54 protein-coding genes (2 of these 54 cut by a window edge) are annotated in these 56370 nt (G+C 65.4%); 33 read left to right on the top strand and 21 right to left on the bottom strand.

Translation table 11 applies throughout. From position 1 onward, the window contains the following. Nucleotides 1-156 carry the 5' portion of an XRE family transcriptional regulator gene (locus RDV64_RS15760; RefSeq protein ID WP_309195872.1) on the bottom strand. 441 nt of this gene lie to the left of the window's left edge, so the window shows 156 of its 597 coding nt (coding positions 1-156); the start codon lies at nucleotides 154-156; the stop codon falls past the left edge of the window. Nucleotides 157-298: 142 nt separating this feature from the next. Here RDV64_RS15760 and RDV64_RS15755 point away from each other — a divergent pair, with 142 nt between their 5' ends. The 5 genes from RDV64_RS15755 to RDV64_RS15735 all read left to right on the top strand — a co-directional run bounded on the left by RDV64_RS15755 (nucleotide 299) and on the right by RDV64_RS15735 (nucleotide 7588). Further along, entirely contained in the window at nucleotides 299-1288 is a 990-nt protein-coding gene (locus RDV64_RS15755; protein ID WP_309195871.1) for a TAXI family TRAP transporter solute-binding subunit, read from the top strand. A 130-nt stretch (nucleotides 1289-1418) separates the two neighbouring features. Next, the gene (locus tag RDV64_RS15750; RefSeq protein WP_309195870.1) at nucleotides 1419-3386 is read left to right on the top strand and encodes a TRAP transporter fused permease subunit; all 1968 of its coding nucleotides are present in this window, start codon (nucleotides 1419-1421) and stop codon (nucleotides 3384-3386) included. Between the two features lie 17 nt (nucleotides 3387-3403). Next, nucleotides 3404-5086 carry a gamma-glutamyltransferase gene (locus RDV64_RS15745; protein ID WP_309195869.1) on the top strand — a complete coding sequence of 561 codons (1683 nt, stop codon included), beginning with the start codon at nucleotides 3404-3406 and terminating at the stop codon, nucleotides 5084-5086. Then, entirely contained in the window at nucleotides 5083-5982 is a 900-nt protein-coding gene (locus RDV64_RS15740) for an NAD(P)-dependent oxidoreductase (RefSeq protein ID WP_309195868.1), read from the top strand. The genes RDV64_RS15745 and RDV64_RS15740 overlap by 4 nt, the downstream gene beginning before the upstream one ends. A gap of 22 nt (nucleotides 5983-6004) precedes the next feature. Beyond that, the gene (locus RDV64_RS15735) at nucleotides 6005-7588 is read left to right on the top strand and encodes a gamma-glutamyltransferase family protein (protein ID WP_309195867.1); all 1584 of its coding nucleotides are present in this window, start codon (nucleotides 6005-6007) and stop codon (nucleotides 7586-7588) included. A 76-nt stretch (nucleotides 7589-7664) separates the two neighbouring features. On the opposite strand, the gene RDV64_RS15730 is transcribed toward RDV64_RS15735, so the two are convergent. Beyond that, complete coding sequence (locus RDV64_RS15730) at nucleotides 7665-7883, bottom strand: hypothetical protein (protein ID WP_309195866.1); 219 nt, start codon at nucleotides 7881-7883, stop codon at nucleotides 7665-7667. 424 nt (nucleotides 7884-8307) lie between these two features. On the opposite strand from RDV64_RS15730, the gene RDV64_RS15725 reads away from it, so the two are divergent. Further along, nucleotides 8308-9183 (top strand): NAD(P)-dependent oxidoreductase, encoded by an 876-nt coding sequence (locus RDV64_RS15725; protein WP_309195865.1) that lies wholly within the window; start codon nucleotides 8308-8310, stop codon nucleotides 9181-9183. A 78-nt stretch (nucleotides 9184-9261) separates the two neighbouring features. Continuing rightward, nucleotides 9262-10419, top strand: coding sequence for a fumarylacetoacetate hydrolase family protein (locus RDV64_RS15720; RefSeq protein ID WP_309195864.1), 1158 nt, complete (start codon nucleotides 9262-9264; stop codon nucleotides 10417-10419). A 143-nt stretch (nucleotides 10420-10562) separates the two neighbouring features. Here the strand turns inward: RDV64_RS15720 and RDV64_RS15715 are convergent, their stop codons facing one another. From RDV64_RS15715 to RDV64_RS15695, 5 genes are all read right to left on the bottom strand, one after another. After that, nucleotides 10563-11885, bottom strand: a complete 1323-nt coding sequence (locus RDV64_RS15715) for an aspartate aminotransferase family protein (protein ID WP_309195863.1) — start codon at nucleotides 11883-11885, stop codon at nucleotides 10563-10565. Nucleotides 11886-11923: 38 nt separating this feature from the next. Further along, nucleotides 11924-12829: a sugar kinase gene (locus RDV64_RS15710; RefSeq protein WP_309195862.1), complete on the bottom strand. Its 906-nt coding sequence runs from the start codon at nucleotides 12827-12829 to the stop codon at nucleotides 11924-11926. An 11-nt stretch (nucleotides 12830-12840) separates the two neighbouring features. Continuing rightward, a complete protein-coding gene (locus RDV64_RS15705) occupies nucleotides 12841-13476 on the bottom strand; it encodes a 2-dehydro-3-deoxy-6-phosphogalactonate aldolase (protein ID WP_309195861.1) in 636 nt (211 codons plus the stop codon). Between the two features lie 87 nt (nucleotides 13477-13563). Next, nucleotides 13564-14469 carry a 2-dehydro-3-deoxygalactonokinase gene (locus RDV64_RS15700; protein ID WP_309195860.1) on the bottom strand — a complete coding sequence of 302 codons (906 nt, stop codon included), beginning with the start codon at nucleotides 14467-14469 and terminating at the stop codon, nucleotides 13564-13566. Continuing rightward, complete coding sequence (locus tag RDV64_RS15695) at nucleotides 14469-16256, bottom strand: IlvD/Edd family dehydratase (RefSeq protein WP_309195859.1); 1788 nt, start codon at nucleotides 16254-16256, stop codon at nucleotides 14469-14471. The genes RDV64_RS15700 and RDV64_RS15695 overlap by 1 nt, the downstream gene beginning before the upstream one ends. Before the next feature lie 183 nt (nucleotides 16257-16439). On the opposite strand from RDV64_RS15695, the gene RDV64_RS15690 reads away from it, so the two are divergent. The 9 genes from RDV64_RS15690 to RDV64_RS15650 all read left to right on the top strand — a co-directional run bounded on the left by RDV64_RS15690 (nucleotide 16440) and on the right by RDV64_RS15650 (nucleotide 27281). Beyond that, nucleotides 16440-17258 carry an FkbM family methyltransferase gene (locus tag RDV64_RS15690; RefSeq protein ID WP_309195858.1) on the top strand — a complete coding sequence of 273 codons (819 nt, stop codon included), beginning with the start codon at nucleotides 16440-16442 and terminating at the stop codon, nucleotides 17256-17258. A gap of 82 nt (nucleotides 17259-17340) precedes the next feature. Then, complete coding sequence (locus tag RDV64_RS15685; RefSeq protein WP_309195857.1) at nucleotides 17341-19068, top strand: hypothetical protein; 1728 nt, start codon at nucleotides 17341-17343, stop codon at nucleotides 19066-19068. A gap of 51 nt (nucleotides 19069-19119) precedes the next feature. Next, nucleotides 19120-19350, top strand: coding sequence for a hypothetical protein (locus RDV64_RS15680; RefSeq protein ID WP_309195856.1), 231 nt, complete (start codon nucleotides 19120-19122; stop codon nucleotides 19348-19350). A 15-nt stretch (nucleotides 19351-19365) separates the two neighbouring features. Next, complete coding sequence (locus RDV64_RS15675; protein ID WP_309195855.1) at nucleotides 19366-20415, top strand: hypothetical protein; 1050 nt, start codon at nucleotides 19366-19368, stop codon at nucleotides 20413-20415. Further along, nucleotides 20412-21545 carry a hypothetical protein gene (locus tag RDV64_RS15670; RefSeq protein ID WP_309195854.1) on the top strand — a complete coding sequence of 378 codons (1134 nt, stop codon included), beginning with the start codon at nucleotides 20412-20414 and terminating at the stop codon, nucleotides 21543-21545. Before RDV64_RS15675 ends, RDV64_RS15670 begins: the two co-directional genes overlap by 4 nt. Next, complete coding sequence (locus RDV64_RS15665; protein ID WP_309195853.1) at nucleotides 21535-22416, top strand: hypothetical protein; 882 nt, start codon at nucleotides 21535-21537, stop codon at nucleotides 22414-22416. Before RDV64_RS15670 ends, RDV64_RS15665 begins: the two co-directional genes overlap by 11 nt. A 424-nt stretch (nucleotides 22417-22840) precedes the next feature. Next, complete coding sequence (locus RDV64_RS15660; protein WP_309195852.1) at nucleotides 22841-24157, top strand: capsular biosynthesis protein; 1317 nt, start codon at nucleotides 22841-22843, stop codon at nucleotides 24155-24157. Between the two features lie 107 nt (nucleotides 24158-24264). Further along, the gene (locus tag RDV64_RS15655) at nucleotides 24265-25950 is read left to right on the top strand and encodes a type I secretion system permease/ATPase (RefSeq protein WP_309195851.1); all 1686 of its coding nucleotides are present in this window, start codon (nucleotides 24265-24267) and stop codon (nucleotides 25948-25950) included. Further along, on the top strand, nucleotides 25947-27281 hold the full coding sequence (locus tag RDV64_RS15650; protein ID WP_309195850.1) for an HlyD family type I secretion periplasmic adaptor subunit: 1335 nt from the start codon (nucleotides 25947-25949) through the stop codon (nucleotides 27279-27281). Before RDV64_RS15655 ends, RDV64_RS15650 begins: the two co-directional genes overlap by 4 nt. Nucleotides 27282-27284: 3 nt before the next feature. On the opposite strand, the gene RDV64_RS15645 is transcribed toward RDV64_RS15650, so the two are convergent. Continuing rightward, nucleotides 27285-27851 (bottom strand): cupin domain-containing protein, encoded by a 567-nt coding sequence (locus RDV64_RS15645; RefSeq protein ID WP_309195849.1) that lies wholly within the window; start codon nucleotides 27849-27851, stop codon nucleotides 27285-27287. Nucleotides 27852-28549: 698 nt separating this feature from the next. Here RDV64_RS15645 and RDV64_RS15640 point away from each other — a divergent pair. Genes RDV64_RS15640 through RDV64_RS15630 form a run of 3 tightly spaced genes read left to right on the top strand, consistent with a single transcriptional unit; the run spans nucleotide 28550 to nucleotide 30500 of the window. Continuing rightward, complete coding sequence (locus RDV64_RS15640; protein ID WP_309195848.1) at nucleotides 28550-29803, top strand: cation:proton antiporter; 1254 nt, start codon at nucleotides 28550-28552, stop codon at nucleotides 29801-29803. Nucleotides 29804-29862: 59 nt separating this feature from the next. Then, complete coding sequence (locus RDV64_RS15635) at nucleotides 29863-30213, top strand: type II toxin-antitoxin system RelE/ParE family toxin (protein WP_309195847.1); 351 nt, start codon at nucleotides 29863-29865, stop codon at nucleotides 30211-30213. Further along, nucleotides 30210-30500: a helix-turn-helix transcriptional regulator gene (locus tag RDV64_RS15630; RefSeq protein WP_309195846.1), complete on the top strand. Its 291-nt coding sequence runs from the start codon at nucleotides 30210-30212 to the stop codon at nucleotides 30498-30500. Before RDV64_RS15635 ends, RDV64_RS15630 begins: the two co-directional genes overlap by 4 nt. Nucleotides 30501-30583: 83 nt before the next feature. Here RDV64_RS15630 and RDV64_RS15625 read toward each other — a convergent pair whose 3' ends face one another. The 10 genes from RDV64_RS15625 to RDV64_RS15580 form a co-directional block, all read right to left on the bottom strand. Continuing rightward, nucleotides 30584-31072: a hypothetical protein gene (locus tag RDV64_RS15625; protein ID WP_309195845.1), complete on the bottom strand. Its 489-nt coding sequence runs from the start codon at nucleotides 31070-31072 to the stop codon at nucleotides 30584-30586. Nucleotides 31073-31185: 113 nt separating this feature from the next. Further along, nucleotides 31186-31575, bottom strand: coding sequence for a hypothetical protein (locus RDV64_RS15620; RefSeq protein WP_309195844.1), 390 nt, complete (start codon nucleotides 31573-31575; stop codon nucleotides 31186-31188). A 289-nt stretch (nucleotides 31576-31864) separates the two neighbouring features. Continuing rightward, entirely contained in the window at nucleotides 31865-33985 is a 2121-nt protein-coding gene (pnp, locus tag RDV64_RS15615; protein ID WP_309195843.1) for a polyribonucleotide nucleotidyltransferase, read from the bottom strand. Between the two features lie 228 nt (nucleotides 33986-34213). Further along, nucleotides 34214-34483: a 30S ribosomal protein S15 gene (gene rpsO / locus RDV64_RS15610; RefSeq protein ID WP_309195842.1), complete on the bottom strand. Its 270-nt coding sequence runs from the start codon at nucleotides 34481-34483 to the stop codon at nucleotides 34214-34216. A 188-nt stretch (nucleotides 34484-34671) separates the two neighbouring features. Continuing rightward, the gene (locus RDV64_RS15605) at nucleotides 34672-34944 is read right to left on the bottom strand and encodes a hypothetical protein (protein WP_309195841.1); all 273 of its coding nucleotides are present in this window, start codon (nucleotides 34942-34944) and stop codon (nucleotides 34672-34674) included. A 125-nt stretch (nucleotides 34945-35069) separates the two neighbouring features. Beyond that, nucleotides 35070-36572: a tripartite tricarboxylate transporter permease gene (locus RDV64_RS15600; protein ID WP_309195840.1), complete on the bottom strand. Its 1503-nt coding sequence runs from the start codon at nucleotides 36570-36572 to the stop codon at nucleotides 35070-35072. A 13-nt stretch (nucleotides 36573-36585) separates the two neighbouring features. Next, a complete protein-coding gene (locus RDV64_RS15595) occupies nucleotides 36586-37179 on the bottom strand; it encodes a tripartite tricarboxylate transporter TctB family protein (RefSeq protein WP_309195839.1) in 594 nt (197 codons plus the stop codon). Then, nucleotides 37179-38135 (bottom strand): tripartite tricarboxylate transporter substrate binding protein, encoded by a 957-nt coding sequence (locus RDV64_RS15590; protein WP_309195838.1) that lies wholly within the window; start codon nucleotides 38133-38135, stop codon nucleotides 37179-37181. The genes RDV64_RS15595 and RDV64_RS15590 overlap by 1 nt, the downstream gene beginning before the upstream one ends. 268 nt (nucleotides 38136-38403) lie before the next feature. Next, nucleotides 38404-39522: a GSCFA domain-containing protein gene (locus tag RDV64_RS15585; protein ID WP_309195837.1), complete on the bottom strand. Its 1119-nt coding sequence runs from the start codon at nucleotides 39520-39522 to the stop codon at nucleotides 38404-38406. A gap of 110 nt (nucleotides 39523-39632) precedes the next feature. Further along, nucleotides 39633-41009, bottom strand: coding sequence for a M20/M25/M40 family metallo-hydrolase (locus RDV64_RS15580; protein ID WP_309195836.1), 1377 nt, complete (start codon nucleotides 41007-41009; stop codon nucleotides 39633-39635). A gap of 65 nt (nucleotides 41010-41074) precedes the next feature. On the opposite strand from RDV64_RS15580, the gene RDV64_RS15575 reads away from it, so the two are divergent. The 8 genes from RDV64_RS15575 (at nucleotide 41075) to RDV64_RS15540 (ending at nucleotide 48367) form a co-directional block, all read left to right on the top strand. Then, nucleotides 41075-42493 carry a methylmalonyl-CoA mutase family protein gene (locus RDV64_RS15575; RefSeq protein WP_309195835.1) on the top strand — a complete coding sequence of 473 codons (1419 nt, stop codon included), beginning with the start codon at nucleotides 41075-41077 and terminating at the stop codon, nucleotides 42491-42493. Continuing rightward, entirely contained in the window at nucleotides 42490-44637 is a 2148-nt protein-coding gene (scpA, locus tag RDV64_RS15570) for a methylmalonyl-CoA mutase (RefSeq protein WP_309199521.1), read from the top strand. The genes RDV64_RS15575 and scpA overlap by 4 nt, the downstream gene beginning before the upstream one ends. Further along, a complete protein-coding gene (locus RDV64_RS15565; RefSeq protein ID WP_309195834.1) occupies nucleotides 44621-45070 on the top strand; it encodes a cytidine deaminase in 450 nt (149 codons plus the stop codon). Before scpA ends, RDV64_RS15565 begins: the two co-directional genes overlap by 17 nt. Beyond that, nucleotides 45063-45371, top strand: a complete 309-nt coding sequence (locus tag RDV64_RS15560; protein ID WP_309195833.1) for a hypothetical protein — start codon at nucleotides 45063-45065, stop codon at nucleotides 45369-45371. The genes RDV64_RS15565 and RDV64_RS15560 overlap by 8 nt, the downstream gene beginning before the upstream one ends. 132 nt (nucleotides 45372-45503) lie before the next feature. Next, nucleotides 45504-46070, top strand: coding sequence for a DUF1131 family protein (locus RDV64_RS15555; RefSeq protein ID WP_309195832.1), 567 nt, complete (start codon nucleotides 45504-45506; stop codon nucleotides 46068-46070). Nucleotides 46071-46087: 17 nt separating this feature from the next. Further along, complete coding sequence (gene meaB / locus RDV64_RS15550) at nucleotides 46088-47014, top strand: methylmalonyl Co-A mutase-associated GTPase MeaB (RefSeq protein ID WP_309195831.1); 927 nt, start codon at nucleotides 46088-46090, stop codon at nucleotides 47012-47014. Continuing rightward, nucleotides 47011-47571 carry a peptidase C15 gene (locus RDV64_RS15545; RefSeq protein WP_309195830.1) on the top strand — a complete coding sequence of 187 codons (561 nt, stop codon included), beginning with the start codon at nucleotides 47011-47013 and terminating at the stop codon, nucleotides 47569-47571. The genes meaB and RDV64_RS15545 overlap by 4 nt, the downstream gene beginning before the upstream one ends. 196 nt (nucleotides 47572-47767) lie before the next feature. After that, nucleotides 47768-48367 (top strand): LysE family translocator, encoded by a 600-nt coding sequence (locus RDV64_RS15540; protein WP_309195829.1) that lies wholly within the window; start codon nucleotides 47768-47770, stop codon nucleotides 48365-48367. On the opposite strand, the gene RDV64_RS15535 is transcribed toward RDV64_RS15540, so the two are convergent. Next, nucleotides 48364-49359, bottom strand: a complete 996-nt coding sequence (locus RDV64_RS15535) for a J domain-containing protein (protein WP_309195828.1) — start codon at nucleotides 49357-49359, stop codon at nucleotides 48364-48366. The two genes, RDV64_RS15540 and RDV64_RS15535, sit on opposite strands and share 4 nt — an antisense overlap. Before the next feature lie 103 nt (nucleotides 49360-49462). On the opposite strand from RDV64_RS15535, the gene pdxH reads away from it, so the two are divergent. After that, nucleotides 49463-50083: a pyridoxamine 5'-phosphate oxidase gene (gene pdxH, locus RDV64_RS15530; protein WP_309195827.1), complete on the top strand. Its 621-nt coding sequence runs from the start codon at nucleotides 49463-49465 to the stop codon at nucleotides 50081-50083. Between the two features lie 3 nt (nucleotides 50084-50086). Here the strand turns inward: pdxH and RDV64_RS15525 are convergent, their stop codons facing one another. Then, complete coding sequence (locus tag RDV64_RS15525) at nucleotides 50087-50692, bottom strand: DUF4396 domain-containing protein (RefSeq protein WP_375143756.1); 606 nt, start codon at nucleotides 50690-50692, stop codon at nucleotides 50087-50089. Between RDV64_RS15525 and RDV64_RS15520 the strand changes: the two genes are divergently transcribed. Together RDV64_RS15520 and RDV64_RS15515 are read left to right on the top strand one after the other, a co-directional pair. Beyond that, nucleotides 50645-50779, top strand: coding sequence for a hypothetical protein (locus tag RDV64_RS15520; RefSeq protein WP_309199599.1), 135 nt, complete (start codon nucleotides 50645-50647; stop codon nucleotides 50777-50779). The two genes, RDV64_RS15525 and RDV64_RS15520, sit on opposite strands and share 48 nt — an antisense overlap. A 244-nt stretch (nucleotides 50780-51023) precedes the next feature. Further along, nucleotides 51024-51452 (top strand): organic hydroperoxide resistance protein, encoded by a 429-nt coding sequence (locus RDV64_RS15515; RefSeq protein ID WP_309195826.1) that lies wholly within the window; start codon nucleotides 51024-51026, stop codon nucleotides 51450-51452. 132 nt (nucleotides 51453-51584) lie between these two features. Here RDV64_RS15515 and RDV64_RS15510 read toward each other — a convergent pair whose 3' ends face one another. Beyond that, entirely contained in the window at nucleotides 51585-52265 is a 681-nt protein-coding gene (locus RDV64_RS15510; protein WP_309195825.1) for a CDP-alcohol phosphatidyltransferase family protein, read from the bottom strand. Between the two features lie 425 nt (nucleotides 52266-52690). Here RDV64_RS15510 and clpB point away from each other — a divergent pair, with 425 nt between their 5' ends. From clpB to RDV64_RS15495, 3 genes are all read left to right on the top strand, one after another. Beyond that, nucleotides 52691-55294: an ATP-dependent chaperone ClpB gene (gene clpB / locus RDV64_RS15505; protein WP_309195824.1), complete on the top strand. Its 2604-nt coding sequence runs from the start codon at nucleotides 52691-52693 to the stop codon at nucleotides 55292-55294. 127 nt (nucleotides 55295-55421) lie between these two features. After that, nucleotides 55422-55856 carry a hypothetical protein gene (locus RDV64_RS15500; RefSeq protein WP_309195823.1) on the top strand — a complete coding sequence of 145 codons (435 nt, stop codon included), beginning with the start codon at nucleotides 55422-55424 and terminating at the stop codon, nucleotides 55854-55856. Between the two features lie 27 nt (nucleotides 55857-55883). Then, nucleotides 55884-56370, top strand: partial view of a hypothetical protein gene (locus tag RDV64_RS15495; RefSeq protein WP_309195822.1) — the 5' portion only. Its footprint extends 281 nt past the window's final position; only the first 487 of its 768 coding nucleotides appear in the window; the start codon lies at nucleotides 55884-55886; the stop codon falls past the right edge of the window.

Here is a 56370-nt window from a genome sequence, read left to right as displayed (position 1 = left end):
GCCACGCTCGATCATCGACAATTGCGCCGTCGAGATCGCGCTGGCGCTGGCCACCTCGTCAAGCGTCATCCGGCGTGCCTTGCGCCGGGAGCGGAGGCGTTGGCCGACGCGCAGATCATAAGGATCCGCACTGCCTTCGCCGTTCCGAGCCTGCATGGCATTCCCCTTGTATTCTTGACTCGTGTCTACACCGCCTCTACCAAAAAACGAGGCATAAATTTTCATGACGCTGAAAAAACACGCATGGATTTTCACGAGACTGTGCCACGCCGTTGAATCTACAACAGGGGGACACGTCATGTCCGCAACGATCAATCGCCGTCAGCTTCTCGCCGCAGGCGCAGCCCTGCCCATCGCAGCGTCCGGCGTCTCCCGCGCCTTTGCGCAGGCGCCCGTGCTGTTCGGTTCCGCAAGCCTCGGCTCCACCGGCTACGTCATCATCGAGACCATCTCGGCGATCGTGAACAAGTACAGCGACCTGCGCACGTCCTCCATGTCCACCTCCGGCGGTGCGGAGAACCTGCAGCTGATCGGCCAGGGCATGATCGACTTCGGCCAGACCGCCTCCAACGACTATGCGGACGCGATGGCCGGTCGCGGCCGCTTCCGCGAGCCGATCGCGGTCGAGCAGTCGTTCGCCTACACCGCGTGGGCGACCCTGCCGATGGTGCGCGCCGACAGCGACATCGAAACCGCGCGCGACCTTGGCGGCAAGCGCGTCAGCCCCTCCACCGCCGGCGGCTCCACCCGCCGGACCTGGGAGATGATGACCGACTTCCTGGGCGTGAAGGACGAGATCAACTGGAATTTCGGCTCCTGGCGCGAAGTGTACGATGCCTTCCGTGCCGGCTCGCTCGACTGCGTTCCGGCGCTTCTGGTCGGCGGCCGTCCCTCGCCGCTTCTCCTGGAGCTGATGGCATCGGTGGATGTGCGCGGCCTCGGCTGGCCCAAGGACGCCATCGACTTCGCCAACGAGACCAACCCCGGCATCTCCCCCTACGAGGCCGACCCCGCGCTGTGGGAAGGCGTTAGCGAAATGACGCCGTGCACCGCCACCATTGGTCTTCTGGGCACGGCACCCAAGGTGAGCGACGAGGTGGGCTACGAGGTCACCAAGGCGGTGTTCGATAACGCCGGGGCGGTGCGCAAGGTCTCCATGGAACTTGAGAGCATCGATCCGGAATTTGCCGTGCGCTACATGATCAAGAACGCGCCGGTGAATGCGGGTGCCGCCCAGTACTTCAAGGAGCGCGGCATCTGGCGCGACGATCTGACGATCGCAAGCTGAGCCGCCCTGCCGGTTCGCTGCGAAGCGGCTTCGCTTGCCGCCGCCCCGCAGCGCAGCCGGGCCGCCACTTTCCCCTCGGATCAGCCGGGCGCCTTGGGGCGCACCGGCTGACTGTCATGGAACACCGCCGATGCCGTCTGCGCTGAAATCATTTTCGCGTCTTTTCACCGACAAGACGGCGGGCCCTGCTGCGGCCCTGTTCGGCATCGTCGGCGTGGGGATGGCGGTGCTCCACATGTACCAGATCCAGACGTTCCATTTCCCGTCTGGTCTCTTCAAGGCGATGCACCTCACGCTGGCGCTGCTCCTGTCGCTCCTGGGGCTGATTGTTGCAACGCCGGTGGAGCGCCGCTGGGCGCGCCGGCTTCTGTCCCTTCTGGCGCTGGTGGCGCTGGTGCCGTTCTTCTACATGCTCAGCCAGTATCAGGCGCTGATCGACGACCGCGCCTTTTTCCCCAACACCCCCGACCTGATTGTGGCCGTGCTTCTCCTCGCCCTGTCGCTGTTTGTGGCGGCGCGCGAATGGGGGCTCATCATTCCGGGGATTGCGGTGCTGGGGCTGCTCTACGGCTATTTCGGCTTTCTCATGCCGGGCGACCTGCTCTACCACAACGGCTTCAACCTTGAGCGGCTGATCGGCTACACGTCGATCCCCTATTTCCGCGGCCTTCTGGGCGGTCTGACCGCCGTATCCGCGTCGACGATCTTCATCTACATGCTGTTTGCAGGGCTCCTGAAGTCCACCGGCGGGCTCGACCTTCTGATGAAGATCGCCTTTGCGCTGTCCGGCAAGTCGCGCGCCGGTCCGGCGCAGGCCGCGGTGATCGGCTCCGGCTTCATGGGCATGATTTCGGGCAGCACCATGGCCAACGTGGCCTCCACCGGCGCCTTCACCATTCCGATGATGAAGCGCTTCGGCTTCAAGCCGCATTTTGCCGGCGCCGTGGAGGCCGTTGCATCCGCGGGCGGGCAGATCACCCCGCCGAAAATGGGGCTGGCCGCGTTCCTGATCGTCGGCATCACCGGCATTCCGTATGTGGAGATCATTGCGGCGGCGACGCTGCCGGCGATCATCTACTACGGCTACCTGATGTTTGCTGTCCACATTCAGGCGGTGAAGCTCGACCTTGGGGCCACCCACGAAGCGCGTCAGGTGGCGGGCCTCCCGCTGACAGACGTCTCCATGCTCCGGGCGTTCCTGATGCACGGCCACCCGATCCTCGCCGTCACCGTGCTCATCTGGCTCCTCCTCACCGGCAGCCCCGCCAACACGGCGGCGCTTTGTGCGGTGGAAATCACGCTGGCACTGGAAGTGGTGAAGCGCGTCGTTCTCGGCTGGCGCACACCGGTCGCGATGGTGAAATCCATGGGCGCGCCGATCCTCGGCGGTCTGGCGCGCGGGGCCCACTCCGGTGCGCAGGTTGCCGTTGTGGTGGCGGTCATCTCCATCATGGTGGAGATGCTGTCCGCCACGGGCCTTGCGCAAAAGCTCTCCTACATGATGCTTGACCTCGCGGGCGAAAGCCTGTGGCCGCTGGTGTTCATCGCTGCGCTGACCTGCCTCGTGTTCGGCGTCGGAATGCCAACGTCGGCCGCGTACATCCTGGTGGCGCTGCTGGGCGCTCCGGCCCTGATCGACCTTGGGGTGCCGGTGCTGGCGGCGCACCTCTTCGTCTTCTACCTTGCCAACATGTCGGCCATCACGCCGCCTGTTGCGGTGGGTTGCCTGGTGGCCGCCAACATTGCCGAAGCGCCTTTCATGAAAACCTCGTTCACCGCCGTGCGTCTCGGCCTGCCGGGCTTTCTCCTGCCGATGCTGTTCATCGCCCGGCCCGAGCTTCTGGGCCTTGGCGCACCGTTCTGGCTCCAGCTGCTCACCGCACTTCTGGCGGGCGTTGCGCTCGTCGCCATCAACATCGCGCTGGAAGGCACGTTCCGGCGGCGCCTCCACGTGGTCGAGCGGATTGCGCTGCTTCCGGCGGCATTTTGCCTGTTCCACCATTCTTGGTGGACCACGGCGGTCGGCATTGCCCTGTTTGCGGTGGTGATCGGCCGCCAGTTCCTCAGCGCGCCCCGGCCTGAAGCTGCCGCTGCCTGACCCACGAAAGGACTGCCATGCCCAAGGGATACCGCGCCATCGGCCACCACCACATGGCGTCCGCCGGCCATGCCCTCGCCGCCAGAGCCGCCGACGACATTCTGGAAGCGGGGGGCAACGCAGCCGACGCCGGGGTCGCCGGCGGGCTGGTGCTCGGCGTCGTCCAGGGCGACCTCGTCAACGTTGCCGGCGTGGCGCCAATCATGGTGCGCGAGCCGGACGGCACCGCCACCACCATCGACGGCCTCGGCGGCTGGCCCGCCGCCCTCGACCCGACCCTTTTCATGCGCGAGCACGGCGGGCAGATCCCGCTCGGCATCCTGCGCACGGTCATTCCGGCAGCGCCTGCGGCATGGATCGAGGCGCTCGCCCGCTTCGGCACCATGAGTTTTGCCGAAGTTGCAGCCCCCGCCATCACGCTGGCGCGCGACGGCTTCGCCATGCACTGGCTGAAGCACAAGCTGATTGCCGCCCACGAGGCCGACTACAACAAGTGGCCGCAGAACGCCGCCATCTATCTCCCCGGCGGCCGCCCCCCGGCCACCGGCGCAAAGTTCGTCCAGACCGATCTCGCGGCGAGCCTCCAGTACATGGCCGATTGCGAGAGCGGGGCCGCAGGCGACCGCGCGGGCGGCCTCGCCGCGGCCCGTGCGGCCTTCTACGAAGGCGACATTGCCGCGGCCATCGTGCGCTTTCACGAGGCGGAAGGCGGTCTCATGTCGGCGGCCGACCTTGCCAACTACCGCGTGGAGATCGGCAAGCCGCTGCCGGCAAGGTTTGCAGGCGGCACGGTGCTGTGCTCGGGCGCCTACTGCCAGGGCCCGTTCCTCGGCGAGGTCATGCAGTTGCTGGACGGCTTCGAGTGGCGCGGCATCGAGCGGGGCAGCGCCGTCTACTACCACCGGCTGATCGAATGCGTGAAGCTTGCCTTCGCGGACCGCGAGGCGGTGCTCGGCGATCCCAATTTCGTCGACGTTCCGGTCGAGACGCTCTTGTCCGAGGCCTACACGCGCGAGCGGCTCAAGGCGTTTGATCCCGAGAGCGCTTCGCCGGACATGCCGGCCCCCGGCATCGGCACGGCCGGCAAGGCTGGCGACGGCACCGGCGGCGCCACCCACGGGGATACGTCCTATATTGCGGTGGTGGATTCCGGCGGGCTCGCGTTTTCGGCAACGCCGTCGGACGTGTCCTACAACAGCCCCGTCATTCCGGGGACCGGGCTGGTCCCGTCCTCGCGCGGGTCGGCGAGCTGGGCGGACCCGTCGCATCCAAGCGGCGTTGCGCCCGGCAAGCGGCCTCGCCTGACGCCCAACCCCGCCATCTGGGTCGGGCCGGAAGGGCACGCGATGCCGTTCGGCACCCCCGGCGGCGACGTGCAGATCCAGACCATGGCGCAGGTTCTCCTCAACCGCGTCGTCTACGGCATGGATCTGCAGGACGCGATCGAGGCGCCGCGGGTGGCGAGCTACAGCTTTCCGTCGAGCTTTGCCCCGCACGAAAGCTATCCCGGGCTGGTGCGCGCCGAAAAGCGCATTCCCGAAAGCGTGCGCGCCGAACTGTCCGCCCTCGGCCACACCGTGGAGGTGTGGGAGGAATTCACCTACCTCGCCGGCACCTTCTGCGCGGTTGAAATGCGCGCCGATGGTGGGCTCGAAGGCGGCGCCGACCCGCGCCGTGCCAGCGGTACTGCCGGGCGATGACCGCCCCCGTCTACGTCGACTGCAGTGCGGCAATGCACGCGCTGCTGACGCCGGCACGCCTTGCTGCGGTGCCGGGCCTTCGCATCCACGAAGGCGACCCGGCGCCGGCCGAGCTTCCCGCAATCATCGGCGATGCCGCCCGTGTCCTCAACGGTCACACGGTGATGGATGCTGCTCTTTTCGCGGCGCTTCCGGCGCTTGAGCGGATCGTCTTCCTCGGCACCGGCGCTGCCAGCTATATCGACCTTGACGCTGCCGCAGCCCACGGCATCGAAGTGCGCACCATCAAGGGCTACGGCGACCGGAGCGTGGCCGAGCACGCGCTGGCGCTGATGTTTGCCGCCGCACGCCAGGTTGCGGCGCAGGATGCAGCGCTGAAGCGCGGCGAGTGGGTGCCGCAGGTGGGGACGGAGCTTTCCGGCGCAACCCTTGGCGTCATCGGCGCCGGCGGAATTGGGGCGGAGATGATCAGCCTTGGGGCAGCCCTCGGCCTCAACCTGATCGCCTATGCCCGCACCCCGCCGGACAACCTCCCTGCCACCTTCATGCCGCTGGACGATGTGCTGGCGAAGGCCGACATCGTTTCCCTCCATCTGGCGCTGACGGCGGAGACCACCGGCCTCATCGACGCGGACGCGCTGGCGCGGATGAAACAAGGCGCCATCCTCGTCAACACGGCCCGCGGCGCGCTGGTCGATGAAACGGCGCTCATTGCGGCGCTGCAATCGGAGCACCTTGCCCACGCCGCGCTCGACGTGTTCGCCGAGGAGCCGCTCGGCCCCGGCGCCCCGCTTCTCGCAGCACCAAACGTGACGCTGACCCCTCACGTCGCCTATAAGACCCCCGGAGCCTCGGTCCGCCTTCTCGAAGCGGGCCTTGCCCTCCTTGCCGAATAACCAGCCAGAAGCCCGGTCTTTCATGAATTTCGACACTCCCTACGCCGTCCGCCGGGTCCCGGTCCTTGCGCGCAACATGGTCTCCGCCTCACAGCCGCTGGCGGCCTCTGCCGGGCTGCGGATGCTGGCGCAGGGCGGCAACGCCATCGACGCGGTCCTTGCCGCCGCCATCACGCTCACCGTGGTCGAGCCCACCGGCAACGGCCTTGGCAGCGACGCGTTCGCGATCCTGTGGGACGGTGCGGAGCTGCACGGCCTCAATGCCTCGGGTCGCTCGCCTGCCGCGTGGACGCCGGAGCGCTTTGCCGGCGACGGCCCCATGCCCCAGCGCGGCTGGGACAGTGTGACCGTCCCGGGCGCCGTCTCCGCCTGGGTCGCGCTGTCCGACAAGTTCGGCGCGCTGCCGTTCGAAACCCTGTTCGGCCCGGCCATCGGCTACGCGCGCGACGGCTTTTCGGTGTCGCCGACCATTGCCGCGCTATGGGCAGCGGGCGCAAAGATCCTGTCCGAACAGCCGGGCTTTGCCGACAATTTCATGCCAGGTGGCCGCGCCCCCGCCGCCGGTGAGCTTTACCGCAACGAAGCGCTGGCAAGGACGCTGGAGCTGATTGCCAGCACCAAGGGCGAGGCGTTCTATCGCGGCGAGCTTGCTCAGGCGATCGAGGCGGCCGCCAAGGCAAACGGCGCGGTGCTGACGGCAGCCGACATGGCGAACCACACCGCAGACTGGTGCGGCACTATCTCGAACACCCTGCGCGGCACCACGCTTCACGAAATCCCGCCCAACGGCCAGGGCATTGCCGCGCTGATGGCAATCGGCATCCTGGAGCACCTCGACATCGAGGCGCACCACCCCGACAGCCCCGAGGGCATGCACCTGATGATCGAGGCGCTGAAGCTCGGCCTTGCCGATGCCCACGCCTATGTGTCCGACCCCGCCACCATGACCATGCGCCCGGACGCGCTGCTCGATCCCGCCTACTGCAAGAGCCGCGCTGCACTCATCGACCCGGACCGCGCGGGCGAACCGGGGGCCGGCGCGCCCAAAGAGGGCGGCACGGTATACCTCACCGCGGCCGATGCCTCGGGGCGGATGATCTCCTACATCCAGTCCAACTATTCGGGCTTCGGTTCCGGTGTTGTGGTGCCCGGCACCGGCATTCACATGCAAAATCGCGGCTTCGGCTTCGTGAAGACGCCGGGTCATCCCAATGAGGTGGGCCCCAACAAGCGCCCGTTCCACACCATCATCCCCGCCTTCGCCATGAAGGACGGTGCGCCCTTGATGAGCTATGGCGTGATGGGCGGTCCGATGCAGGCCCAGGGCCATGTGCAGATGCTGGTGCGCACGATGATCTTCGGCCAGTCGCCCCAGGCGGCGAGCGATGCGCCGCGCTGGCGCTTCACCTCCGGCCGGGGCGTGGCGGTGGAGTGGGACGTTCCCGCCGCCACCATCGAGGCGCTGGAAGCAAAGGGCCACCAGATCTCGCGCGAGGCGCCCGACAATGCCTTCGGTTTCGGCGGCGCGCAGCTCATCATGAAAACGGACGACGGTTACGTCGCCGGCTCGGACCACCGCAAGGACGGCAACGCGGTCGGCTTCTAGGGCCTCGCCCCATAGAAGAAACGCACCGCGCGAACGGCGCCACAGAGCGCCGATCGCTTGCCCGAAGGGGTGAGCGTCAGCCGGCGCTCTGGCGGGCTGCCAGCGCATCCAGCTTGCGCTGGCAGGCGGGCCCCGGCCCGCGCATGTAGTGGCACTCCGGCCGGTAGTGACGCCAGCGCCAAGCCTTCATCGGCAGGGCCACGGTTTGCGGAATGCGCCGGAACATTGCGTCCACACCGAGGGCAAGGCGGCTGGCCGGGAAGACGCGCCTGGAACTGTCGAAAACGATACTCATGACACTGTCTCCCGCGCCCGCTGCGCCTGCGCCCACAACCTGAAGATGGAACCGGCAGGCAAACCCTTCGTTCCGGCGGCCTCCGCCCGTCAGGCCCCGTGGCTTGGCCGGGGCTGGGCTCGCGCCATGGCTCAACCCACCTTGAGCAGATCGGCGTCCGCCACGGATTGCGGACCGCTCGCTTTGCAGAACAGCCGCAAGTCCATCAAAAATTTACGGTTTTCACACAGGTTGCCCCATCATCGCGGTGTGGTGCCGAGCAGTGCGATGGGCCTCCGGGCGCCGCAGCCGGCGGCCACTTGATGCAACCTGTCATAGCTCTTTTGGCGCAAGCGCAGACTAACACGGCGCCGCGGGAGCGGTGTGCGGGGCTTGCGTAAAAGGCGCTCTCGCCTGCTAACAAGATGAAAAAGGGAGAAACGGCATGACGACAATCGGATTCGTCGGGGCAGGCATGATGGGCGAAGGCATGGCCTCGTGCGCGCTCAAGGGCGGCCAGCAGCTTGTGGTGACCGCCCACCGCAACCGCGCAGGCGTGGAGCGACTGGTCGCCGCTGGCGCACTAGAGGTCCCCGACCTCGAAACGCTGGCCCGCGAAGCGGATGTCATCGTCCTTTGCGTCAGCGATGCTCCCGCAGTCGAGGCCGTCCTCCAGAAGCTGGATCCGGGGCTTCGCGAAAACCACCTCATCATCGACACCTCGACGTCCGACCCGGTGCTGACCCGCCGTCTTGCCGATGGCTTCGCCGAGCGGGGCATCGGCTTTGCCGACGCGCCCATCGCGGGCGGCCCGCCGGAAGCTGCTGCCGGCAAGCTGGCAACGCTGCTCGGGGCCGACGCGCCGTTTGAGGCAAAGGCCCGCGAGGTTGTGGCGCTCTGGTCCGCCCATGTGGAGTATTTCGGGGCGGCCGGCACCGCACACACCGCCAAGCTCATCAACAATTACGTGACGCAGGGCATGGTGCTGCTTCTGGCCGAAGCCTTCACCACGGCTCGTCACGCCGGGGTGGACTGGGACAAGCTGCACGGCATCATGCAGCGCGGCGCGGCCCGCTCCGGCACGCTGGAAAAGGTGGTGCCCCCGGCCCTCGCCGGCGACTTTGACGGCCACGCCTTCTCCATGGCCAACAGCGCCAAGGATGCGCGCTACTACGCCGAATTGTCCGAAGCCATCACCGGCAAAATCTCCCCGCTTGCCGCAGCCGTCGCCGGCACCACGCAAGCCGCCGTCGACGCGGGCTTCGGGGACCTTCGCGTATCCCGCCGGCTGGAACCCGCCGTGGCCGACAAGCTCGGCTGACCCCGCCCCCGTAACCGATTACCCGACTTCGCACCAACCTCTCACCCCAAGCGACAACACGCCGCCGGAGCACCACTGATGGACATGACCCAAGCCCTCCCCCAAACCGAAGGCGCCCTTGTCGGCCGCGTCTGGCGCCCGGGCATCGGCCCTTCCGTGGTCGCAGTGCGCGGCGGCGACGTGGTGGACATCACCAGCCGCGAATTCGCGACGATGCGCGACGTGACCGAGGCAACCGCCCCGGCCGATATTGCGGCCAGTGCGCCCGGCGAGAGCTTTACCAGCACCGACGCCCTTTTCGACAATGCAGACGAGACAACGCGCGATACCGACAAGCCGCACCCCTTGGCCCCGATCGACCTTCAGGCGATCAAGGCGTCCGGCGTCACCTTCGTGACGAGCCTTCTGGAGCGAGTCATCGAGGAGCAGGCCCGCGGCGACATGAGCCGCGCCGCAGCACTACGCACCGAAATCGTCGACGTGATCGGCGCAGACCTCTCCCAGCTCACGCCCGGTTCCGACGAGGCGATGGCCCTCAAGGCCGTGCTGCAGGAAAAAGGCGTCTGGTCGCAATATCTAGAGGTGGGCATCGGGCCTGACGCGGAGATCTTTACAAAGTCGCAGCCGATGTCGGCAGTCGGGCACGGCGCGAACGTCGGCATCCACCCGGTCTCCACGTGGAACAACCCTGAACCCGAGATCGTGCTGGTGGTCCGCTCCGACGGCACCACGGTCGGCGCGACCCTCGGCAACGACGTGAACCTGCGCGATGTGGAAGGGCGCTCCGCCCTCCTCCTCGGCAAGGCGAAGGACAACAACGCGTCGGCCTCCCTCGGCCCGTTCATCCGCCTTTATGACGGCGCGTTCGTCCCCGAAGACGTCGCCACCGCCGACCTTGCCATGGTGGTGGAAGGTCTCGACGGTTTCCGCCTCGAAGGCCGCTCGTCCATGGCCGAGATCAGCCGCTCGCCGGACAAACTCGTGGCCGCCACCATCGGGTCCCACCACCAGTACCCGGACGGGCTCGTGCTTTATTGCGGCACCATGTTTGCCCCCACCAAGGACCGTGACGGCGAAGGCAAGGGTTTCACCCACCACGAAGGCGACCTCGTGAAGATCAAAACCCCCGCACTGGGCGCTCTCATCAACCGCGTGACGCTGTCGACCAAGGCCGCCCCGTGGACCTTCGGCACCCGCGCCCTGATGCAGAATCTGGCCGGCCGCAACCTTCTGTAACCATAGGCGGAACGGGCTGCGACCTGCCGGCCGGCTGCGATGTTCCGCAGTTAACCGGCAGGTGGCAAACCGGGAGAGCGCGAGGGGGATTGCCCTCGCTTCGACAAGTGAAAAGCCGGAGGCAGCGCCCTCCGGCCCCGCCCCTACTGGATGGCGTCGATCACGTCGCCGACAATCCCGACCATCTCGTCGATCTGGTCTTCCGACACGATCAACGGCGGCGACAGCGCGATGATATCCGCCGTCACCCGGACCATCAGCCCAGCCTCGAATGCGCGCGCGACGGCTTCCAGCCCGCGGGCACCCGGCGCATCCGGCCGCGGCGCAAGCTCGAACGCGGCCACAAGGCCGAGATTGCGGATATCGACGACGTTGCGCCGCTCGCGCAGGCTGTGGACGCGCTCCTCCCACAGCGGCGCCAGGGCGGCGGCACGGGCAAAGAGTCCCTCCTCCTCGTAGGTATCGAGGGTGGCAAGGGCTGCGGCGCAGGCCAGCGGATGGCCCGAGTAGGTGTAGCCGTGGAAGAACTCGATGGGCGCATCGGCCGCCGCCAGCACCGTGTCGTAGATGTGCGAGGAAGCAATCACGGCGCCCATGGGCACGGTGGCGTTGGTCAGCCCCTTGGCAAGGGTGATGAGGTCGGGCGTCACGCCGAAATAATCGGATGCGGAGGCGGTGCCGAGCCGGCCGAAGGCGGTGATCACCTCGTCAAAGATGAGGAGGATGCCGTGACGGTCGCATATTTCGCGAAGGCGCTTCAGGTAGCCGACCGGCGGCAGCAGAACCCCGGTGGAGCCTGCCATCGGCTCGACGATGACGGCCGCGATCGACGAGGCATCGTGCAGCGCAACCATGCGCTCCAGATCGTCGGCAAGGTCCGCGCCATGGGCCGGGCAGCCGCGGCTGAACGCGTTTTCCGCCAGATGGGTGTGGCGCATGTGGTCCACCGGCTGCACAGCCGCGCCGAACTGGATGCGGTTCTTGACGATGCCGCCGACCGCCGTCCCGCCAAAGCCCGAGCCGTGATAGCCGCGCTCACGCCCGATCAACCGGACCCGGCCGCCCTCACCGCGCGCGCGGTGGTAGGCAAGCGCGATCTTCAGCGCGCTGTCCACCGCCTCCGACCCGGAATTGGCGTAGAACACATGGTCGAGCCCGTCCGGAAACATGCCCGCAAGCCGGGAGGCCAGCGTGAACGCCTGGGGGTGGCCGAACTGGAAGGACGGGGCGAAGTCCAGCGTCGCCACCTGCTGCTGCACCGCTTCCACGATGCGCGGCCGCGCGTGGCCGGCATTCACGCACCAAAGTGCGGCGCTGCCGTCGAGGATCTTGCGGCCATCGTCGGTTGTGTAGTGCATGTCCTTGGCGGATACGCACATGCGCGGCGCGGCCTTGAAGGCGCGGTTGGCCGTGTAGGGCATCCAGAACGCGTCGAGGTCGTTCGGCCGGTTCACCCGTGCATCCATGCCCGTCACTTCCTTTGTCTGTTGCGGCGCCCGTCGGTTCAGGCGCCAAGCGCCAGGCGCACCTTGTCCGCCGTGGGGATCGGCGCAATCGCCCCATACCCTTCCACCGAGAGCGATGCGGCGGCCGTGGCGTAGGTTGCCGCGTCCGTCACACTGTCTCCAGCGGACAGTCTGGCAAGGAACGCGCCGTCGAAACAGTCCCCCGCTCCGCTGGCATCCACCAGCTTTGCCGGGCGTGATGCGATCTGGTGCAAGGCGCCGCTCTCGCCAATCAGCGCGCCGGCTTCGCCGAGGGTCAGCGCAACGATGCGCGGCCCGAGGCTTGCGTAAAAGTCGATTATTTCGCGCGGCTCTTCAAGACCGCACAGGAGCCGTGCATCGTCCATGCCGGGAAGCGCAATGTCAGCCATCCGCATTGCCTCGTGGATGACGGCGCGGGCGCGGTCCACCGGCCACAGCAGCGTGCGCAGGTTGGTGTCGATGGAGACCGTCACCCCCGCCTCGCGCGCCACTTTCATGGCGGCGAAACACGCGTCGCAAGCCGATTCGGAAATCGCCATGCTGATGCCGGACAGGTGCAGGATGCTGGCCGACCGGATGGCCTCCAGCGGCAGATCCGCCGGCCGCATCCGGCTGGCGGCCGAACCCTTGCGCAAGTAGGTAAAGCGGTGGCCCTTCTCGTCGTGGTGGACGAAATAAAGGCCGGTGGGCGCCACGGGGTCCCGCGTCACATGCGCAGACGAGACGCCCTCGGTGGCCCACAGGCCCATCAGGCTGTCCCCGAACTCGTCGGCGCCGATGGCCGCAATCATTGCCGTGCGCGCCCCCTGCCGGGCTGCGGCAATGGCCACGTTCGAGGTATCGCCGCCATGGCCCTGGAGCCAGTTGCTCCCCTCGATGTGGTTGAACTCGATCAGCGGTTCCCCAAGGGCAACAATATCCATCGGCCGCTGGTTCACTTGGCTGTGGCGCGGGCGCTGACGGTCGCCTCGCAGAAGGCGTTCGCGTCGGCGGCAATGGCGTCAACCGATTTGCCGGGCTTGTAGAGCGCCGAGCCGATGCCGAGACCGTCCACGCCGCCCTTCATCCAGTCGGCAATGTTGCCGAGGCTGACGCCGCCGGTCACGAACAGGCGCGTGCCCTTGGGCAGCACTGCGCGCATCGCCTTCACCACGGCGGGCGACATGCCGTCACCGGGGAAAAGCTTCAGCCCGTCGGCGCCGGCATCAAGCGCGCGGAAGGCTTCTGACGGGGTGAACACGCCCGGCACCGAAATCAGCCCGCAGCGCTTGGTGGCGCGCACAACCTCTTCGTTGAGGTTCGGCGAAACGATGATCCTGCCGCCGCAGTCGGCCACCCTTGACACCTGCTCCGCCTGAAGGACGGTGCCCGCGCCCACAATGGCGTCGGCGCCGAATTTCTCCGCCTGAATGCGGATGGAGCGGTAGGGCTTCGGCGAATTCAGCGGCACTTCCATCACGGGGAACCCCGCGCCAAGAAGCACCTCGCCCACCGGCTCGGCCTCTTCCGGGGAGATGCCGCGCAGCACCGCAATCAGCGGCAGTTTGGCAATGGCATCATCAAGCGTCATCGTGGGCTCTCCTTGGGTAACATGGGCGGTCTCGCCCAAAGCGGCAGCGCCGTCAACGCGGCGATGCCGCCGGGCAGCAGGCGCGCATCAATGCACGCGCACCCTGCGCCGGGCGATGGTGGACAGACCGAGCGCGGCGGCGCTGGCTTCGGCGCGCTCCGCCTCGATGCCGAAGGCACCCAGCGCGTCCGCATAGCGCGCCGCAAGGTCCGCCGCACCAACCACGACGACCCGCGTCAGCCCGTGCGCTGCCGTTGCCACTTCGGCGCCGATCAGCAGACCGGACAGGAATGCCGCGCCGTCTTCTGGCGCAAGGCGGCCAAACAGCGTTTCGGCGCGGATGTTGAAGAAGCGCTGCATCAGTTCGCCGGGCGCACCAAGCTCGCTTGCCGCTTCGAGGCCGCGGCGAAACGCGCGCGGATCGCCGCCGTCCTTCTCCATCATTTTCGCAAGGATCGTGTGCCTGGACAAAGCCTCGAACAGCTCGCCGGTCATGTAGGTGCGGAAATCGGTGATGGCGCCATTTTCCACCGTCACCCACTTTGAATGGCTGCCCGGCAGGACGAACGTGGCGGACCGCTCGCCGCGCGCGGCGAGAACGCCGAAAATCTCGGTCTCCTCCCCGCGCATGACGTCGGCCCAGTCGGACGCCTTCGCCGCTGCCACCCCCGGAACGATGGCAACATCATTTCCGAGCGTGGGCGCGTCGAGCGCGAGGGTGCCGGCGGCAAGGTCGTCCACCGTTGCCGGCAGCCCCACGTAAGGCACCTCTTCCCAGCCCTGACGGCTGCCGACCATGCCCGCCATCAGGATCGGTGCATCCGGCGCTGCATCGCGCCAGGGCGCGATGGTTTCAGCCAGCACCGCCTCGAAACCGCCGGCCGGAACGCGCATCAGGCCCTTGTCGGCGGTGATGGAATCCACCGCCTTGCCGTCGCCGTCGATCAGATACGCGCGCAGCCGGGAGGTGCCCCAATCGACGCCGATCAGCATCAGTGGCTGTGGCGCGGCACGAAGGAGCGCGCGGTCTTCTTGTATTTGACCGACGGCTTCAGGACCATGCCCTTGTCAAACTGGTCGACGCAGCCGCGCTGGATCTCCTGCCAGGGCGTCTGGCTCTCGGGGTACTTGTAGCCGCCGTCCGCTTCCAGCGCCTTGCGCCGCTCCGCCATCTCCTCGTCGGAGATGAGGATGTCGGCGCGGCCCTTGCCGATGTCCATGCGGACCCGGTCGCCGGTTTTCAGGAGAGCAAGGTTGCCGCCGGCCGCCGCTTCCGGCGACGCGTTGAGGATGGCCGGGGTGCCCGACGTACCGGACTGGCGCCCGTCACCCACGCACGGCAGCTCCATCACGCCCTTCTTGATGAGGTAGTCGGGCGCGCGCATGTTCACGACTTCGGCGCCGCCGGGGTAGCCGATCGGCCCGGTGCCGCGCATGAAGAGAATGCAGCTGTCGTCGATGTCGAGCGAGGGATCGTCGATCCGGTGGTGGTAGTCCTCCGGCCCGTCGAACACGATGGCACGGCCTTCGAAGGCGTCCAGATCGCCTTCGTTGGAAAGGTAGCGCTCGCGGAACTGCGGGCTGATGACGGACAGCTTCATCACCGAGGAATCGAACAGGTTGCCGCGCATCACCTTGAAGCCGGCGGTCTTCTTCAGCGCGGTCTCAAACGTGCGGATGACGTCGGCATCGAGGATCTCGGTATCCCGGCAGTTGTCGCCCATCGTCTTGCCGTTCACCGTCATCGCGCCTTCGTGGACCTTGCCGTGCTTCATCAGCTCGGCAACCACTGCGGGGACGCCGCCGGCGTGGTGATAGTCTTCGCCCAGATAAGCGCCGGCCGGCTGGAGGTTCACCAGAAGCGGGATTTCGAGGCCGTGCGTCTCCCAGTCGTCGATGGAGAGGTCGACGCCGACGAGGGACGCGATGGCGTTGATGTGGATCGGCGCGTTGGTGGAACCACCGATGGCCGAGTTGATGATGATCGCGTTCTCGAACGCCTCACGGGTGAGAATGTCGGACGGCTTCACGTCCTCCTTCACCATGTCGACGATGCGAAGGCCGGTGCGGTAGGCGCAGGCCGCGCGCTCCTTGTGGGGCGCGGGGATCGCGGCCGAACCCGGCAGGCTCATGCCGAGCGCTTCGGCGAGCGAGTTCATGGTGGTCGCCGTGCCCATGGTGTTGCAGTAGCCGGGCGACGGGGAGCCGGAGGCGACGAGGTCGAGGAAGCCGTCGTAGTCGATCTCGCCGCCGGCGAGAAGGCGGCGCGCTTCCCACACGATGGTGCCGGCGCCTGTGCGCTTGCCCTTGTACCAGCCGTTCAGCATCGGCCCGCCGGAGAAGGCAATTGCCGGAATGTCGACGGTTGCGGCGGCCATCAGGCAGGCCGGCATGGTCTTGTCGCAACCGATGGTGAGGACGACACCGTCGAGCGGATAGCCCTGCAGGACTTCCACCAGCGAGAGGTAGGCAAGGTTGCGGTCGAGCGCGGCGGTGGGGCGCTTGCCGGTTTCCTGGATGGGGTGCGTCGGAAATTCGATGGCGATGCCGCCGGCTTCACGGATGCCTTCGCGCACACGCTTGGCAAGCTCGACGTGGGGCCGGTTGCAGGGCGACAGGTCGGACCCGGTCTGCGCGATGCCGATGATCGGCTTGCCGGACTGAAGCTCCTCGCGGGTGATCCCGTAATTGAGGTACCGCTCCAGATAGAGCGCAGTCGCCGACGGATCGGACTGGTCGTCAAACCATTGACGGCTTCTGAGTTTTTCTTTTTCGAACATCGAGGCACCTCCACCCCGATCCGTTACTGCCTTGCCGGTTCCGCTTCAAGGCGGTTCATGCGGGTTGCGAAAATCGCACTGGCCTTCACGGCCGGTTTCAGGGACATATTCCCGGCAAAGAGTGACCCCGGCAAGAGTTCCGGGTTTCCAGACCCCAGGACCGCAGACAGAAGTCGAGTGCGCATGAACCTCCTCAAATTTCTCAAGCCATCGTCCCAGCAGGCTTCCGAAGGCAGGGCGCGGTCAAGGCGGCGCGGCTCTAACGAAACGCCTGTCTTTACCATGACGGTGGACGGCCGGGCGATTCGCTTCGGAATGCCGACGGCCGGAACGCGGCGCTTTTTCATCCCCCGTTATGAAGACGGCAGGATCCACGAAGCGGGCGCGACGAAGTTCTTTCTCAACGCCCTCAAACCGGACAGCGTGTTCCTCGATATCGGCGCAAACCTTGGATATTTTTCCATGGTGGCCGCCGGGGTTGCGCACAAGGTCTATGCGGTGGAAGCGCAGGAGTTCATGGTCGGCGTCATCCGCGCCAATGCTGAACTGAACGAGTACACCAACGTGACCGCCCTCTGCGCGGCAGCCGGTGATTCGCCGGCGCTGGTCACGATGCCGGTGGCGGGACGGCCGTCCACAGGGATTGGCGATCACGACGAGGGCCTGACCGTTCCCGTCATCCGCATCGACGACTATTTCAAGGCTCTCGCCCCCACCGTGATCAAGATCGATGTGGAGGGGTTCGAGCTCAATGTGCTGAAGGGAATGGAAGAGATCCTGAAGACCGGCCCCTCCCTCGCCATCGAACTGCACAAACGGATGGTGGAATTCGGCGCAACGCCCAAGGCGGTCTTCGAGTTGCTGTCGGACCACGGTTACACACTGCGGGTGGGTGAGCACCGGGACGAGACGCTTTCGCTGAATGAACTTGGCGGCGCCTCTCTGACAGCTTCATTCAACAACAAGATGGTATTTTGTGACCGACCGTCAGGTGTTGCCTGACGGAGTCGGAATCCCCCGTGCGGTTGCAACAATCAGACGCACGAACTAACGAGGCAGGCAATCGACAGGAAAGTCCGAAGGTGTGGCTCTGACACGGCTCTTCAGAAAACCGAAAAAACCTCACGTCTTTCCTGGAGAGGACGAGCGCATTGCGCTGTTCGCGCCGCTCTTCGACAACGCCTTCTATCTCGAAAATCACACCGACGTGGCGTCCGCCGGCGCCGATCCGCGTCTGCATTATGTGCGTGATGGCTGGAAGGAACGGCGCCAGCCGCATCCGCTGTTCGATTCGTCCTGGTATCTGACCAACAACCAGGATGTGGCAGACGCCAAAGTGGACCCCCTCACCCATTATCTGACGGACGGATGGCGGGAGCATCGGAGCCCGCACCCGCTGTTCGACAGCCGCCGCTACGAAACGCTCTACGGCATCGGTCCGTCGTCCGGCCACAACCCGCTCCTGCACTATCTCGACATCGGCTGGCAGGAGGGAATGGAGCCGCACCTCCTGTTCAAGCCGGTCTGGTATCTGTGCCAGAATCCGGACGTTGTGGCGTTGGAGGTGGATCCACTCACCCACTACCTCACCACCGGATGGCGGACCGGCAAGAAGGCGATCCCCGCCTTCGATCCCACCTGGTATCTCCAGCGCTACGGGGCGCTCCGGGACCGCAGGCAGGAACCGCTCACGCAATATCTCAAGCACGGCGCCGCGGAGGGCCGGCACCCCAACGCTGCCCTTGAGGCAATCTGGGGCGACAAGCGTGCCCCGATCCGGGACCGGCAGACCCCGCTGGAAGCGTACGTCATGACACCGGACTACCTGCGTACGCAGGATCCGCCGACGTTCGACGCCGACTATTACGCCAACCTTTATCCCGAGATGGCGGATCTGACGCGCCGGGAGCGCGTCGGCCATTTCGTGCGGTCCGGGTATGCCGAGGGGCGGATCGGCCACCAGACGCGAGCAGAATCGGTTCACGCCAAACCCGCCGTGCCGCATGTGCCGCCGCGCAACCGCCGCATTCTCGGCGACCGCGGCCGGCCGCAATACAGCGCCCCGCTGATCGTCGGCGGGTTCCACCGCAGCGGCACCTCGATGACCACCAACATTCTGGCCGATGCCGGGCTGCATGTGGGCGACAAGCTGCTTGGCGCCAAGAAGTCCAACCCCTACGGCCACTACGAAGACGTGGACATCATTGCCTTCCACGACACGCTGCTGGGCCAGAGTGGCCAGAGCTGGCAGGCCGCCGCCGATTTTCCGCCGATCCTGACCCCGCGGGACTGGCGGTTCATGATGCAGTACGGGGCCCGTAAATCGGTGCATGGGGCCTGGGGCTTCAAGGATCCGCGGGTCTGCCTGTTCCTGCCGGAATGGCACTCCGTGTTTCCGGACCTTTCGCTCCTTTACATCTACCGCCCATGCATCGAGTGCGTACACTCGCTCAAAAAGCGAGCCGCAGCTGACCTCACGAAGAATATCGCGCCCAAGGCCAACGGCATCTTCTTCACCAACTCAGACGTTGCCGTGAGCATGTATCTGGCCTATGCGCAGCGAGTTCTGCGCTTCCTCGACGGGTTCGATGGCCGGGTGAAGGTCATCGCCCTCCAGGACCTTATGGAAAACCGTGATCTGGTTGGCGAGATCAGGCGTGACTGGGGTTATACTCTGGCCGACGTGATGCCATTCGACGTTTACGACGGGCGCAGTCTGAGCCAGAGCGGTCCCAACGAGATCATCCACGATCCCTCCCTGCTGGAGGAAATTCACGCCGTGGACCGCGCTTTCGAAGAGAAATTGAACTAGACCGACGGTCGTGGCTGACGGCCCCTGCAAGACACTGAACGAAGGCACTGGATGCGCAAGCAGATCTTCGAAACCATTCCCACGGACGACCAGTTGCCGGGCCTTTATCAGGTCCTGCGCTATGAAAACGCGTCGCAACGCGCAGAGATCTCATCGCTCGAAAGCGAGGTCGAACGGCTCAAGGCGCAAGTGGACGCCATGGAGGAAAAGCTCGGTACGCAGCAGCTGGTCATCGACGATTTCGGTGCCGAATTGCGTACGCTGCGCCGCGATGCCCGTTGAGCGGAGCGCGTTCGCGTGAGTTCTGAACCCATGGAAGGCACTGCCCGCCCCCTGCTCGTGATCGACGGCCCAACAGTGTCGCTGGCCCACGGGCCGGACGACGTGCGCCCGGTCGACCCGAAGGCGGACCGGGCCGAGATCGGGACAGCCGTTGCAGCCGTGCTCCTCAACCTTGGCCCCATGCGCAAGCAGATGAAGGGCGCGGAGAATCTCGCGGTCGAGGCGCTGAACGAGCTGCCGTTCTTTGCTGCACTGGACACGTTCGACCCGAGCGCGCGTTCGGTTGCCCTTCGTGCGCTCACCCCGTCCGACCGGCTGGTGCGGCGCGAGGCGCCCGCACAAGGCGCCAGCGCCGTCGATCTCATCTGTCCGGACATGTCCGCCGAAGCGATACGGGCCACGGCATTCGAGGCAGTGTCGGGAGATGCTTTCGCCCCGGTCACCGTCTGGCAGCCCGATGAGTCCGCCGAACCGCTCCAGATTGCCCAGAGCCTTTACAACAAGTGGCGCTTCATCCCGCTGAAGGCCGAGATTTCGGGCCGCCTCAGCCGCATTGCGGGGTCTCGCGGGACCACCGGTCAGGGGCTTCGGGTGGCGCATTATCGCTGCGGCGACGCGTCCCTCTCCGTCGCTGTGGACCGGTCCCACCGCTATCTCGGCCTTGACGATGCGGCACCTGCCGACAGCCCGGCCCCGGTTCACTTTCCGGCGCGGGAATACCGCTGCCTCGCTGATCTCACCGGCGCGGACCGGCGGCAGGAGGCGGACGTCATCATCCTCACCGACGTGTCTGTCGACAGCCCGCGCGAGCGCTTCATCGAAGCACTTTCGCCGCTGGGTGCGCTTGCAGCGCAGCGCTGCACCATCATGGCGATCACCGAAATGCCAGACCTCGCAACCTTCCTGCGGACACGGCGAGATGGTGCCGCCTTCGGCCGCATGGCGCGGCTTCTGAGCCACGCTTTCAGCAGGGATTGCGAGGTCCGCAGTTTTGCCACCCTCGGCCACAAGCCGTTCGACGCCGTGCCCCAGCGGATCCTTCTGGAAATCGAGGGAACGGCATGAGCCAGAACCGGATCGCGATCTGCTCCAACGCCATGGTGCCGGGCTCCCGCGCGCCCAGCAGCGCCCACGCCCTGCGGGCCAACGGGCTGTACGTCGGCCTCACGGCGGCCGGCTTTGACGCCGACATTGTTGCCACCACGCAGCCGATCATCCAGCAGCTGGACCGGTGGGGTACGCGCCGGGTCAGCATCCCCGGCCACTGGCGGATCTTGCCGGACAATGCCTATTCGGCGCGCCTCAACGCAGACTATCGCACGGTCATCTTCCCGAACTGGAACACCGCGCGGGACTTCAGAAAGACCAGCAAGGTCAACGTCGTCTACGATTTCTTCAGCGCCACTATGGTGGAACACGCGCTGATCTTCTCGCCGGCGGAAATCGTCGCCAAAAAGGCTGACAAGCTGCGCCTCCTGCGCGATGTGGACATGGTGATCGCCAACGGCCAGGTGCAGGCGGACTATGCGGCAAACTTTCTGCCCGATGAGGCGGGACGTGAGGTCACAGGCCCGATCCCGGCAGTGCGGCTGGCGATCCCCTGGTCGGGCAATCAACCGGCGGACGGGCCGCTCCGCGTGTTCTTCGGCGGCTTTCACCAGACGTGGACCACCGGCATCGGCCTTACCGAACTTGAGACCCTTGCCGACGAGATCGACCTTGAGATCCACACCATCGGCATCGGGCAGCATCTGCACTTCCGCAGCCTGTCGCGCTCCGGGCGGATCCGGCCGCGCACGCAGCGCCTCATCCCGCACACCGTGGCCTCGTTCGAAAGCTACCAGTCGCTGAACGGCGGGTGCCACGTCTCGCTGGACATCTTCGAACCCAATGACGAGCGGCGGATGTCCTACTCCACCCGCGCAGTGTCCTCCATCGCCTGCGGTTGCCCGCTCATTACCATGTCGTTCACCGAGATCGGGAGAATGGTAGCCGAAACCGGCGCAGGCTGGACGTTGGACACGTTCTCGCTGGATGCGCTCTCCGCCCTCCTCAAGCGCCTGAAGGACAACCCGGACGAAATTGCGCAGGCACGGCAGAACACGCGGCGCTTCTGGGAGGCCTATATCGACCCCGCCAAGCAGATCATGCCGCTGGTCGAGATGCTGAAAGAGGGCGCAAGCAATGTTCGCTAAGATTGCCGCCGAATGCCCCACCATCGTGTTCGTGGCCCATGGCGGACCGCTCGAACCGCAGGCAGCGCTCCTCGCCGCCAGCCTTCACGACGCCTATCTGCCGCGCAAGATCGTCTGCCGCGTGATGGAGCCGGTGGAACAGTGGACCGCGCTGGGCGATGACCTGACGGCGTTTCTCGACAGCCTCGGCGTCGAAATCATCCCCTGCCGCAACGGGGTCGATGACGAATACAAGCACGGCAACAAGATCGGCGCGCTTGGCGGGATCAACGGCCGTGCCCTGTTTCTGGACACCGACATCATGCTGATGACGCCGCTGTCGTGGCATCACAACCTGACGGGCGCAGCGGCGCTGAAACCTGCCGACATCGACACGTTCTCCAATGGCGGCGGAAGCTGGGCGCGGGTCTGGCGCGCGTTCGACCGCGACGTGCCGCCACGGACGCTGACCGCGACGATCTCCGGCACGCCGATGCGGCCTTACTATAATGCGGGTTTCATCTCGGTGCAGGACGGCGATGCCTTCACCAACACATGGCTCGAGGTTGCCAGAAAGATCGATGCTGACGAGAGCATCGGCAACAAGCGGCCCTGGCTGGACCAGATTGCCCTGCCGGTGACGTTTGCCGAGCTCGGATGGGACGTGGACGTTCTGGGCGATGCCTTCAATTTCCCGTGCCACCTTGCCGATGTTGGCGACATGGCACCTTACTTTGCCCACTATCACTACGCCAAAACACTGGCTGCGCAGCCGAAACTGCGCTTCCGCGTTGCGCAACTGATGGCACTTTACCCCGCTCTGGCGCCGATCCTGTCGCGCTTCAAGGGTTGGGCCGGGCTTGTGAGAGAGATCCGGAAAAAGGCCATCTGAGCGGGTGCTGCCGATGCCGGGCCGCGGCAGCCTGCCCGCACACAGACTTGCCATGCATCATACCGGACCAAATATCAGCTCACCTCAGACATTCAATTAGCGTCCGGGCGCGGGCGGGCAGCGTTCACCTTGTGAACAACGCCAGAATGCACCGGACACATCATCCTTACTGTATTCGTCCAGCCGTCACTCAGACCATCAGCATGACTTGGAGGCCGGACGGCGACAACGTCCACAGCCTCCTTTGGCCCGGACGAACCTGTTGGTAACTTAATCCATTGGAAAAGTGGGCTGAAGAGAATATCCATATTCATGTCGGCCAGCGCCGTTGAAGCGGGCGGAAGTTGCGCCGGGCTTGCAAAGTATGTCTGAGAGGCGTTGAACATGCGTAGGAATGTCAGCATCAAGGTCGAGAGAGTGCGCAATGAAAGCGCCTGATGCGCGTCGCGTGCTCCTGCTGCAAGGGCCACCCTCGCCGTTTTTCGGCGTTCTGGCACGCCAGTTCAAAAGCGCAGGCATCCCGGTCACGAAGATCAAGCTCCACGCCGGCGACGGTTTACGGGCTGGCGAGGGCATCGGCTTCACCGGCAAGATCAACGAGTTCGCCCCGTTTCTGCGCCGGGTGATGCGCCGCCACGCCATCACCGATGTTCTGTATTTTGCCGACAGGCTGCCCTACCACCGCGTTGCTGAAAAGGTTGCGGGCGAGATGGGCGCAACGCCCTACGCCGTTGAAAACGGCTACATCCGGCCCGACTGGTTGACGCTGGAGCCAGGCGGCATGGGCGCCTTCTCGCGCTTTCCCACCGACCGCAACCACATCGAAGCCATTGCCGACGGTGCGCCCCCGGTCGACGACAGCGTGCTCTACAGCCACTCATTCACGACCGAAGCCTACTACGACGTCAGCTACACCCTTTTCGGCCTCGCCGCCGCGCTGCGCTATCCGCATTATGAGCGCGACCGGGACAATCATCCGCTGAAAGAATATTTCTCGTGGCTTCCGCAGCTGGTGCGCCGCAATGTTGCGCGAAAGCGTGCGCCCCGTCAGCTCGCCCGCGTTCTGGCGGAAAACCGGCCTTTCTTCCTGTTTCCCATGCAGCTGCAGGAAGATTATCAGATCCGCCACAACTCCCGTTATACCGGGCTCGCCACGCTGGTGGACGACGTGTTCTCTTCCTTTGCGCGCACCGCGCCGGAAGAGGCCCTCCTCCTGATCAAGATCCACCCGCTGGACAACGGCCTCCAGAACTGGCGGCAGATCATGAAGGATGCGAAGCGCAAGTACGGGCTGACCGGACGCATCCGTCTCCTCGCCGCTGGCTCGCTGCCGGAGATGCTGGCGGCCTGTGAAGGCGTCGTCCTCGTCAACTCCACGGTGGGTCTTACCGCACTGCGCGCCGGCAAGCCGACCAAGGCGATGGGCGCTGCCGTCTACGACCTGCCGGGCCTCACCTCCCAGCAGTCGCTGGACGAATTCTGGCAGAAACCCGCCGCGCCCGACATGGCATATGTTGAAACCTTCGTGCGGGCGCTGGCCGCAGCCACCCAGCTGAAGGGCAGCTTCTACGATCCGGCCGGGATCAATGCCGGTGCGGACGAAATCGTCCGACGCGTGGCAACAGGCATCGGCTCGTCCAGCTGGTTCGTCTCGCCGCCGCCACGGCTTGAGAAGGCCGCTGCCATGGGTGTTCCCCTCGATCCGCCGGTCGGGCGAGCGCGGATCATGCTTGAGGTGTAAGATTGGCGCGTGGCTCGTAAAATGGTACGAGGGGTCCTATATAATTTCCGCTAAACCATAAATCGAGTATGCGCGACGTGGCGAACGCTCCCATTACGCAAAAGATCATGCGAAACGCCCGCGGTGCACTTATCGCGATCGGGGTGTTTTCGTTCGTTATCAATGTGCTGATGCTGACCGGCCCCATCTACATGCTGCAGATTTATGATCGGGTCCTGTCCTCAGGCAGCATTCCGACGTTGATCGCACTGTCCGTCATCGTGATGGCGCTCTACGGTTTCATGGCGGTGCTGGACCTCATCCGCCAGCGCATCCTCATCCGGATCGGCCATAAATTTGACGACGGGATGGGCTCCACCGCCTTCTCCGCCTACGTCGACGCCCCCATGAAGCTTGGCCCCCAGGGTGCACAGCTCCAGCCGATCCGCGATGTGGACCAGCTGCGCCAGTTCTTCGCCTCGCCGGGCATCACTGCCCTGTTCGACATGCCGTGGATGCCGCTTTATCTGGCGGTGGTCTACATGATCCACCCCTATCTCGGGATGCTTGCCACGGTCGGCGCCATCATCCTCGTCGCCATTGCCATCATCACCGACCGTGCGGCCCGCAAGGCGGTCGCAGAATCCGGCGAACTTTCCACCAAGCGTTCGATGTTCGCCGAATCCTCCCGGCGCAATGCCGAGGTCGTGCGCGGCATGGGGATGCTGACCGGGATCGGCTCGGTCTGGCAGGGCCTCAACCGCAACTTCCTGCGCTCCAACGCCCGCGCTGCCGAAATCATCTCCACCTCTTCGGTGGCAACCAAGGTGTTCCGCCTGTTCCTGCAGTCCGCAGTGCTCGGCCTTGGCGCCTACCTTGCGGTGGAGCAGATCATCTCGCCGGGGGCGATGATTGCGTCCTCCATCATCATGAGCCGCGCGCTGCAGCCCATCGAGGCGGCCGTGTCCAACTGGCGCCAGTTCCTGTCCTCCAAACAGGCCTACCGCCGGCTGAACGCCACGCTGACCGCAACCGACGAAGCCGACAAGATGTCCCTCCCGGTGCCCCGGCAGGGTCTCGCATCGCAGACGGTCACTGTCGTTGCCCCGGGCGGGCGCACACCCATCATCGTGGACGTGTCGTTCAAGGTGCCGGCCGGTCAGGCCGTCGGCATCATCGGACGGTCCGGTTCCGGCAAGTCGACCCTGGCCCGCGCGCTAGTCGGCGTGTGGCCGATCGCCCGCGGCGCAGTCATGCTGGACGGCGCCCCGATCGACCAGTTCCGGCCCGAAGAGCTCGGCCGCCACATCGGCTACCTGCCGCAGGACGTCGAGCTTTTCCAGGGCACAGTGGCCGACAACATCGCCCGCTTCGATCCCGACTTCACGCCCGAATCCGTGGTGGAAGCTGCGAAGGCTGCCGGTGTCCACGAGCTGATCCTCGACCTTGCGGACGGTTACAACACCCCGATCGGCGAAGGCGGGGCCGCGCTCTCCGGCGGCCAGCGCCAGCGCGTCGCCCTGGCGCGCGCACTTTACGGCAAGCCCTTCCTTGTGGTGCTGGACGAACCGAACTCCAACCTCGACGCCGAGGGTGACAAGGCTCTGGCCAGCGCCATCGCAGCCGTGCGCGGACGCGGCGGCGTGGCTGTCATCGTCGCGCACCGCCCCTCCGCCGTCGCCAATGTCGACCTCATCTTGATGATGGATGGCGGCCGCGTCCGCGACTTCGGTCCGCGCGAGGAAATCATGGCGCGGGTCACCCGCCCCCGTAACGACATGCGCGTCGTCGGCAAACCGGAAGCTGCCGAATGAGCGCCTCAGACAAGAAACTCGACCCGGACCGCCCGATCTTCGCCAAGTCCATGGAGCGATACATCGGGATGGGGCTCATCGCGATCCTCGTTCTGGTGGTGGGCTTTGGCGGCTGGGCGGCCATGGCCAACATCTCCGGCGCGGTGGTTGCGCCCGGCAAGGTGGCCGTCGGCTCCCGCGTCAAGGAAATCCAGCACCGGGAGGGCGGGATCGTCCGCGAGATTCTGGTGGAGGACGGCGACCGGGTGAAGGCCGGCCAGCTCCTCATCCTCCTCGACGATACGCAAAGCCGTGCCGCACGCGACGTTGTGAGCGGCCAGCTGATCGCCTATCGCGCCCGAATGGATCGCCTCGCCGCCGAGCGCGACCATTTGGATGGTGTCACCTTCCGCGACACCCTCGAAAAGCGCGCGGCCAACGATCCGGTGATTGCCGAGATCTTGTCCAGCCAGCGGGGGATCTTCGCTGCGCGCCGGGCGACGCAGGCCGGACAGACCACCCAGCTCGACGAGCAGCTTTCCCAGCTGGACGAGCAGATCAAGGGCCTCGACGCCCAGCGCGGCGCCAAGCAGCGCGAGATCGTGCTGGTCAACGACGAGCTTGCCGATCTGCGCCAGCTTCTGGAACGTGACCTTGTCCCCCGTTCCCGCGTTGTCGGGCGCGAGCGGGAGGCGGTGCGGCTGGAGGGCGAGGAAGGCGACCTCACCTCCCGCATTGCGACCGCACGGGGACGGATGGCAGAAATCCGGGTCCAGAAGTTGCAGGTGGAAAAGGAATTCCAGCAGACCGTGCTCGACGATATCGAGCGGCTGCAGACCGAAATTGCGACGCTGACAGAGCGCACCGTGGCCGCCGACGACGAGCTGTCGCGGGTCGAGGTGGTCGCCCCGGTGGCAGGGCTGGTGCACGAAATGGCCGTCTCCACCGTGGGCGGCGTCATTGCACCCGGCGCAACCATCCTGAAGATCGTGCCGGACTCGGACGAGCTGATTGTGGAGGCGCAGGTCTCCCCCATCAACGTCGACGAAATTTCGATGGGGCAGGACGCGCACGTGATGTTCTCCGGCCTCTCCAGCCGCGAGACGCCGCGCCTCAACGCCGTGGTGCAGACCATTTCGGCCGACTCCACCCGCGACGAGCAGACGCGAATGGACTTCTTCACCGTGCGCATCTCCCTCACCGAAGAAGAGATCGAACGCCTTGGCGGCGATGTGACCCTGACGCCGGGAATGCCGGCCGAAGTCTTCATCCGCACCCGCGACCGCAGCGTGCTGGACTTCCTGATCGAGCCGCTGCTGGAAGCCGCCAACGTCACCTTCCGCGAGGGCTGAGGGTCACCGTGCCTTTGCCGCGGCGTCCCGCCAGAGCGAAACGAGCGGGCCGGCCTTGCCGAAGACCGGGTCCGCCGCGGGAAGCGGGACTGCCGCAATCTGCGCTCTTGCCGCTGCGGTGACGGGGGCTTCGCCGCGGAGCGTCTCGTAATTCTCCTGGCCGGCGGGGTACGCGCCGCAGACGGAAAAGTCGTCGCTGGCGGCAACGCGGCAATGGCCTGTGCCGGCGGGAAGCACCATCACATCGCCCGCTGCCACGCTGACCACGCTCCCCTCCGGCCCGCCAAGTTCAATGTCGGCCCGGCCGGAGACCACCGCCAGCACCTCGTGCGCATTGGGGTGATAGTGGTGAAACGGGAACACCGTATATTGCCATGCGCCGCCCCAGCCATTGCGGGCAAACAGGGCGATGATGGCTTTGGCGCCCGTCTCGCCGGCAGCACCGCGCATCAGGAGCGCAGGCAGGAGGTTGTTGTTGGGGATGTGATGGCCGGGCGCGAAGCGCAGGCTCTCGACGTTAGCGGCCGGGGCATCGCCGGCATGGTGGGGCAGATCTCGATCCGGCGGCACGGCGGGGCTCCTTTTGGGGGAAAATCGTCCTGCGGTTGGGAGGGTGGCCGATTTTGGAGCGGCTTGGAACCGGGGTGCCGGTGGCTGATCCGGCGCGGCGTTCGGATCTGCCGTTTGGGGGGTTGCCGGGTGGCAACGGGGCGTGGCCCGGCGCCGCTGAGGCGGCCCGGTGGTGCTGGGAAAGGCGGGACGCGGTTGCGGCTCGCTGTATGAAATAGAATGAACCGCTTCCGCGTCCCATCCTTTCGGCTTTTTACGGGTGTTGCGCCTGTCCGGCACGGCCGGTTTCCCGGCTGCGGCACCCCAGGCCTCGGCTGAGCGTCTTGTTGCTCGCCTTGCTTTCGCCCTCCGCCCGCTCCGGCGGATGATGGACGCGCCTGGGCCCCTCGGGTGCCCGTGCCACTGACACGGAACACGGGCCGCACACCCGGTCCACCGCAAGGCCGGGGTCCGTTACCCCCCGCCCCTTGCGGCAACCGAAGCCCCTGGCTCTCGTAGCGGACGGTCCGGCACGCCTCCCGTTGAGCCAAGCGGCATGGGGAGAGTGGCATGGGGGCTTTGGGGCGGGGATAAGTTTTGCCCCGGCGGGCCGGTTTCAGCCGGGGTTAATGCCAAGTGGGGCTGGCTCTGCCATCAATATGGATGCGACCGCAGCGCAGGAACACCGACCGACTGGAGAGCACCGTGGACAACGCCTCGTGAGTGACAGCTTTTTCGGCCTCGACCCCTACCACGTGCTGATTGCGGCCGTTGGCGGCGTCGTCATCCTCGCCTACTGGCTGCCCCGCTTCGCCTCCTCGCGCGAACCTGCAGCATCGGGCCTTCTCATCGTGATGGCGGCGCTGGTGTTTTCGCTCCTGCCCGGGATGCCGGCTGCGCTCGACCCGCGCGAGAGCCCGAAGGTGTGGGAGCTTGCCAGCGAGATCGCGGTGATTGCGGCGCTCTTCGGCACCGGGATCAAGATCGACAACATCCGCAGCCTGTCCCGCTGGCGGCCGACGATCATGCTCCTCGCCGTCGCGATGCCGCTCACCATTCTCGCAGTCGCCCTCCTCGGCCACTACATGGCGGGGCTCACCATCGCCGGCGCCATCCTGCTGGGTGCCGTGCTTTCGCCGACCGACCCGGTGCTGGCCGGCGACGTGCAGGTCGGCCCGCCCCTTGCCGGCGGCGAGCACAGGGTCCGCTTCACGCTGACCGCCGAGGCGGGGCTCAACGACGGGCTCGCCTTCCCGTTCGTCTATCTCGGCCTCATTGTCGCCGCGCAGGGGTTCGACCCCAGCGCATGGGGCCTCGAGTGGCTGGGGCGTGACGTCATCTACCGGATCGGCGTCGGCTCGCTGCTTGGCGCGGGGTTCGGGTGGCTGCTCGGGCAGGTTCTCTTCATCGTGCCGAGGAAGGCGCCGCTGGCCGACACGGTGTCCGGTATTGTCGCGCTCGCCGGCGTCCTCCTCTGCTACGGCGGGACGGAGCTTGCCGAGGGTTACGGCTTCATCGCCGTGTTCGTGATGGGGCTGACCTTGCGCCGGATCGAACGCGGGCACGACTTCCACCGCCGCCTGCACGACTTCACCGAAGCGATCGAGCACGCCATCACCGCGATCATCCTCGTGGGGCTGGGGGCGGCCATTCCGATCCTGTTCCAGGACCTGACGCTGGTTCACGTGGTGATTGCGGTGCTGCTGATCTTCGTGGTGCGGCCGGCGGCGGGCTGGCTTTCGCTCGCCGGCACGAACGTTGGCGGGCGCAACCGCGCGGTGATCGCGATCTACGGCGTGCGCGGTGTGGGCTCGGTCTACTACCTCGCCTACGCGCAGAGCCACATCGAGTTCGTGAACGAGCCTCAGCTGTGGGCGCTGGTGGCGTTCGTCATCCTGCTCTCGACGATGGTGCACGGCCTGACGGCGGGGATGGCGATGGAGCGGATCGGGCCGGATGGGGATGAGAGGTGATCTGCGCGGCCCCATGGCGCATCTTGCTTGAATAGTACCTTTTCTGGTACATATCCCCGATGGATGACGGCAAGCGGCTGCCGGCCCGGTTCTTTCAGTCGGACGCGGGGCGCATTCCGGTTCGCGACTGGCTGCTTGCGCTGACGCCGGCGGACCGCAAGGCGATTGGCGACGACATTCGCACGGCCGAATTCGGCTGGCCGCTGGGGATGCCGCTCTGCCGAGCGATCCGCGGCGTGAAGGGATTGTGGGAGGTCCGCACGGATCTTCCGGGCGGGCGGATCGGGCGCGTGTTCTTCTGCAGCCACGACGGGAGCATGGTTCTCCTCCACGGCTTCATCAAGACGACGCAGAAGACGCCGCCGAAGGAAATTGCGACTGCAGTACAGCGTATGAAGGGTTTGCGATGAGCGAGATCGAAGCCGGCACCGCCGGCCCCCTGTTCGAGGATTTTCTCCGCGACGAGGGGACGTATGCCGCAACCACCGAGCAGGCGGTCAAGCGCGTGCTGGCGTTTCAGCTGGCCGCCGCGATGAAGGACGAGGGCATCACCAAGGCGGAGATGGCGCGGCGGCTGGAGACGAGCCGGTCGCAGCTGGACCGGCTGCTTGATCCGGCGAACGAGAGTGTTTCGTTGGGGGTTTTGGGGCGGGCGGCTAAGGTTTTGGGGCGGCGGTTGCGGGTGGAGTTGGTCTGACCTTTAATCTAATAAGCCTATGCGTCTCTTCAATATCTGAATTTCTAGTGCAAGACAGCAACGCTTACGGGGACGTTTTGCGCTTAATTTAACCTCTCCATCAGCAGGCGATCCGTGATCGTTTCGAGTTCGAAATTTACTCGAATAAGATCGTCGGTTGAAACGGCTTCACTTCCGTGTACTGAAGCGTTTCGCAAAATCAAAGCCTCGCGCAAAACTTCAATGTCCTTGGAAGAGATAATATTCTTACTCTTAAGCTGAGCCAGCATGGCATGGAAACTCAACCGTGTGTCATTTTGCCGATCAGGCAGTCCGAAGCTGCTATAAACACCCTCGAACCGTATCCAAGCCTCTTGCAGCGCCTCCACTGCCGCGTATTTCCGCATCCTATTAATCGTTTCCGTGTCTTGTTGTTTTCTCCAAGACAATACAAACACTGAGAGTATTGATGTTGTTAAACCCACAACACCCATCGTAACAGCTATCAATTCATCGCTCGAAAAAGAGATCTCAAACGTTACAACAACCAAGTAAAGGGCCGACAACATAGACAATAGTAGACCGAGGAGCAAATATATCCTCATTATATTTGCGATTGAGGCTGACCTCCTCGATCTATATTCGATTGCACGCAGTAAATCCGCTGAGACTGCACTACGTTCGTATCGCTCATCCTGCAACATCATCACTCCTTCAGGGCAGAGAGCGTCGTCGCTACGATTGCCGCTGCCAATAATACAGCAAATAATATAACTCCACCTGAATCGTTAAGTTTATCCTCACCGTATGTAAGTCCAACTAATAACGCTAGTACGGAAGAAGAAATCTTAAGTAAAACTTTAAAATAATCACGCGGCGGAATACTCAACCCCCTTCGCTGCACAATTACGGCGTCATCGACCATGGATTTCGTTATTTCGGATGGGCCATCCGAAGGATTTCGTCCTGCCTCCAATCGACTGGCTTCAGCGATAATTTCATCGATATAGGACTCAGCTGCCTTTTTCAAACCATCACGCGCAGGCGTACTAAACCCCTCAAGACGTGAATTATCGACACTAATTTCAATCGTCATGAGCACCAAGCCTAATGATCAGTGAGCACTAAAACCGCTTTTCGGCACACACATGCATCTTTCCGACGAAGCTCCATGATTCAAAAACAGAAGAGCCGATTCTGCGGAAAACAATTTTCGAATTTCATAATGAAAACTGAATGCACTCGACAAATTCGTCAAGCGCGGTGAGTACGCAATCGCTGGCATCCAGCGTAGGCGAAACATTCCAAGTTGCGCCTACGCTGGATGTTAGAAAGCCGGACGCAAAGCGCCCGGCCTTCCAACCCAATAGCCAAACCGGAAAAGATCAGGCCGCGTCGGCCTTGATCTCCTCGCCCGTGGCCTGGTCGACGACCTTCATCGAGAGGCGCACCTTGCCGCGCTCGTCAAAGCCCATCAGCTTGACCCAGACCTTCTGGCCGTCCTTGACCACGTCGGCGGCCTTTTCGGGGCGCCCTTGAGTCATCTGCGAGATGTGGACGAGGCCGTCGCGGGGGCCGAAGAAGTTCACGAAGGCGCCGAAGTCGACAACCTTCACCACCGTGCCCTCGTAGATCTGGCCCACTTCCGGCTCGGCCGTGATGCCCTTGATCCAGTTGAGCGCAGCCGTGATCGCCTTGCCCTCGGAGGACGCGATCTTGACCGTGCCGTCGTCCTCGATGTTGACCTTGGCGCCGGTCTTCTCGACGATCTCGCGGATCACCTTGCCGCCCGAACCGATCACTTCGCGGATCTTGTCGACCGGGATCTTGATCACTTCGATGCGAGGGGCGTATTCGCCAAGCTCGGTGCGGGCCGAGTCGATCGCCTTGGACATCTCGCCGAGGATGTGGAGGCGGCCGCCCTTGGCCTGGTCGAGCGCGACCTTCATGATCTCCTCGGTGATGCCGTCGATCTTGATGTCCATCTGGAGGGACGTCACGCCGTTGGCGGACCCGGCAACCTTGAAGTCCATGTCGCCGAGGTGGTCTTCATCGCCCAGAATGTCGGAGAGGACCGCGAACTTTTCGCCTTCCTTGATGAGACCCATGGCAATGCCCGCGACAGGTGCCTTGAGGGGCACGCCGGCATCCATCAGCGCCAGCGAACCGCCGCAGACGGACGCCATGGAGGACGAACCGTTGGACTCGGTGATCTCGGAGACCACGCGGGTGGTGTACGGAAAGTCGTGGTGGGCGGGCAGCATCGGGTGGATGGCGCGCCAGGCGAGCTTGCCGTGGCCGATCTCGCGGCGGCCGGGGGAGCCCATGCGGCCGGTCTCGCCTACCGAGTAGGGCGGGAAGTTGTAGTGCAGCATGAACTGCTGCTTCACGGTGCCTTCCAGAAGGTCCATGAACTGCTCGTCGTCGCCGGTGCCGAGGGTGGCGACCACCAGGGCCTGCGTCTCGCCGCGGGTGAAGAGCGCGGAGCCGTGGGCGCGCGGCAGGATGCCGACTTCGCACTCGATCTGGCGGACGGTTTCAAGGTCGCGGCCGTCGATGCGGGTCTTGTCGTTGATGATCTGGCCGCGGACGATGGCGGCTTCGGTCTTCTTGAAGAGGTCGTTGAGGGTCTGCTTGGTGGGGCCCTCCTCGCCTTCGTCGGGCAGCATCGCGTCCATGACACGGGCCTTCACGGCGTCGATGGCGTTCTTGCGCTCGGTCTTGGCGCGGATGCCGTAGGCCTTGGCAAGGTCCTTGGCGGCCATCTTCTTCATGACGGCGGCAAGGGCGCTGTTGTCCGGCGCGTTGTGCTCGCGCGGCTCTTTTGCGGCCTTCTCGGCAAGGCGGATGATCGCGTCGATGACCGGCTGGAATTCCTTGTGGCCGAACATGACGGCGCCGAGCATGACGTCCTCGGAAAGCTCCTTGGCTTCCGATTCCACCATCAGGACCGCGTCGCCCGTGCCGGCGACGATGAGGTCGAGCGCGGTGTCTTCCATCTGGTCGAGCGTCGGGTTGAGGACGTACTCACCGTCGATGTAGCCGACGCGGGCGCCGCCGATGGGGCCCATGAAGGGGACGCCGGAGAGGGTGAGCGCTGCGGAGGCTGCGACCAGCGCCACGATGTCGGGCTGGTTTTCAAGGTCGTGCGCGAGCGTCGTGATGACGATCTGCGTGTCGTTCTTGTAGCCGTCGGCGAAGAGCGGGCGGATCGGGCGGTCGATCAGGCGCGAGGTGAGGGTCTCGTGCTCGGACGGGCGGCCTTCACGCTTGAAGAAGCCACCCGGGATCTTGCCGGCGGCGAACGCCTTTTCCTGGTAGTTGACCGTGAGGGGGAAGAAGTCGAACCCCGGTTTCGGCTGCTTTTCGGAGACGACCGTGCAAAGCACGGTGCTCTCGCCGTAGGTCACCATCACGGCGCCGTCGGCCTGGCGGGCCACCTTGCCGGTTTCGAACGTGAGGGTGCGGCCACCCCATTCGATGGATTCGGTCTGATAGTCGAACATTTGTCTGCCTTTCGTGCATACGTGGTGCGGCGCACGGGCGGGCAAGACAACGAGCGGCTGGCCGGTTGGCTGGCAGCGGCTGGCAATCCTGCCCCTCCTCGGGGGCCGCAGGCCGTCGTTACGGCCGGGTTGAAGGCCTCAGCCTTCCATGTTGGGCGGGTTGCGGTGCTTCGGCGCACCGTCCCGTTAACGAACGAGGCCGCCGGATCCGGCGGCCTCGCGATAAGTCTAGCGCCGGAGACCGAGGCGCTTGATGAGGGTCTGGTAGCGGCTTTCGTCCTTGGCCTTCACGTAGTCGAGAAGGTGACGGCGCTGGGAGACCAGCTTCAGGAGACCGCGGCGGGAGTGGTTGTCCTTCGCGTGGGTCTTGAAGTGTTCGGTGAGGTTGATGATGCGCTCGGTGAGGAGGGCAATCTGGACTTCGGGAGAGCCGGTGTCGCCCTCCTTGCTGCCGTATTCCTTGATCAGCTCGAGCGTACGCTCTGACGTAATCGACATCGGTTACTCCTTGAATGCGAGAGAAGCGCGATGAGCCGGGATGTCGTCCAGCCCACGCGGATCGGTGGTGTGTAATGTGTCTTGACGCGTCCGTCGAGCCTTGGCGGCGCTCCAATGTGCGTCCTTTGGCCCGAAAGGGGCGAAAATCTGCGCTGGCCGGCCTTTGCGCGGTGCTGGCGGAAAAGGCCTCAGCGGCAGTCGACCACGAAGCGTTCGACCCAGCCGTAGAAATTGGCATCGTCCGCCGGGTCGCGCAGGAGCGCCCAGGGCCAGCCCCGCGCGTCGTTTGCCATGGTGAAGAGTTCGACCTCGGTGCCGGCGGCAAGGCTTGTGCGCACGGCGCTCGCCGGCTCCGTTCTCGCCAGGATGGTGTAACCGGCGCGGTCCGTCACCGTACAGGTGGGGTCGGCCAGGGCCTGTGTGGAGAGGACGGCGAGAAAAAGCGCAAGTATCAACCGCATTTTGAACAACCGTTGCTCTGGCGTTGGCCAGTTTCTACAGCGTTCAGCCTACCCGGTCGCGCGGTTGTTTTCAAACCATGACATTGCCGGGGCGCGAGGCGCCGGCAATGTCATGGCGCGGCGTGTCAGGCGGCAGGCGCGGCGCGGCGGCGCTTCATGTGGCTGCGCACGCTCCACGCCACCGACAGAACGGCAGCGGCCAGGAGGGCCGCCGAGATGGGCCGTGTGAGGAATGTCGACCAGTCGGCATCGCTCATCAGCGCGCGGCGGAGGTTGGTTTCGGCGATCGGGCCCAGAATGACACCCAGCACCAGCGGTGCCAGCGGATAATCCAGCCGCTTCATGATGTAGCCGAGAAGGCCGACGAAGCCGAGGAGGTACACGTCGGTGATCCGGTTGTTGAGCGCGAAGGCGCCCACCGCACAGCACACCGTCACCACCGGCACGATCACATATTTCGGGATCTCGGTGACGCGCAGGAAATAGCGCATGGAGAGGGTGCAGATGAGCAGCATCAGAACGCTGGACACCGCCATGGCGATGAACATGCCGTAGACGAGGTCCGCGTTTTCCAGGAACAGGCGCGGGCCGACGGAGATGCCGTGCACCATCAGCGAGGCCATCAGGATCGCATCCACCGCAGAGCCCGGAATGCCGAGCGCAATCAGCGGAATGAGGCCCCCGCCGGAGGTGGCCGAGTTGCCGGCCTCGGAGGCGACCACCCCGTCGGCGATGCCGGTGCCGAACTTCTCCGGCGTCTTGGAGGCGCGCTTGGCCTGATCGTAGGTGAGGAGGTTGGCGATCGACCCCCCTGCCCCCGGCACCGCGCCGACGAAAACGCCGAGGAGCGATGAGCGGAGGAGGTTGATGGGCCGTGACAACACTTCGCGCATGACGGCGAAGGTGTGGAACTCGATGGTTTTCGGGATCAGCGACCCTTCCGCCCGCACCGCATCGGGCTTTTCCAGTTCGCTCATCAACTGGCTGATGGCGAAGATGCCGATGAGGACGACCAGGAACGGAAGCCCCGGCGCCAGCATCTCCACGCCGAAGGTGAAGCGGGGCCGGCCCATCATCGGGTCCGGCCCGATGGTGGCGATGGCAAGGCCGACGGCGCCCGCAATGAGCCCGCGCAGGAGCGAGGCGCCAACGAGGCTCGCCACAATGGTGAGCGCGAAGACGATGAGGGAGAAATACTCCCAGGGGCCGAGCTTGACCGCGACGGCCGCCAGCGGCGGCGCTGCCACCACAAGCACGATGGTGGAAATGACGGTGCCGAAGAACGACGCCCACACCCCCAGCGAAAGCGCCCGCCCCGGCTGCCCGTTGCGTGCCATGGGGAACGCATCGAACGTGGTCGCGACGGAGGACGGCGTGCCCGGAATGCCAAGGAGCGCTGCCGAGATGAGCCCGCCCGTGTAGCCACCGACATAGACAGAAAGCATCACCGCAATGCCCTGCAGCGGCGGCATGGCAAAGGTGAGCGGCAGCGTCAGCACGATCGCCATGGTGACGGTGAAGCCCGGAATGGCCGCGGCGACGATGCCTGCCACTGAACCCAGCGCCATGTAGAGCAGCGTGTCGAATGCCAGGATCTGCGACAGGCCGAGGAGGAATGAGTCCATCATGGAAGGGTGCGCCTCATCCCAGAAGCCCGCCAAGAATGCCGCGGGGCAGGAAGACCAGGAAAACCTTCGCAAACAGAAGGTTGAGCCCGAAGGAGAAGACCACCGCCACCACCAGCGCGATCAAGGCGCTTTTCAGCGTGCGCCGGGCGACGATGAGCTGGGCGACAATCAGAAACAGGAATGTGGAGATCGCAAAGCCGAGCGGGCGCATGAGCGCGAGATAGACCGCAAAGGCAACAAAGACGCTGATGACGAGCCGATGCTCGACGAACGCCGCGCCGGAAAGCCTTGCAAGCCCGTCGGGCAGGCCGATGCGGGCAAGCCTGCGCGCAGACCCTGCGATGGCCAGGACGCAAAGAAGAGCGAGAAACCCCATCACGATGCGCGGGAAGGAACCGGCGCCCAGCGGTTCCCACCTGGAATCCGGCAGTCCCAGCGACACGGTGAAGAAGACGCCCGCACCCAGAAGAAAAAAGACGTACGACGCGAGCTTGGCCAGCTCCGCAGCGCGCGCCTCGTTGGCCGTCTCCCCGTCAGGTGCGGAGGACGCCGAAGCGCCCTCCATCCCGTTCGGAGCCGGCGGCTCGGTCACAGTGGAGCCGCTCATCAGCCGCCCAGTTTGTCGGACAGGCGCTCGATGGCCGTGTCGAGGGTCGTGAGGTACTTGGCGTAAGCCTCATGGCCGCGATAGTCCGCTTCGGCGCCGGCATTGCCGAGCTGCTCGACGAAGGCCTTGTCCGCCGACAGCTCTTCAAGTGCTTCTTCGAGGACGGCGCGGGTCTCTTCCGGCGTGCCCTTGGGCAGGACGATGCCGCGAGTCACGGCCAGCTCCAGGTCGAGACCGAGGGACTGGAGGGTCGGCACGTCAGGCGCAGCCGAGGTGGGGGCACCGGAGCCGACCGCCAGGAAGCGCAGGTCGCCATTGTCGACGAACTGCTTGGAGGACGCGATGTCGCCGATGGCGGCGTCGAGGTTGCCGCCCACGAGGGCGCGGATGCGCTCGCCGGTGCCTTCATAGCCGACATAGGAGAATTGTGCGCCGATGGCGTCTTCGATCATGGCCGCATGAAGGTGCGGCACGCCGCCGAGGGTGACGCCCATCTTGATCGCGCCGGGGTTTTCCTTGGCGTAGGCAGCGAACTCCTCGAAGGTTGTCCAGTCGCTGTTGCCGTTGACGACGAGGTACTGCGGCGACGAGGTCATCAGCGCCACGGGCTCGAAACTGTCCCAGTTGAGGGGCGTCATGCCGGTGGCGTTGGCAACCAGCAGGCCTTCGTGGATCTGGGCGATCGTGTACCCGTCGGCGTCACGCTCGGAGGCGGCCTTGAGGCCGACCGTGCCGGACACGCCGGGCATGTTGATGATGGGCATCGGCTCGCCGAGGAACGGCTCGACGTTGTTGGAGATGATGCGCATCAGCGTGTCGCTGCCGCCGCCGGGCGACCAGGGCACGATGAATTCCACCGCCCGGTCGGGATAGTTGTCCTGTGCGGTGGCGGCTGTGCCGGCGCCGAGCGCCGTTGCCGCGGCGAGAGCCGCCGCGATGAGTGTCCTGTTCAGCAATTTGCTCTCCTTGATCGTTCGGGAGTGGGCGCCGGCCGAACGGCTGGCACCGCTGCGTCAGTGATCGACGATGCCTATGGCGGCATCGACTGAAGCCGTCAACGCGCCTGCAAATCCCGTTCCGTTCCGCTGCGGCGGGTGCGCGCGGCGGTGTTGAGACCCACCCTTCGGAAACAGCTGGCACTCTCCGCGCGAAATGCCCGTGCCGGTTTGCCACAGGTGCAGAACGCGTAGTTCTGACGGTGGCCCGAAAGGGCAATCGACGGCATCAGCGCCCTGAAGGCACCTTCGTGCGGAGCGCGCCTATTCCGCGAATGCGCTTAGCGTATCCCCGGAGCGACGGGATGCCACGCGATCCTGATGCGGGCAGCGGCTTTGCTGCCGGCACATAGGCTGCCAGCATTTCGGCGATGACGTCGTTCACGACCTTGTCGCGGACATGCAGATTATCCCGCTCGAAGGCGCTGGTGCCAAGGGAGCGAACCATTTCGTAGCTCGGGAAATAGTCCACTTCGGCCCGCTCGTGCGCCAGCCTGTGCGCCGCAAGGACGAGTGTCGCCTTGCCGTGCTCATTGGCCACGATCGCATCACGCTGCGAGAAGGTGGCGCCGAACGGGACCGGCGAGACCGTAAGGAGCACGCGTTTGGGCGGACCGACGCTGGCGATGTCATCCAGCATCCGGGTCAGAAGCCTGTGGCACTGCTCGGGCGTGAGCGCGAGGAAGCGGAAGCGGTCCTTGCCCATCCGCTTCAAGACCTTGGGCCGCGGCGCGTCGTTGAGGTAGATGCCGGTTTCGAGGTCCACCCACAGCTCGATGAGACCGAGGGTGATGAAGACAGTCTCGGCCTTGGCAAAAGCATCCCGGTAGAAGGTGTGGATCTCCTGTCGCCGCTCCACCGCCCGCTCCGGCGTGACCGGGACGTGGCCGCTGGCAATGGCGAGGTCGGCAACCTTGCCATCGTCTCCCGAGGGATAGATCCCGCCGGTCATCGCCTCCGAATTGAGGGCATCCGCGATGGCCTGCATCATGGTGCCGGGGTTGTACTGATTGAGAATGCGGTTGGCACGGCCGGTGAAGCCGTCGCGGCTGGCGTCGATCCGGCTTGCGGGCACGTCGAACCCGGCGGCAAGCAGCGGCGCCTCCGCGTTGCGCACGAAACACGAGCCGATGGTGAGGACGGTGGAGCCCGGCGCCAGCTGGAATGAGGGCCGCAACGTGGGGGCAAGCATCCCGCTGCGGAGGCGCCTGTCGGCGCCATCCGGATATTTGCGGGCGGTGTTGTCGCGGGCCTGCCGGTATGCCTCACCGGCAGACATGGAGCCTTCGCCGCCAGCCACGATATCCAGCATGTCGAGTGGCGCGGAGGACGTCGTCTGTTCGGTCAAGGACCCTTACCTGCCACGCGTTGCACAAAAGCAGCAGGATTATCGCTGCAGGGACGCATCCTTCCGGATACCCGCCTGAACAGAACATGACCGTTCCATAAATTGTTTTTTTAAAGCGAAGCGAACACCCTCACCCACGAGCGAATGCCTTTGTGGAACGAGGTGAGATCGTACTTCTCGTTGGGAGAATGGACGTTGTCGTCCTCCAGCGCGAAGCCGATCATCAGCGTGTCCATGCCAAGCTCGTGCTTGAAGGAGTGGACGATGGGGATCGAACCGCCCATGCCCACCATCGCCGTCGGTTTGCCCCATTCCTCTTCCAGCGCAGCCGCGCCCTTCTGCAGCATCGACCAGGTTTCGGAGACGCGAAATGCGGGGCCCGCGCCATGGTCGATGAACTCGACCGAGCAGTCGGACGGGATGCGCGCCTCGACGAACTCCTTGAAGGCGGCGCGCAGCTTCATCGCGTCCTGGTCGCCAACGAGGCGGAACGAGACTTTTGCACGCGCTTCACCTGGAATAACCGTCTTGAAGCCGGCGCCGGTGTAGCCGCCGGACATGCCGTTGACCTCGCAGGTGGGGCGGGACCAGACCTGCTCCAGAATAGTGCGGCCCGTCTCGCCGGCTGGTTCGGAGAGGCCGATGGGACCGAGGAAATCCGCCGCCGTCAGGCCGAGGCTGTCCCAGTTGGCCTTCTGGGCGTTGCTGGGCTCGGTGACGCCCTCGTAAAAACCGGGGATGGTGACGCTGCCGTCCTCGTCGTGAAGGTCGGCGAGGATCTTTGCGAGCACGTGGTTGGGGTTGCGGGCCGGGCCGCCAAACTGGCCGGAATGCAGGTCACGGTTCGCGGCGCGCACGATGATGTCGTGGGCGACGAGACCGCGCAGGCTCATGGCGATGGCGGGGGTTGTCGGGTCCCACATGCCGGTGTCGCAGACGAAGGCGGCGTCGGCCCGCAACTCCGCCGACGACTTGGCGAAAAATGCCGGCAATGAGGGGGAGCCGGACTCTTCCTCGCCCTCGAAGAGGACGGTGACGGGGACCGGCAGTTCGCCCTCGACGGCCTTGATCGCGCGCAGGGCCTCCACCATCGACATGAGCTGGCCCTTGTCGTCACAGGCGCCTCTGGCGACGATCATCTTGCCGCCGTCCGGCCGGGTGACGATACGCGGGGCGAACGGGTCTTCCTGCCACAGGTCGAGCGGATCGACAGGCTGGACGTCGTAGTGGCCGTAGAGGAGGATCCGGGGTTTGCCAGCAGGACCGTCCGCCTTGGCGAGGACGACGGGGTGGCCCTCGGTGTCGCGGGTTTCTGCCGCAAAGCCAAGGGTGGCGAGGTCATCCACCAGCCAGTCGGCTGCGCGGCGGCAATCGGCAGTGTAGGCCGGATCGGTGGAGATCGACGGAATGCGCAGGAGCGCGAAGAGACGCTCGAGGCTTTCGTCGAGGTTGGCATCCACGTGTGCCAGAATGCTGTCGACGTTCATCTTGAAGCTCCTCCAGTTGCGTTCCGCCCGCCAATGCCGGTAAATTTCGGCCGGGAGGATCGGCTATGGCTGACACTGGCGCCTATGACAACTGGCGCGCAATTGCGGAAAAGGCGCTGAAGGGCGCCCCGTTCGAAAGCCTCCTCACCCCAGAGATCGGGTTGACCGGCGCCGAGGGCCTGATCGACCCGCTGTCGATGCCGGCCGAGCCCGTCTACGCCGGGCGCGCGACCGCCGGGCCATGGACGGCGCTGCAGCGGGTGGACCACGATGGCTGCGACGCCGTTGCTGCGCTTGAAAATGGCGCAAGCGGCCTCAGTCTGGTGTTTGCCGGTGCGCCGGGGGCCCATGGCCGCGGCCTCACCGCAAACAGCGTTGCGGCGCTGGATGCCGCGCTGAAGGGCGTCCGCCTGGAGCTGATCCCCCTCACCATCGAGGCGGGCACGAACGGGGCGGCCGCGCTGGCTCTGGTTCTGGCATTGTGCGCCGAGCGGGGCACCGTCCCCCTGGCCCTCCACGCAGGGCTGGACCCGCATGGCGCCGCAGCATTTGCGGGCGCACCGGTGGCGATGCCGCTTGCCGAGGCCGTAACGCTTTACGAAGACCGCGAGCTTGCCGGGGCCGCGCTCTGCGCCGACGGGCGGGTTGCGGCGGAAGCCGGGGCAACGCCGGCGCACGAGATCGCCTTCGCGCTCACCGCAATGGCTGCGATGCTGGCCGAACTCGACAAGGCCGGCATTGGCCCGGAGCGGGCGCTGCCGCAGATTTCCGTGGCGCTCGGCGCCGACGCCGACCAGTTCGCGACGATGGCCAAGCTGCGGGCGATGCGCCGGCTGCACGCGATGATCGCCGATGCCTGCGGCGTGACGACCAGCCTCCACATCACCGCAACCACCACGGCGCGGATGCTGTCGTTCACCGACCCGCACACAAACCTCTTGCGCCTCACCATCGCGGCAATGGGCTCGGCGCTTGGCGGGGCGGACGCCATCGAGGTGCTGCCGTTCGACGGGATTGGCGCGCCCTTTGCCGCCCGCATGGCCCGCAACATCCAGACGCTGATGCTGGAGGAGGCGCACATCGCCCGCCTGTCCGACCCCGGCGCCGGCTCGGGCACCATCGAGATGCTGACCGACACCATCGCGGAGGCGGCATGGCGCCTGTTTCAAGAAAATGGCGCGGGCGACCCGGCCTGGCTGTCCGACGGCACCTTTGCGCAGATGGCCGCCACCGCCGCAGCGCGGGAGCGCACCATCATCGGCGTAACCCGGCACCAGCCGCCCGAACCTGCTGAGGTCGACCGGCCCGCCACGCCAACACCACCGGATGGCGAGCCCACCGCCGGCGCAACGCTTGCCGACCTTCAGGCGCTGGCTGCGGCGGGCACGGCGCTCTCGCTATCGGCGCCGGTGCCGGGTGCTGGCGCGGTCACCCCGGTGCGCGCCGCCGCCGCCTTCGAGCCCGATGCCAGGACGGAACCCTGAAAATGCTGCCGGATTTTTCCGCTCTCACCTATCGGCCGCTCTCCACCGCCGTCCCCGGCAACACTGCGCCGTGGACGAGTGCGGAGGGCATCGACATCAGCCCGCTCGCCGATGCGGACGGGCTCGACCTTTCCACCATCCCCGGTGCGCCGCCTTATCTGCGCGGCCCCTACCCCACCATGTACGTGCAGAAGCCGTGGACCATCCGCCAGTATGCGGGCTTTTCCACCGCCGAGGAATCCAACGCCTTTTACCGGCGCAACCTTGCAGCCGGGCAGAAGGGCCTGTCGGTGGCGTTCGATCTTGCGACCCACCGCGGCTACGACAGCGACCACCCCCGTGTGGCGGGCGATGTGGGCATGGCTGGCGTTGCGATCGATTCCATCCTCGACATGGAGACCCTGTTCAGCGGCATCCCCCTTGGCGAGATGACCGTGTCGATGACCATGAACGGCGCCGTCCTGCCGGTGCTGGCGCTCTACGTGGTGGCCGCAGAGGAACAGGGCGTTGCGCAAAGGGACCTGAAGGGCACCATTCAGAATGACATTCTGAAAGAGTTCATGGTCCGCAACACGTTCATCTATCCGCCCCAGCCTTCGATGCGGATCGTGTCGGACATATTTTCATATACGGCGGCAAATATGCCGAAGTATAACTCCATCTCCATTTCCGGCTACCACATGCAGGAAGCCGGGGCGACGGCTGACCTTGAGCTGGCCTATACCATCGCCAACGGCCTCGAATACGTGCGCGCAGGCGTTGCGGCGGGGCTGGACGTGGACAAGTTCGCCCCGCGCCTGTCCTTCTTCTGGGCCGTCGGGATGCACTATTTCATGGAGATCGCGAAGCTGCGCGCAGCACGGCTCCTGTGGTCGGAGCTGATTGCGAAGGAATTTGCGCCGAAGGACCCACGCTCGCTCTCGCTGCGGGCGCACTGCCAGACCTCCGGCTGGTCGCTGACGGCGCAGGACGTCTACAACAATGTCGCCCGCACCATGATCGAGGCGATGGCCGCAACCCAGGGCGGCACCCAGAGCCTCCACACCAATGCGCTGGACGAGGCGCTGGCCCTCCCCACCGACTTTTCGGCCCGCATCGCCCGCAACACGCAGCTGGTGCTCGCCGAGGAGAGCGGCACCACCCGCTTCATAGACCCCTGGGGCGGTGCGCCTGCCGTGGAGCGCCTGACCGCGGACCTCGCCGCCAGTGCGCGCGCCCACATCGACGAAGTGGAGGCCATGGGCGGCATGGCGAAAGCCATCGAGGCGGGCACCCCCAAGCTCAGGATCGAGGAAGCCGCCGCCAAGGCACAGGCCCGGATCGACAGCGGCAAGCAGACCGTGCTTGGTATCAACCGCTACAAGCTCGCCAGGGAGGACGACCTCGACGTCCTGAAGGTCGATAACGCGGACGTGCGCCGTCAGCAGGTCGAAAAGCTGAAGCGGCTGCGCGCGACGCGGGACCAGGGCGCCACCGACGCAGCGCTCACCGCGCTCAGCAACGGCGCCAGGGGCAACGGCAACCTCCTTGCCCTGTGCATCGATGCGGCACGGGCCCGCGCGACCGTGGGCGAGATGAGCGACGCCATGGAGGCCGCGTTCGGCCGCCACACGGCGCAGATCAACTCTATCACCGGCGTCTACAAACGGGAGGCTGGCGCGATGGGCGAACGGATTGAGGCCGTGCGTGCCGCAGCCGACGCATTTGCCGAAGCGGACGGCCGGCGGCCGCGCATTCTGGTCGCCAAGATGGGCCAGGACGGGCACGACCGCGGCCAGAAAGTCATCGCCTCCGCCTTCGCCGATCTCGGTTTCGACGTGGACATCGGCCCCCTCTTCGCCACCCCCGAAGAGTGCGCCCGGCAGGCAGTGGACAACGACGTGCACATTGTGGGCGTCTCCTCGCTGGCAGGCTCTCACCTGACGCTGCTGCCGACGCTGCGCGAGGCGCTGGCGGCGGAGGGGCGGAGCGACATCCTCATTGCCATCGGCGGCGTCATTCCGCCCGGCGACATCGCCCCGCTGACGGAGATGGGCGCGGCCGCAATCTTCCCGCCCGGCACCGTGATTGCGGATGCTGCGGAGAACCTTCTCGCCATCCTGACACGCCGTGCCGAAGGAGACGACCGTGCCGCCGCCGAGTGAAGCCGCGATGATCGCGCTGGCGCAGCGGGCGCGCGAGGCGGCAGAAGCGGCCTATGTGCCCTACTCGCGCTTTCACGTCGGCGCGGCAATCGAGACGGCGGACGGCACGGTGTTCACCGCCGCCAACGTGGAGAATGCCTCCTACGGCCTCAGCCTGTGCGCCGAGACGAACGCGGCGATGGCCGCGGCGCTCGCCGGCAAGCACGGTTTTCGCGCCGTGGCGGTGGTAGGCTGGAGTGCAACCGATATGAACGGTGGTGCGCTGGCCGCTCCGTGCGGCCGCTGCCGGCAGATCCTCAGCGAGTTTGCCGGGCCGGACTGTGCGGTCCGGATCGAGCGGCGCGACCCCGCTGCGCCAGCGATCGTCACGACGCTGAGCGCGCTGCTCCCCCATGCCTTTGGCCCGGCGGAGTTTCACAAGCCGGATGCCTGATCTGTACGAACTCGTGATTTGCGACATTTCCGGCGAACACAAGCCTGTTGCCGTATTTCAATCGGAAAATCCTTTCATGCCGCTCCACGTCGGAGAGCGCTTTGACGATCATGGCTGGGATCGCCTTGATGGCATTGGCAGGATCGGCACCGAGGACAAGCCGATCCGCTACCTTGTGTATGCAACCAAGCATGTCGTCTTCGAACGGGACGGCGTGATGACCTATCGGTTCTGCGTCGACCTGCAACCCTATAGCGGACCCCGCTCACCGGCCTGGGGACATGACGACCCGGTAAAATAACGAAAGTCTCCGTTCCTGGACGGCCCTCATGGGGCATCGCACGCAATTTTATCGGTCGAATTGAGGGCGCGTTCGCCGTCACTGAAAGCGTGCAATGACAGCGCAAGCGGCCACTGGTAGGCAGGATGCGCCATGAAGCGCATTTTTCTCTGCCTCACCCTTCTCGCATCCGGCTGTGTCGCCGGCCCGCCCGCCGAACCGCTTTCGGCGGCGCGTGTCTCGTCCGACACATGGCTCGTGATCACTGACGACGGCGCCGGAACGGTTCGCTCCGGAACGCCCTACAACGAAGAAGCGCTCGCGGGCGTCGCCCCCGGCGTCGACATCAGGTCCATCCAGACGGCCAAGGAAGACACCACCGCCTGGACCCATGCCGCCTTCATCAACGAGACCCAGGCTGTGCAGTTCTTCAAGAGCGGCGGCACGGTTTCGGAGATCCACGGCGTATCGCAGCACCTCAAGGGGCCGAACGGCGAGCGCATCGGCATGTCGATGGCGCAGGCCGGTGTCCGCCGCAGGGATTGCCGCAACGGCAACAATTTGTGGCGCGGGATGGCGGTGTGCAAGGCACGCGGCGCCGACCACGTGACCCTCGTCTTCTCCATTCCGCAATATGGCGGACCGTTCGACCGTCTCGCCTCCTCCGAAGATCTGCAGCGGGCCGAACTTCAGCGCATCGTGTGGCGCGCCAGGAGCTGAGCCCACTTGGCGAGGCCGTGACCAGCGGCCAGCGCGCGGGCCTTGCCCGCGCGATCACGCTTGTGGAATCGGCAAGGGCCGAACACCGCGCCAAGGCCAGCGCCCTCGTTCAGGAGTTGATGCCGCGCACTGGCGGCGCGATCCGCATCGGCATCACCGGCGTCCCCGGTGTCGGTAAATCCACCCTCATCGATGCGCTGGGGATGATGCTGATCGAAGCCGGCCACCGCGTGGCGGTGCTCGCAATCGACCCGTCCTCCACCCGCACCGGCGGCGCCATCCTCGGCGACAAGACGCGGATGGCCCGGCTCGCCAACAGCCCGGACGCCTTCATCCGCCCCTCCCCCTCGGCCGGTTCTCTGGGCGGCGTGACCGCGCGCACGCGCGAGGCGCTGCTTCTGGTGGAAGCCGCCGGCTACTCCGTCGTCATCGTGGAAACCGTCGGCGTCGGCCAGTCCGAGGTGGCGGTGGCGGAAATGGTCGACACCTTTGTGGCGTTGATGCTGCCCGGAGCCGGCGACGAGCTGCAGGGGATCAAGAAAGGTCTCATCGAACGGGCGGACATCATTGCCGTCAACAAGGCGGACGGTTCCGCCCGCGACGCTGCCCGGCAGGCCGCAGCCGAGCTTTTGAGCGCGGTGAAAATCCTCGCGTCGGACCCCCCGCCCGAAGTGCTGACAATGTCCGCCGCCACCGGCGACGGGCTCGACCTTTTGTGGCGGACCATCGACACGCACCGCAACGGGCTTGAGGCGAGCGGGGCTCTTGCGGCGCGCCGCCGGGCGCAAGGCGTGATCTGGATGCGCGATATGGTGGCCGACGGTCTGCGGCACTATCTGGCGCAGCACGCGGGCGATGCGGTGAAAGCCATGGAAGCGGCCGTTGCGGATGGCACACTGGCGCCCAGCGCAGCCGCCGCCAGCATTCTGGAGACCTTGCCATGACAGTGCTGCCCGCATCGCGTCCCCGGCTGCTGGTCACCGGCTTCGGCCCCTTTCCGGGCATGCCCGACAACCCCGCAGCCACCCTTGTGCGCAGCCTTGAAGCAAAGGCTCTTTCGGGCGTCACCGCCCGGCTGATCGACACCGAATGGGCCGCCTGCGCCGCATTCCGCGACAAGGCCGTGCGCGCCAAAACCGTTCTGATGTTCGGCGTTGCAGGCGGCACCCACCGGATCCGGTATGAGCGCATGGCGCACCCGGTGGCCTCGCCCCGGCCGGATGCTGCCGGCCGATTGCCGGACAGTGCCCCGCCAATGTCGCGCCGCTCGGCGCTGCCGGTTGCGGCGCTGGTTGCAATGGCGCAGCGGGCGGGCTTTCCGGTGGTGCTCAGCCACGCGCCGGGGGGCTACATCTGCAACGCGTCCTATGCGGCGGCACTCTCCGGCAACGCCAACGCCCTGTTCGTGCACATTCCGCAGCCTGTCGGGCGCAGCAATATCTCGGCAGCCCGGCTTGAAGCCCATGCGCTCTGGCTGATCGGAACACTGCTTGGCCGCTGATACCGGCTTGCAGGCCTTCACCAACGCGGCGTACAAGGTGGGCATGGAAACAAGATCCGCTCCCGCGCTGATTTGGTGGCTGGCTTACTGAGCTGGCGGCCTCGGTGCGTGTTCACGACAATCCGGCTGCCTCCAGGGCGGCCGTTGTTGTTTCGTGCGGCCGGCTTGCGGCAGTCCCACCCCTTCGATGGAGACAATGGTGGAGACTTCAGTCTTTCTGGCGTTTGCCGGGTTTGCGCTGGTCGGCACGCTCAGCCCCGGCCCCAACAACATCATGGTGATGGCGTCGGGCGCAAATTTCGGCTTGCGGCGCACGCTGCCCCACATCTTCGGCATCGCAACAGGGTTTGCGGTGATGGCGACGCTGGCGGGTGTCGGCCTGATGGTGGTGTTCGACGCGGTTCCGGTGCTCTTCACCGTGTTGAAGGTAGTCTCGGTCACCTACCTTCTGTACCTGGCACTGAAGATTGCCCGCGCCGCACCGCCTGACGCCGGCACCGAGGCGGAAGCCAAGCCCATCACCTTTTTGCAGGCTGCCGCGTTCCAGTGGGTGAACCCCAAGGGCTGGGCCTTCGGCATGACGGCGATGACACTTTATGCGCCCGAGCACACGCTCGTGTCGGTGCTGCGGGTGGCGCTGCTGTTTTGCGTGTTCGGCTTGCCGGCCAACGTCTTGTGGACGCTGATGGGCACCATCCTGCGGCGCTGGCTCTCCAACCAGCGCCGCCTGAGGATCTTCAACTTCACCATGGCGGCGCTGCTGGTGGCTTCGCTCTACCCGGCGCTGATGCTCTAGCCGGCGCTGCGGGGCTGGTAGGGCTCGTCTTCGCGCCAACGCTCCATCAGCTCCACGAAATCCTTGGGCAGCTCGTGCGGCAGGTCGATCTGGAGGGTGACGAGGAGGTCCCCCTTGGCGCCCGTCTTCGACGGCAGGCCGAGCCCGCGCAGCCGCAGCGTCTTGCCGCCCGATGACCCCTTGGGCACGGTGACGTTGACCGATCCGCCCAGCGTCGGCGCACGCACCTTGGCGCCGAGGACCGCGTCGTAAAGGGTGATGGGCAGCTCGAGCTTCAGGTTCGCACCGTCGCGCGTGAACATGGGGTGCGAGGCGATGCGCAGGGTCAGGATGGCATCGCCGGCCTGACCGCCCACAGCGCTCTCGTTGCCAAGGCCGCGCAGGCGGATCTGCTGGTCCGGCTCTGCCCCGGCGGGCAGACGCACGTCCACGGTGCGGCCCGTGGGCAGCGAAACGCGCAGCTTGTCCTGGCTGGCAAGATCCTCCAGCGTGACGGTGACGATGACCTCAAGGTCCTCGCCGCGCGGCGCCCCAGCCCCGCCGCCAGCCCCGGCCTGGCCAAAGCCCGGCGCCTCGCGCCTTGCCCCGCCGCCCATGAATTCCCGCAGAATTTCGTCGACACCGCTCGGACCGCCGCCATCGGTGGAAAAGCGGTAGGAGCGCCCGCCGCCGGCCCCGCCACGGCCGAAGCCGCCGAAGCCTGCAAACGGATCGCCGCCCGGCGCCCCGCCGCCCGCACCGCCGCCAAAGCCTGCGCTCTGGTATTTCTGCTGGCCGGCAGCGTCGATCTCGCCGCGGTCGTACTGCCGGCGCTTGTCCTTGTCTTCCAGGATCTCGTGTGCGGCATTGACTTCGGAGAAGCGTTCCTGCGCTTTGGGATCTGGATTTGTGTCCGGGTGGTACCGCTTGGCCAGCCGGCGATATGCAGACTTGATCTCAGCCTCGGAGGCTGATTTCGAAATGCCCAGTACGGTGTAAGGATCTCGCGCCATCCGGTTCCATTCTTGTGCTCGCCGGTCCGCCGTTTCTCCAGCGCACCCGTGCGGCATTCAATCCATTCCAAGCAACAACACCACTATGTAGTGTGAGCCGACCATGAACGCGACCCTAGACGACACCACTTTGAAATCCGGGCAAGCCCCGGACCCGTTCGCCCTGTTCACGGCGTGGCTCGAGGAAGCCGCCGCCACAGAGCCCAATGACGCAAATGCCATGGCTCTGGCAACCGCTGATGCAAGCGGCTTGCCTGATGTGCGCATGGTTCTCCTGAAGGGTCACGACGCCTCCGGCTTCGTGTTCTATACCAATCTTGAGAGCGCAAAAGGGGTCGAGCTTGCGGTCAATCCACAGGCAGCGCTGCTGTTTCACTGGAAAAGCCTGCGCCGCCAGGTGCGCGTGCGCGGCGAGGTGTCGCCCGTGAGCGCCGAGGAGGCCGACGCCTATTTCGCGTCCCGCCCGCGCGGCAGCCGGATTGGCGCCTGGGCATCCGACCAGTCCCGCCCGGCGCCTGACCGGGCAGAGCTGGAGCGCCGCGTGACCGAGCGCGATGCCGCTTATGGCGATGACGTGCCGCGCCCGCCGCACTGGTCGGGCTTCCGCGTCGTCCCGTCTGCCATCGAGTTCTGGAAGGACGGGGCCTACCGGCTGCACGATCGCTTCGCCTTTGCGCGCGACGGCGCGGCTGGCGAGTGGCGTGTGCAACGGCTCTTCCCCTGAGGACTACATCGCTTCCTTGATGCCGGCGCGGATCAGCCACCAGTTCACCGGGTAGGCGGTGACGAAGCCGCACAGCATCGCGATCTGCATCATGAACCAGAACTCGGCGCTGTTTACCGCAAGGGACACGCCGAGCACCCCTTCAAACAGCACAAAGTGGGCGAGCGCCATGAAGGCGTACATGCCCACCTGCCACGAGAGAAGCGAAAGCGCGTCCGCCTTCAGCGCCTTGACGAGGACCGCCCCCACCGAAAGGTCGCTCATCGGCTTGATGGCAAAATACTGGAAGGCAATGCCGAAGACGAACGCGATGACGAAATCGAGCCCCCAGACGGCGAAGATCTTGTCCGCGAACACGCTTTGCCAGCCGAACCAGACCGCGACGGCCGGCACGAAGAAGGCCAGCCATTCGGCAACGATGTCGCCCAGCGTGCAGCCGCTGCCGCAGTGGCTTGCGCGGTCGCGACTTTGATGGCGAAGGGGGTTTCCTCGTCGTCGTCTCGCCCCATCCGGCTTTTCGCCGCGCGCTTGGCGTAGCGGAAGTAGAAGGCGAGCGCGAGAATGCTGGCGAACAGCGCCACAGCCGGCCAGACGATGTTCATGATCCACATGTGCTGCGGATCGCGGATCTCGTCGATGACGCTCACCAGCGCCGAGGCGAAGCCTGCGATCAGCGAGATGATCGAAAGGACGTGAAGCCAGTCGGGGACCATTGAAAAACTTGCCTGTTAAATGATTAGCCCTACCCTTAACCGCCGAGCGACCACGCCGTTCCCGAAAACATTTTCGCCCAAATGGTGCCGGATTGCACCGAAGGAGCGGCAATTGCGATGCGCACGCCTATATGCGGGTTTCGACCGGGTTGTCCCCGCGAGGGGCAATCCTGCTGCGGCATGCCATGAAGGCCGCCGCGGCGCACCTTGCGAAAGAAGGAGGCTCCATGCCGACTGATGTGAAATACCGCACCACCGCAACCGCCACCGGCGGGCGCGAAGGCCACGCGAAAAGCGCCGACGGCGTTGTCGACGTCAAGCTGTCCACCCCCACGGAGCTGGGCGGGTCCGGTGGCTCCGGCACCAACCCCGAAGCGCTGTTTGCGGCCGGCTACTCGGCCTGCTTCCTCGGCGCCATGAAGGCGGTTTCCGCCAGCGGCGATTACGTGAAGGTGCCCGACGATGCGTCCGTGAAGGGTGACGTCGGCATCGGCCCCCGCTCCGAAGGCGGTTTCGGCATTGATGTCGCGCTGGAAATCAGCCTGCCCGGCGTCGACAAGGCAGACGCGGAAAAGCTGGTCGAAGCCGCCCATCAGGTCTGCCCCTATTCCAACGCGACGCGCGGGAATGTGGACGTGCGGCTGACTGTGGTTTGAGCTTTTGCGCCCCCGCGGGAGACTGCGGGGGCGTTTTCAACCGGCGCACCGATCGCCGGTGGCTTTCGTGCGCCAGGCGGACACTGCGGACCGGACAAACGCGCCGACGCTGACCTCCGGCCCGTTGCCGCCCTACATCAGCGCGCCGCGCCGCGACCCGTAAATGAGCTGCTGTGCGATCCCCGCAAGCAGCAAATAGGCCGACGTCACCCCCACGATCCCGGTCAGCACCGACATCGAGGCGAAATCGAACCACGCCGAATAAGCGATGCAGCCTGTCCAGATCAGTGCCACCGGCAATGACACGATCCGCCAGCGTGACGTGCGCACCGGATGAATAAACCGCAGCTTCAAGAACTGAGCAGCGGACAAGAGCAGCACAAGGCCGAAGATCACTTCCCACTCGGGCTGGATCACCAGCAATGCCAGAACCACCATGTTCCAGCATCCCGGAAAGCCTCGAAACGAAGCATCCTCCGTCTTCATCCTTGTATCAGCGAAATACAGCGATGAGACAAAAGGGATGAGAAGAACCACAAACCAGCCGGTCCACCCCGGAAGCAAGCCCGACCCATAAAGGGCGTAGGCGGGGATCATCACATAGGTCAGAAAATCGATGATGAGGTCCAGCAGAGTGCCGTCGATCACTTCTGCATGGGTGTGAACGTCGTAGCGGCGGGCGAGAGGGCCATCGATCCCGTCTACGACGAAGGCGACGGCCAGCCAGATCGCCATCATGGCCCAATCCTGCTGCGCGGCTTCCAGCAATGCGAGCATGGCAAGCGATGCGCCGGTAGCGGTGAATATATGCACGGAGTAGGCTTTTAGGCGCATTCGACAGCGGACACTTTTTTGCAGGTGGAGAAAACAGGCCGAACCGGATGGCAATTTCCATGGGCGACAAACCACTCTCGGCCAGTGGCAACTGTCCGGGAGAGTTCACCGTCGAGCGAACGGCGCCTGTAAGTCAGGTATACCCTTCGATTGGTCAGGCGCGAACCCCGCTTGCGTGCTGAAAACGTATAAGCCGGCTACTTTAATCCAGCGGTCGCATTGGGCAAGCCAAAGCGCCTGAATCGTCCGGCCGCGCGCGAAAAGCCCTTCAACCCGGCGCACCGCACATTATCTAACAAAAGGCGCCGGCCGCATGGCGGTGCCCGCGGTGGCCTTAACAAGCACCGTGTCCTGTCACAATCCGACGCTGCCACACATGGGGCGCCGGGCACGTGGAGGTTCACTTGAACATCGAAAAATTCTCCGACCGCACGCGCGGCATCATTCAGGCCGCGCAGACTCACGCCATCGGCGAGAGCCACCAGCAGTTCACCACGGAACACATTCTGTACGCCCTCCTCTACGACAATGAGGGGATGGCGGCGGGCCTGATGACCCGCGCCGGTGCCGACCCGAAGGCCGCGCAGCGCGCCGTCGAGATGGCCATCAAGAAGATGCCGAAGGTCGAGGGCTCGGGTGCTGGCCAGCTTCACCTCACGCCGGGCGTGGTGAAAGTCTTCACCCAGGCCGAAAAGCTCGCCGAGAAGGCTGGCGACTCCTACGTCACCGTGGAGCGCCTGTTGATGGCGCTCGCCATCGAGCCCGGCCCCAGCCAGAAGATCCTGAAAGACGCCGGCCTCACCCCGCAGGCGCTGGAAGCCGCCATTGCCGACATCCGCAAGGGCCGCACCGCCGATTCGGCGAGCGCGGAAGGCAACTTCGACAGCCTGAAGAAATACACCCGCGACCTCACCGAGGACGCGAAAGCGCAGAAGCTCGACCCGGTCATCGGCCGCGACGAGGAGATCCGCCGCACCATCCAGGTCCTGTCGCGCCGCACCAAGAACAACCCGATCCTGATTGGCGAGCCCGGCGTCGGCAAGACCGCCATCGCCGAGGGGCTGGCGCAGCGCATCGTCAACGGCGATGTGCCGGAAAGCCTGAAGGGCCAGCAGCTCCTGTCGCTGGACATGGGCTCGCTGATTGCGGGCGCGAAATATCGCGGCGAGTTCGAGGAGCGGCTGAAGGCCGTGCTTTCGGAGACGAAGGCGGCCGGCAACGTCATCCTCTTCATCGACGAGGTGCACACTCTTGTGGGCGCCGGCAAGTCTGACGGCGCGATGGACGCGTCCAACTTGCTCAAGCCGGCTCTGGCCCGCGGCGAGCTTCACTGCGTCGGCGCCACCACGCTCGACGAGTACCGCAAGTACGTGGAGAAGGACGCGGCCCTTGCCCGCCGGTTCCAGCCGGTGTTCGTCGACGAGCCGAGCGTGGAGGACACCATCTCGATCCTCCGCGGCCTCAAGGAAAAGTACGAGCTGCACCATGGCGTGCGGGTGACGGACAGCGCCATCGTGTCCGCCGCCCAGCTGTCGAGCCGCTACATTGCCGACCGCTTCCTGCCGGACAAGGCCATCGACCTCGTCGACGAAGCCTCCGCGCGCCTGCGCATGCAGGTGGACTCGAAGCCCGAGGAGCTGGACGAGCTGGACCGCCGCATCATGCAGCTCCAGATCGAGCGCGAGGCCTTGAAGAAAGAGGACGACGTCCCGTCCCGCGACCGGCTGGAGAAGCTGGAGCGCGAGCTGACCGACCTTGAGGAGCAGTCCGCCGGGCTGACCCAGCGCTGGCGCGCGGAAAAGGACAAGCTCGCCGGTGCGCAGACGCTGAAGGCCGATCTCGACCAGGCCCGCGGCGAGCTTGCTGCGGCGCAGCGGGCGGGCGATCTCGGCCGCGCGGGTGAGCTTGCCTATGGCGTGATCCCGAAGCTTGAGCAGAGGGTTGCCGAGGCCGAGACCGCCGAGGACAAGACCGGCATGATGGAAGAGGCGGTCACCGCCAACCACATCGCGCAGGTGGTCTCGCGCTGGACGGGTATTCCGGTCGACAAGATGCTGGAGGGTGAGCGCGACAAGCTCCTGCGCATGGAAGAGGCGCTGGAGACGCGTGTCATCGGCCAGGGGGAAGCTGTGCATGCGGTTGCGTCCGCGGTGCGGCGTGCCCGTGCCGGCCTTCAGGATCCGAACCGGCCGATCGGCTCGTTCATGTTCCTCGGGCCGACGGGCGTCGGCAAGACGGAGCTGACCAAGGCGCTGGCCTCGTTCCTGTTCGACGACGAGACGGCCATGTGCCGGATCGACATGTCGGAGTACATGGAAAAGCATGCCGTCTCGCGGCTGATCGGTGCCCCTCCGGGCTATGTCGGCTACGAGGAAGGCGGCGCGCTGACGGAAGCCGTCCGCCGCCGGCCCTACCAGGTCGTGCTGTTCGACGAGATCGAGAAGGCGCATCCGGACGTGTTCAACGTCCTCCTGCAGGTGCTCGACGACGGGCGGCTGACGGATGGACAGGGCCGCACGGTCGACTTCCGCAACACGCTGATCATCATGACGTCCAACACCGGCGCCGAGTTCCTCGCATCGCAGGGCGAGCATGACGAGGTGGACGCGGTGCGCCCGCAGGTGATGGAGATGCTGCGCGCCACCTTCCGGCCGGAGTTCCTGAACCGGCTCGACGAGATCGTCCTGTTCTCCCGCCTCAAGCGGGCGCAGATGGGCGCCATTGTCGACATCCAGATGGGCCGGCTGCGCCAGCTTCTGGCGGACCGGAAGATCACGCTGGAGCTGTCGGACGACGCGCGCGAGTGGCTCGCCGCTCGCGGTTACGACCCGGTCTACGGCGCACGGCCGCTCAAGCGGGTGATCCAGAAGGAGATCCAGAACCCGCTGGCCGAGAAGATCATCGGCGGCGAGGTGATGGACGGCGACACGGTGCGCGCGACACCCACATCCGAGCGGCTGGTGTTCGAGCGCATCGGCCACGGTGGAGCGGTGGCGGAAGCCGCCTGAGGCCGGCGGTCAAGTTTCTCCCAACAAAGGGCGGCCTCAGGGCCGCCCTTTTTATTTGACAATCCTCCGCCCCACCACCAACTTGAATTGATGGTCTTAGTATTTATACTTTAAGCGAGCTTTCAAAATGAATTTCTCGTTGTTTTTCACCATCGCTTTCGCCCTGCCCTGCGCTCTTTCATCTGTGCCAGCATGGAGCGGTGAGACCGCGGCGGCGCTCTGGGCATCGCGCCTCGACGCGGCGCTGGATGCGCAACTCAAGCCGCTGGCCTTCACCACCCAATCCACCGGCGATGACGTTCTGGTCCACGCACAGCCGGCCTGCGCCCCCAGCCCGGAGGCACTCGCGATCGTGCTGAAGGCGGTCCCGGCAGGTTCGGCGGAGGCGGCGGACGCTGAATCCAGCGTCCTGTTTTCGCCGACCGGCGCGATCACCGAGGCGACGGCGCTTTTTGCTGAGCCTCTGACCGCCGTCACCATCACGGTTTTCGAGGGGTCAGGCCACGACTGCGCCACCGTGCCCGTGGCCAGCGAGCTGACCGAAAGGCTTCAATCGAAGTGACCATTTATTTCAAGAAGGTGATTTTTCATGTCAGACGATGTGTTGGCGAATTATGACGTCAAAAAGGTTCATGCTTGGTATTTGCGCCTCGCCGCGGCAGTGGCCAAGAAAACGGTCAAGGGAAAGACCCCGCTTTCAGCCCAACTCTTGAAAACTTATCTGACGAATAAAATCAAAGGCGCGACCGTCACCTTTACCGCCCCCAATTATCTGCAAGATTATTTCAAGGTAACGGCGACGCTCCAATATCACCGGGATGTCTTCCTCAGTGAGAAGAAAGCCCGCATCGGCAAGGCCACGAAATGGGCCGGGCTCGTCCCGCGGCTGGACGACAAGAGATGGGACGGCATCTCGAAGATTGCGATGAGCTACGAGTCGCTCTGCGAAATCGGATCGGGCGTGGAGATCGTCCGCATCCAGATGTCCGGCACGGACGAGGAGCGGGACCTTTTCACCTCCCTGCGAGGCTTCCAGCTCCACAGCGACGTCGAGATGAAAGGCCGGAAGATCGGCT

Origin of the sequence: Acuticoccus sp. MNP-M23, assembly GCF_031195445.1 — a bacterium.
GTDB lineage: Bacteria > Pseudomonadota > Alphaproteobacteria > Rhizobiales > Amorphaceae > Acuticoccus.
This window is presented reverse-complemented; position numbering and strand designations above follow the sequence as displayed.

Excerpts from the sequence above, each read along its gene's own strand:
- RDV64_RS15755 (WP_309195871.1), top strand. The coding sequence starts at position 299 with ATGTCCGCAACGATCAATCGCCGTCAGCTTCTCGCCGCAGGCGCAGCC.
- RDV64_RS15750 (WP_309195870.1), top strand. The coding sequence starts at position 1,419 with ATGCCGTCTGCGCTGAAATCATTTTCGCGTCTTTTCACCGACAAGACG.
- RDV64_RS15745 (WP_309195869.1), top strand. The coding sequence starts at position 3,404 with ATGCCCAAGGGATACCGCGCCATCGGCCACCACCACATGGCGTCCGCC.
- RDV64_RS15740 (WP_309195868.1), top strand. The coding sequence starts at position 5,083 with ATGACCGCCCCCGTCTACGTCGACTGCAGTGCGGCAATGCACGCGCTG.
- RDV64_RS15735 (WP_309195867.1), top strand. The coding sequence starts at position 6,005 with ATGAATTTCGACACTCCCTACGCCGTCCGCCGGGTCCCGGTCCTTGCG.
- RDV64_RS15730 (WP_309195866.1), bottom strand. The coding sequence starts at position 7,883 with ATGAGTATCGTTTTCGACAGTTCCAGGCGCGTCTTCCCGGCCAGCCGC.
- RDV64_RS15725 (WP_309195865.1), top strand. The coding sequence starts at position 8,308 with ATGACGACAATCGGATTCGTCGGGGCAGGCATGATGGGCGAAGGCATG.
- RDV64_RS15720 (WP_309195864.1), top strand. The coding sequence starts at position 9,262 with ATGGACATGACCCAAGCCCTCCCCCAAACCGAAGGCGCCCTTGTCGGC.
- RDV64_RS15715 (WP_309195863.1), bottom strand. The coding sequence starts at position 11,885 with ATGGATGCACGGGTGAACCGGCCGAACGACCTCGACGCGTTCTGGATG.
- RDV64_RS15710 (WP_309195862.1), bottom strand. The coding sequence starts at position 12,829 with ATGGATATTGTTGCCCTTGGGGAACCGCTGATCGAGTTCAACCACATC.
- RDV64_RS15705 (WP_309195861.1), bottom strand. The coding sequence starts at position 13,476 with ATGACGCTTGATGATGCCATTGCCAAACTGCCGCTGATTGCGGTGCTG.
- RDV64_RS15700 (WP_309195860.1), bottom strand. The coding sequence starts at position 14,469 with ATGCTGATCGGCGTCGATTGGGGCACCTCCCGGCTGCGCGCGTATCTG.
- RDV64_RS15695 (WP_309195859.1), bottom strand. The coding sequence starts at position 16,256 with ATGTTCGAAAAAGAAAAACTCAGAAGCCGTCAATGGTTTGACGACCAG.
- RDV64_RS15690 (WP_309195858.1), top strand. The coding sequence starts at position 16,440 with ATGAACCTCCTCAAATTTCTCAAGCCATCGTCCCAGCAGGCTTCCGAA.
- RDV64_RS15680 (WP_309195856.1), top strand. The coding sequence starts at position 19,120 with ATGCGCAAGCAGATCTTCGAAACCATTCCCACGGACGACCAGTTGCCG.
- RDV64_RS15670 (WP_309195854.1), top strand. The coding sequence starts at position 20,412 with ATGAGCCAGAACCGGATCGCGATCTGCTCCAACGCCATGGTGCCGGGC.
- RDV64_RS15665 (WP_309195853.1), top strand. The coding sequence starts at position 21,535 with ATGTTCGCTAAGATTGCCGCCGAATGCCCCACCATCGTGTTCGTGGCC.
- RDV64_RS15660 (WP_309195852.1), top strand. The coding sequence starts at position 22,841 with ATGAAAGCGCCTGATGCGCGTCGCGTGCTCCTGCTGCAAGGGCCACCC.
- RDV64_RS15655 (WP_309195851.1), top strand. The coding sequence starts at position 24,265 with ATGCGAAACGCCCGCGGTGCACTTATCGCGATCGGGGTGTTTTCGTTC.
- RDV64_RS15650 (WP_309195850.1), top strand. The coding sequence starts at position 25,947 with ATGAGCGCCTCAGACAAGAAACTCGACCCGGACCGCCCGATCTTCGCC.
- RDV64_RS15635 (WP_309195847.1), top strand. The coding sequence starts at position 29,863 with ATGGATGACGGCAAGCGGCTGCCGGCCCGGTTCTTTCAGTCGGACGCG.
- RDV64_RS15630 (WP_309195846.1), top strand. The coding sequence starts at position 30,210 with ATGAGCGAGATCGAAGCCGGCACCGCCGGCCCCCTGTTCGAGGATTTT.
- RDV64_RS15620 (WP_309195844.1), bottom strand. The coding sequence starts at position 31,575 with ATGACGATTGAAATTAGTGTCGATAATTCACGTCTTGAGGGGTTTAGT.
- pnp (WP_309195843.1), bottom strand. The coding sequence starts at position 33,985 with ATGTTCGACTATCAGACCGAATCCATCGAATGGGGTGGCCGCACCCTC.
- rpsO (WP_309195842.1), bottom strand. The coding sequence starts at position 34,483 with ATGTCGATTACGTCAGAGCGTACGCTCGAGCTGATCAAGGAATACGGC.
- RDV64_RS15605 (WP_309195841.1), bottom strand. The coding sequence starts at position 34,944 with ATGCGGTTGATACTTGCGCTTTTTCTCGCCGTCCTCTCCACACAGGCC.
- RDV64_RS15600 (WP_309195840.1), bottom strand. The coding sequence starts at position 36,572 with ATGATGGACTCATTCCTCCTCGGCCTGTCGCAGATCCTGGCATTCGAC.
- RDV64_RS15595 (WP_309195839.1), bottom strand. The coding sequence starts at position 37,179 with ATGAGCGGCTCCACTGTGACCGAGCCGCCGGCTCCGAACGGGATGGAG.
- RDV64_RS15580 (WP_309195836.1), bottom strand. The coding sequence starts at position 41,009 with ATGAACGTCGACAGCATTCTGGCACACGTGGATGCCAACCTCGACGAA.
- RDV64_RS15575 (WP_309195835.1), top strand. The coding sequence starts at position 41,075 with ATGGCTGACACTGGCGCCTATGACAACTGGCGCGCAATTGCGGAAAAG.
- RDV64_RS15560 (WP_309195833.1), top strand. The coding sequence starts at position 45,063 with ATGCCTGATCTGTACGAACTCGTGATTTGCGACATTTCCGGCGAACAC.
- RDV64_RS15555 (WP_309195832.1), top strand. The coding sequence starts at position 45,504 with ATGAAGCGCATTTTTCTCTGCCTCACCCTTCTCGCATCCGGCTGTGTC.
- RDV64_RS15545 (WP_309195830.1), top strand. The coding sequence starts at position 47,011 with ATGACAGTGCTGCCCGCATCGCGTCCCCGGCTGCTGGTCACCGGCTTC.
- RDV64_RS15540 (WP_309195829.1), top strand. The coding sequence starts at position 47,768 with ATGGTGGAGACTTCAGTCTTTCTGGCGTTTGCCGGGTTTGCGCTGGTC.
- RDV64_RS15535 (WP_309195828.1), bottom strand. The coding sequence starts at position 49,359 with ATGGCGCGAGATCCTTACACCGTACTGGGCATTTCGAAATCAGCCTCC.
- pdxH (WP_309195827.1), top strand. The coding sequence starts at position 49,463 with ATGAACGCGACCCTAGACGACACCACTTTGAAATCCGGGCAAGCCCCG.
- RDV64_RS15520 (WP_309199599.1), top strand. The coding sequence starts at position 50,645 with ATGCTGGCGAACAGCGCCACAGCCGGCCAGACGATGTTCATGATCCAC.
- RDV64_RS15515 (WP_309195826.1), top strand. The coding sequence starts at position 51,024 with ATGCCGACTGATGTGAAATACCGCACCACCGCAACCGCCACCGGCGGG.
- RDV64_RS15500 (WP_309195823.1), top strand. The coding sequence starts at position 55,422 with ATGAATTTCTCGTTGTTTTTCACCATCGCTTTCGCCCTGCCCTGCGCT.